Origin of the sequence: Sphingomonas sp. 67-41 (assembly GCF_001899725.1) — a bacterium.
In the GTDB taxonomy this organism is placed as follows: Bacteria; Pseudomonadota; Alphaproteobacteria; order Sphingomonadales; family Sphingomonadaceae; genus Sphingomonas; species Sphingomonas leidyi.
Window position 1 is genome coordinate 1 of record NZ_MKWJ01000016.1, and the last position, 57671, is coordinate 57671.

The 57671-nt window shown below is 68.4% G+C and carries 43 protein-coding genes (1 of these 43 running past the window's edge); 15 read left to right on the plus strand and 28 right to left on the minus strand.

What is annotated here, in order from left to right:
• Nucleotides 1-346 precede the first annotated feature (346 nt).
• From BGP17_RS08335 to cyoA, 14 genes are all read right to left on the minus strand, one after another.
• A complete protein-coding gene (locus tag BGP17_RS08335; RefSeq protein WP_167300938.1) occupies nt 347-2728 on the minus strand; it encodes a TonB-dependent receptor in 2382 nt (793 codons plus the stop codon).
• On the minus strand, nt 2715-3656 hold the full coding sequence (locus BGP17_RS08340; RefSeq protein WP_286711655.1) for a FecR family protein: 942 nt from the start codon (nt 3654-3656) through the stop codon (nt 2715-2717). Before BGP17_RS08340 ends, BGP17_RS08335 begins: the two co-directional genes overlap by 14 nt.
• Before the next feature lie 33 nt (nt 3657-3689).
• Entirely contained in the window at nt 3690-4202 is a 513-nt protein-coding gene (locus tag BGP17_RS08345; RefSeq protein ID WP_167301170.1) for an RNA polymerase sigma factor, read from the minus strand.
• A 79-nt stretch (nt 4203-4281) separates the two neighbouring features.
• Entirely contained in the window at nt 4282-5880 is a 1599-nt protein-coding gene (locus tag BGP17_RS08350) for a glycosyltransferase family protein (protein ID WP_286711656.1), read from the minus strand.
• Nucleotides 5881-5997: 117 nt separating this feature from the next.
• On the minus strand, nt 5998-6399 hold the full coding sequence (locus BGP17_RS08355; RefSeq protein WP_167300941.1) for a hypothetical protein: 402 nt from the start codon (nt 6397-6399) through the stop codon (nt 5998-6000).
• 116 nt (nt 6400-6515) lie between these two features.
• Complete coding sequence (locus BGP17_RS08360) at nt 6516-7130, minus strand: ParB-like protein (protein WP_286711657.1); 615 nt, start codon at nt 7128-7130, stop codon at nt 6516-6518.
• A complete protein-coding gene (locus BGP17_RS08365; RefSeq protein ID WP_243857597.1) occupies nt 7130-8728 on the minus strand; it encodes a SulP family inorganic anion transporter in 1599 nt (532 codons plus the stop codon). The genes BGP17_RS08360 and BGP17_RS08365 overlap by 1 nt, the downstream gene beginning before the upstream one ends.
• Nucleotides 8729-8917: 189 nt before the next feature.
• Nucleotides 8918-9451: a response regulator transcription factor gene (locus BGP17_RS08370; protein ID WP_167300944.1), complete on the minus strand. Its 534-nt coding sequence runs from the start codon at nt 9449-9451 to the stop codon at nt 8918-8920.
• Nucleotides 9448-10740 carry an ATP-binding protein gene (locus tag BGP17_RS08375; RefSeq protein ID WP_167300945.1) on the minus strand — a complete coding sequence of 431 codons (1293 nt, stop codon included), beginning with the start codon at nt 10738-10740 and terminating at the stop codon, nt 9448-9450. Before BGP17_RS08375 ends, BGP17_RS08370 begins: the two co-directional genes overlap by 4 nt.
• The gene (locus BGP17_RS08380) at nt 10737-11447 is read right to left on the minus strand and encodes an SURF1 family protein (protein WP_380925192.1); all 711 of its coding nucleotides are present in this window, start codon (nt 11445-11447) and stop codon (nt 10737-10739) included. Before BGP17_RS08380 ends, BGP17_RS08375 begins: the two co-directional genes overlap by 4 nt.
• Nucleotides 11444-11845: a cytochrome o ubiquinol oxidase subunit IV gene (gene cyoD, locus BGP17_RS08385; RefSeq protein WP_286711658.1), complete on the minus strand. Its 402-nt coding sequence runs from the start codon at nt 11843-11845 to the stop codon at nt 11444-11446. Before cyoD ends, BGP17_RS08380 begins: the two co-directional genes overlap by 4 nt.
• On the minus strand, nt 11842-12471 hold the full coding sequence (gene cyoC / locus BGP17_RS08390) for a cytochrome o ubiquinol oxidase subunit III (RefSeq protein WP_167300947.1): 630 nt from the start codon (nt 12469-12471) through the stop codon (nt 11842-11844). The genes cyoD and cyoC overlap by 4 nt, the downstream gene beginning before the upstream one ends.
• Before the next feature lie 3 nt (nt 12472-12474).
• Complete coding sequence (cyoB, locus tag BGP17_RS08395; RefSeq protein WP_167300948.1) at nt 12475-14478, minus strand: cytochrome o ubiquinol oxidase subunit I; 2004 nt, start codon at nt 14476-14478, stop codon at nt 12475-12477.
• Between the two features lie 14 nt (nt 14479-14492).
• Complete coding sequence (gene cyoA / locus BGP17_RS08400) at nt 14493-15671, minus strand: ubiquinol oxidase subunit II (protein WP_380925195.1); 1179 nt, start codon at nt 15669-15671, stop codon at nt 14493-14495.
• A 165-nt stretch (nt 15672-15836) separates the two neighbouring features.
• On the opposite strand from cyoA, the gene BGP17_RS08405 reads away from it, so the two are divergent.
• The gene (locus tag BGP17_RS08405) at nt 15837-17162 is read left to right on the plus strand and encodes an MFS transporter (protein ID WP_167300950.1); all 1326 of its coding nucleotides are present in this window, start codon (nt 15837-15839) and stop codon (nt 17160-17162) included.
• A 40-nt stretch (nt 17163-17202) separates the two neighbouring features.
• On the opposite strand, the gene BGP17_RS08410 is transcribed toward BGP17_RS08405, so the two are convergent.
• The 3 genes from BGP17_RS08410 to BGP17_RS08420 all read right to left on the minus strand — a co-directional run bounded on the left by BGP17_RS08410 (nt 17203) and on the right by BGP17_RS08420 (nt 18272).
• Entirely contained in the window at nt 17203-17364 is a 162-nt protein-coding gene (locus tag BGP17_RS08410) for a hypothetical protein (protein WP_167300951.1), read from the minus strand.
• A gap of 66 nt (nt 17365-17430) precedes the next feature.
• Nucleotides 17431-17931, minus strand: a complete 501-nt coding sequence (locus tag BGP17_RS08415) for a DUF3617 domain-containing protein (protein ID WP_286711659.1) — start codon at nt 17929-17931, stop codon at nt 17431-17433.
• Complete coding sequence (locus BGP17_RS08420) at nt 17931-18272, minus strand: hypothetical protein (protein WP_286711660.1); 342 nt, start codon at nt 18270-18272, stop codon at nt 17931-17933. Before BGP17_RS08420 ends, BGP17_RS08415 begins: the two co-directional genes overlap by 1 nt.
• Nucleotides 18273-18518: 246 nt before the next feature.
• On the opposite strand from BGP17_RS08420, the gene BGP17_RS08425 reads away from it, so the two are divergent.
• The 3 genes from BGP17_RS08425 (at nt 18519) to BGP17_RS08435 (ending at nt 23373) form a co-directional block, all read left to right on the plus strand.
• Nucleotides 18519-19262: a FadR/GntR family transcriptional regulator gene (locus tag BGP17_RS08425; protein ID WP_380925198.1), complete on the plus strand. Its 744-nt coding sequence runs from the start codon at nt 18519-18521 to the stop codon at nt 19260-19262.
• 183 nt (nt 19263-19445) lie between these two features.
• Nucleotides 19446-21701: a TonB-dependent receptor gene (locus BGP17_RS08430; RefSeq protein ID WP_286711661.1), complete on the plus strand. Its 2256-nt coding sequence runs from the start codon at nt 19446-19448 to the stop codon at nt 21699-21701.
• Between the two features lie 67 nt (nt 21702-21768).
• On the plus strand, nt 21769-23373 hold the full coding sequence (locus BGP17_RS08435; protein WP_286711662.1) for an AMP-binding protein: 1605 nt from the start codon (nt 21769-21771) through the stop codon (nt 23371-23373).
• A 288-nt stretch (nt 23374-23661) separates the two neighbouring features.
• Here BGP17_RS08435 and BGP17_RS08440 read toward each other — a convergent pair whose 3' ends face one another.
• Both BGP17_RS08440 and BGP17_RS08445 read right to left on the minus strand, forming a co-directional pair.
• Nucleotides 23662-25290, minus strand: a complete 1629-nt coding sequence (locus BGP17_RS08440; RefSeq protein ID WP_286711663.1) for a carboxylesterase/lipase family protein — start codon at nt 25288-25290, stop codon at nt 23662-23664.
• The gene (locus BGP17_RS08445) at nt 25287-26564 is read right to left on the minus strand and encodes a spinster family MFS transporter (protein ID WP_286711664.1); all 1278 of its coding nucleotides are present in this window, start codon (nt 26562-26564) and stop codon (nt 25287-25289) included. The genes BGP17_RS08440 and BGP17_RS08445 overlap by 4 nt, the downstream gene beginning before the upstream one ends.
• A 141-nt stretch (nt 26565-26705) precedes the next feature.
• Here BGP17_RS08445 and BGP17_RS08450 point away from each other — a divergent pair, with 141 nt between their 5' ends.
• The 3 genes from BGP17_RS08450 (at nt 26706) to BGP17_RS08460 (ending at nt 29676) form a co-directional block, all read left to right on the plus strand.
• On the plus strand, nt 26706-27386 hold the full coding sequence (locus BGP17_RS08450; RefSeq protein ID WP_286711665.1) for a TetR/AcrR family transcriptional regulator: 681 nt from the start codon (nt 26706-26708) through the stop codon (nt 27384-27386).
• Between the two features lie 83 nt (nt 27387-27469).
• Nucleotides 27470-28363: an SDR family NAD(P)-dependent oxidoreductase gene (locus tag BGP17_RS08455; protein ID WP_167300958.1), complete on the plus strand. Its 894-nt coding sequence runs from the start codon at nt 27470-27472 to the stop codon at nt 28361-28363.
• Nucleotides 28360-29676: a glycoside hydrolase family 1 protein gene (locus tag BGP17_RS08460; protein WP_286711666.1), complete on the plus strand. Its 1317-nt coding sequence runs from the start codon at nt 28360-28362 to the stop codon at nt 29674-29676. The genes BGP17_RS08455 and BGP17_RS08460 overlap by 4 nt, the downstream gene beginning before the upstream one ends.
• A gap of 182 nt (nt 29677-29858) precedes the next feature.
• On the opposite strand, the gene BGP17_RS08465 is transcribed toward BGP17_RS08460, so the two are convergent.
• The gene (locus BGP17_RS08465) at nt 29859-31652 is read right to left on the minus strand and encodes an ABC transporter ATP-binding protein (protein WP_286711667.1); all 1794 of its coding nucleotides are present in this window, start codon (nt 31650-31652) and stop codon (nt 29859-29861) included.
• 282 nt (nt 31653-31934) lie between these two features.
• Between BGP17_RS08465 and BGP17_RS08470 the strand changes: the two genes are divergently transcribed.
• Entirely contained in the window at nt 31935-32234 is a 300-nt protein-coding gene (locus BGP17_RS08470) for a UBP-type zinc finger domain-containing protein (protein ID WP_167300961.1), read from the plus strand.
• A 17-nt stretch (nt 32235-32251) separates the two neighbouring features.
• Nucleotides 32252-33436, plus strand: a complete 1185-nt coding sequence (locus BGP17_RS08475) for an MFS transporter (protein ID WP_286711668.1) — start codon at nt 32252-32254, stop codon at nt 33434-33436.
• Here BGP17_RS08475 and BGP17_RS08480 read toward each other — a convergent pair.
• From BGP17_RS08480 to BGP17_RS08505, 6 genes are all read right to left on the minus strand, one after another.
• Entirely contained in the window at nt 33433-34899 is a 1467-nt protein-coding gene (locus tag BGP17_RS08480) for an MFS transporter (protein ID WP_286711669.1), read from the minus strand. The genes BGP17_RS08475 and BGP17_RS08480 overlap by 4 nt on opposite strands.
• Nucleotides 34896-36980: a glycoside hydrolase family 97 protein gene (locus tag BGP17_RS08485; protein ID WP_286711670.1), complete on the minus strand. Its 2085-nt coding sequence runs from the start codon at nt 36978-36980 to the stop codon at nt 34896-34898. Before BGP17_RS08485 ends, BGP17_RS08480 begins: the two co-directional genes overlap by 4 nt.
• A 9-nt stretch (nt 36981-36989) precedes the next feature.
• Complete coding sequence (locus BGP17_RS08490; protein ID WP_286711671.1) at nt 36990-38609, minus strand: alpha-amylase family glycosyl hydrolase; 1620 nt, start codon at nt 38607-38609, stop codon at nt 36990-36992.
• On the minus strand, nt 38606-40411 hold the full coding sequence (locus tag BGP17_RS08495) for an alpha-amylase family glycosyl hydrolase (protein WP_286711698.1): 1806 nt from the start codon (nt 40409-40411) through the stop codon (nt 38606-38608). Before BGP17_RS08495 ends, BGP17_RS08490 begins: the two co-directional genes overlap by 4 nt.
• 104 nt (nt 40412-40515) lie before the next feature.
• Nucleotides 40516-42021, minus strand: coding sequence for a tryptophan halogenase family protein (locus tag BGP17_RS08500; protein WP_286711672.1), 1506 nt, complete (start codon nt 42019-42021; stop codon nt 40516-40518).
• Nucleotides 42022-42077: 56 nt separating this feature from the next.
• Nucleotides 42078-44888 carry a TonB-dependent receptor gene (locus tag BGP17_RS08505; protein WP_380926312.1) on the minus strand — a complete coding sequence of 937 codons (2811 nt, stop codon included), beginning with the start codon at nt 44886-44888 and terminating at the stop codon, nt 42078-42080.
• 213 nt (nt 44889-45101) lie between these two features.
• Between BGP17_RS08505 and BGP17_RS08510 the strand changes: the two genes are divergently transcribed.
• From BGP17_RS08510 to pgmB, 4 genes are all read left to right on the plus strand, one after another.
• Nucleotides 45102-46124 carry a LacI family DNA-binding transcriptional regulator gene (locus BGP17_RS08510; protein ID WP_167300967.1) on the plus strand — a complete coding sequence of 341 codons (1023 nt, stop codon included), beginning with the start codon at nt 45102-45104 and terminating at the stop codon, nt 46122-46124.
• 110 nt (nt 46125-46234) lie between these two features.
• The gene (locus BGP17_RS08515; RefSeq protein ID WP_286711674.1) at nt 46235-47269 is read left to right on the plus strand and encodes a LacI family DNA-binding transcriptional regulator; all 1035 of its coding nucleotides are present in this window, start codon (nt 46235-46237) and stop codon (nt 47267-47269) included.
• A gap of 69 nt (nt 47270-47338) precedes the next feature.
• The gene (locus tag BGP17_RS08520) at nt 47339-49561 is read left to right on the plus strand and encodes a glycoside hydrolase family 65 protein (RefSeq protein WP_286711675.1); all 2223 of its coding nucleotides are present in this window, start codon (nt 47339-47341) and stop codon (nt 49559-49561) included.
• On the plus strand, nt 49558-50199 hold the full coding sequence (gene pgmB, locus BGP17_RS08525) for a beta-phosphoglucomutase (protein ID WP_286711676.1): 642 nt from the start codon (nt 49558-49560) through the stop codon (nt 50197-50199). Before BGP17_RS08520 ends, pgmB begins: the two co-directional genes overlap by 4 nt.
• Nucleotides 50200-50289: 90 nt before the next feature.
• On the opposite strand, the gene BGP17_RS08530 is transcribed toward pgmB, so the two are convergent.
• Nucleotides 50290-51513, minus strand: coding sequence for an MFS transporter (locus BGP17_RS08530; protein WP_286711677.1), 1224 nt, complete (start codon nt 51511-51513; stop codon nt 50290-50292).
• 69 nt (nt 51514-51582) lie between these two features.
• Nucleotides 51583-53769 (minus strand): glycoside hydrolase family 3 N-terminal domain-containing protein, encoded by a 2187-nt coding sequence (locus BGP17_RS08535; protein ID WP_286711699.1) that lies wholly within the window; start codon nt 53767-53769, stop codon nt 51583-51585.
• A 281-nt stretch (nt 53770-54050) separates the two neighbouring features.
• On the opposite strand from BGP17_RS08535, the gene BGP17_RS08540 reads away from it, so the two are divergent.
• Both BGP17_RS08540 and BGP17_RS08545 read left to right on the plus strand, forming a co-directional pair.
• The gene (locus BGP17_RS08540; protein ID WP_286711678.1) at nt 54051-56579 is read left to right on the plus strand and encodes a TonB-dependent receptor; all 2529 of its coding nucleotides are present in this window, start codon (nt 54051-54053) and stop codon (nt 56577-56579) included.
• A gap of 86 nt (nt 56580-56665) precedes the next feature.
• Nucleotides 56666-57671 carry the beginning of a hypothetical protein gene (locus tag BGP17_RS08545; RefSeq protein ID WP_286711679.1) on the plus strand. Its footprint extends 1079 nt past the window's final position, so the window shows 1006 of its 2085 coding nt (coding positions 1-1006); the start codon lies at nt 56666-56668; its stop codon lies off the right edge, out of view.

Genomic DNA, 57671 nt, shown 5'->3' on the forward strand with positions numbered 1-57671 from the left:
CCCAGTTCCGCCCCTTCAGCGCCACATCCAGCTTCTCGATCAGCAACGGCACGTTCGCGCGCTCGTTGAACGTCGGGATGACGACTGCCAGCTCGAGATCCGCGGCGGGGGCGATGCGGACGAACCGGGCGATCTCGCCGTCGAGAAAGAGCTTCATGCGATCCCTTTTCTGGCCCTGTATTTGGGCCCCGGGAGGGGCGCGCCGGGGCACGGATACGCATGGCGCGCCCCTCCCGGGGGTTCGAGGCAACACCATCGAGCCGGGGGACGACTATCGTGGCTTGCCTCGGGGGCATGGTTGAGACGGAGCCCGCGCGGCGATCCCGCAACGGATCCTCAAAAAAACCTAGAAGCCGATTTCGACTCCGAGCCGCACGGTGCGGGGGCGCAGTGGCGTGATCTGCTTCTCGTCGCGGATCAGCAGCGGCGTGCCGAGCGCGAAGCGGTTGCCGCGGGTATCGAGCAGGTTGGTGGCCGAAAGCGTGATCGCACGCCGGCCGCGCGCGAGCCGGAGCTCGAGGCCGGTATCGACATAGTCACCCTGCGGCCGGCCGAGCACCGGGCCGATGCCGAGCGTCGAGCGACCGACATAGCGCAGATAGCCGGTCGTGGAGAATTCCGCGTCGCCGGCCAGCGTCTCGCGCCAGGCCGCGCCGAGCCGGCCGCTCGCATCGGCGACATTGGGCAGCCGGTTGAAGTCCGACGGCCCTTCGGCCAGCGGGAACACCGCCTGCGAGGGATTGGTAACCTTGCTGTCGTTCAGGTAGAGCGAACCGTCGAGGTCGAGCCCCGGCAGCGGCCGCCAGCGCACCGCGACGCCCAGCGAGAGCACGCGCCCGTCGCCGATGTTCGCGGTGGTGGGAAAGCCATAGCCGTCGATCAGGTCCGCCTGGATGCTCGTCCACCAGGTCACCGATGCATTGGCCGAGACGGACAGGCCGTTCTCGGTATAGCGTCCCCCCGCTTCCACGGTGGAGAGGCGATCTCCCTGGAAACGCTGGATCACGTCGCGGCGCACCGCCAGGCCGCCGGGCCGGAAACCCTGCTCGAAACGCCCGAACACGGTGAGCCCGTCGGCCGGCCGCCAGGCGATCGCGGCGGAGGGCAGCAGCCGCGTCTCGGTGCGCGCCGCCCTGGCCCGCGGGTCCTCGCGAAAGGCGAAATGGAGGTCCGCGTCCTCCGAATTGCCCGTGAGGTGGGAATTGGTGAGGCGGCCCCCGGCGGTAATCGTCACGCCGCGCACCGGCTCGATCGTGCCCTCGCCATAGAGCGTGGCTTCGTCGACGCTGTTGCGCACCCCGGTGAGCGCCGCGCGGGCCACGCCGAAATTGCGGTTCACCCGCCCGCGATTCTGCAGGAAGCTGACGCCGATCAGCCAGCCGGTGCCGCGCGGCCCGTGGCGCGCGAGCCGGGTTTCGCTGGTGAGCATGCTCACGCGGTTGATCTGCTGATAGCCGATCAGCGGCGCATCGGCCGCGGGCAGCGGAAAGCCCTGATTGACGTCGCTGACCGAAGCGCCGGCGAACACCTCCGACACATATTGGCGGGCATAGGCCACGGCCGAGCTCAGCTCGAGATCGCCCCAGCGCTTGCGGGCCACCAGCTCGCCCAGCCAGAAATCGTTCTGGAAGGGCTGGGCGATCGAGCTCCGGCGGGACAGCCCGTCGCCCTTCCCGTCCGAATATTGCGCGTCGCGCCCCACGATGCTCTGGCCGACGCCATTGAGGTCGATGGTCCAGCCGTCCATGTCCCAGCGCAGCGCCAGCCGCCCACCGGTGGTGCGCACGCTGTTGACGTCCTTCAGGCCGCGCTCGCGATCGTCGATATAGCCGCCGTCCAGGGCAGTGAAGGCGAGCGCACGCACCGCCACATCCCCTTCCTTGACCGGCAGGTTGACGATGCCGCCGATATCCCAACCCAGCGCGCCGTGCTCGGTGGCCGAGCCGCCGCCCCAGACCTGGCCGCCCCGTGCCCAGAGATCGGGCGCGCGCGGCACCACCCGCACCACGCCGCCGAGCGAGCCGGCGCCGTAGAGCGTGCCCTGCGGCCCCTCGAGCACCTCGACCCGGCCGATATCGTAGAGCTTCAGGTCCGGATCGGGCGCGCTGTAGGTGATGCGGCTGTTGCCCCAATATTGCCCGACGGTCGCCTGGGTGGGGCCGACGAAGCTGGAATCGGCGATGCCGCGGATGAACAGCTTGTTGCGGCCCGGCCCGAGATGGGTGGAGGCCAGGCTGGCGACGCGATTGGCGATCACGTCGCTGCCCTGCCCGCCCTCCGAGACGGGAATGTCGCTGCCCTCGACGATCTGCACGCCGCCGGGATAGGCCTTGAGCGGCACGTCGCGCTTGCTGCCGGTGACGAGGATCTCGGCAGGCGGCGCATCGGGCATCTCGGGCGGCGGCACGGGGCGCGGTCGGGGCCGTTCGGGCGGCATGCGCTCGATCAGCCAGGTGGCGACGGCGACGCGGCGCGCGCGGGCGCCGGAACCGCGCAGCATCTCCGCCAGCGCACCGTCCACCGTATGCCTGCCCTTTACCGGGCGGACCTTGATCCCCGAAAGGCCGGGCTCGCGCAGACCGATGCTGCTGCCGGTCTGGCGGCCGAGGGTGAACACCGCCGCGTCCAGGCGGCTGGCGGGCACCGAGACGGAGTGGCGCCTGTCCTGCGCCAGCGCCGGCGGAGCCGCCAGCAGCACCAGAGGGAGGATCAGATCAGCGCGGCGCACCGTCGATCGCGTCCAGCATCCATCCATTGCCTGCGCGGGTCGCCCGCGTGCCGGTGAGCGCGGCGATACGCTCGATCACTGCGCCGGGGCCGCCCTGGGTGGAGATCGTGCCGGTGAACGGGATATCGCCGGTTCCCTTCCCCGCCCGAACCTGAATGCCCAGGTTTCGGGAGACATCCGCCGCGACGCGCTCCAGCGTGGCGTTGCGATAGACGAGCTGCCCGCCGCGCCAGCTGCCGACATCGGCAGCCATGGTGCGCGTCACCTCGGGCCGGCCGGCGCCGGCCACGCTCAATGCGTCGCCGGGAGCAAGGCGTACGGCATCGGCCTGGGGCTGATAGATCACCGCGCCCTCGGCCACCGAGACGCGCAGGCCGGTCTCGTCGCGCACCACGTTGAACACGGTGCCGGCGTCCTCGAGCGTCACGCCGCCGGTCTTGACGATGAAGGGACGCGCGGCATCGTGGCGCACCTCGAACAGCGCCTCGCCCTCGATCAGTTCGGCATGGCGCTTGTCGATCAGCGCGACGCGGGTGTTGCCGTTGAGGACTATTCTCGAGCCGTCCGCCAGCGCGAACTCCTGGCGCTCGCCAGGGGCGGTGCGATATTCGACCGGTCCCTTCGCACCGGGAACGAGGCTGGTCCAGCCGATCACCACCGCCAGCGCGGCGGCGACGGCTCCACCCGAGATCAGGAACAGCCGGCGCGACGGACGGACGGCCGTCTGCGCCGCTGCCGCCGGCGCCAGACGGAACAGCCCGGCCATCGCCTCATCGGTTTCGAGCGCGGAATTATAGGCGGGCAGGTGTGCGGGATCGCGCTCGAGCCATTCGGCGAACGCGTCCCAATCGGCGAATGCCGTGTCCTGCAGCCGGATCACCCAGCTACGGGCATCCTCCGCAAGATAGTCCGAAACCTGCCCGTTCATGCCCACCTCTGCGCAGGGACGGAGTCGACGCGCTCATTCCGCATCGAATTTGTCCTTGAGTTGCGCAAGGGCGCGATATGCCTTTTGCAGATCCTTCTCCACCGAGCTCAAGCTTATCCCCAATTCCCGAGCGATCGCTGCCTGGCCGAGCCCATCCAGCCGGTAGCGACGGAAAATCTGATCGACTCGCGGCCCGAGCGCAAGCAGCGTCGCCTCGGCCTCGCGCAGCCGCTCGCGCGCGATCAGCACCCGCTCGCCCTGGGGAGCGTCGTCGCTCCCGGCGAGGTCGTGCCATTCATGCTGGCGCCGATCCCGGCTGAGCGAGGCGCGCTGGCGATCGCGCAGCACATTCTCGGCGGCACGGAAGAGATAGGAGACCGGATCGGCGACCGGTCGCGCCTCGACCCCGGAGATCTTGTGCCACAGGTCCTGCAGCACGTCCTCCGCATCGTCGCCCGCGCCGCGAGCCGCAAGGAAGCGGAGCAGCCGCGGCCGCTCATTTTCCAACACGCGTTGCAACCCGCCGGTCTGCGAGGACGAATCCATGTCCGCGCCCAAAGCACTGTGTGCGGGAATTGCCAAGCCTTGGCTTCGCGATTGTGCGAATGCGCTGCCCCGCACCGGCTCAGGCACCGGGCCGGCGCCGATAGACGATGCGGCTGCGGCTGCCCACCGGCACCTCCAGCGCGGGCGCGTAGTCGCGCTCCAGGAGCCTGGTCATATAGGCGAGCACCTCCGGGCTGAGATCACGATCGGGCCGCGTGCTGGCGACGACGAATTCGGGCCGCTTCGCCATGATCCGCGCGACTTCGGCCATGGGCTCGCCGCCGATCGCGCGCGATTCGCGGGTAAGGGTCAGGTGGCTCGGAAAGGGCCAGCGCGTGGGCAGGCAGCTGCCGGTCAGGCGATAGAGCGCCGGCTCCCCGTCGAACACATAGAGGCAGTCGCGAAGCTGCGGGCGGATGAAATCGGCCATGCGCTCCACCTGCGGCCCCCAGCCGCGCGCGCGCCGATTGTCGTTGACGGTCTGGAGCGAGACGAACGTGATCAGCACCATCATCGCCACACCCGCGGGAACGCGCCAGCGCGTGCGGCCCGAGACGAGCACCAGCCCCGCCGCACCGTCGCCGAACCAGGCCGCGGCAAGCACGCAGAGCGGGGCGATGAGTGGCAGGGCGTAGTGATCGAAATAGGTACCGAAGAGCAATACGCCCGCGATGGCCGCAATCGCCCAGCCATCCAGCAGGCGGCGCACATCGTCGCTCACCGGGCGCGCCATGCCGCGCCCCAGCCAGGCGGCCAGCGCCAGCGGCACGAGGCAGAAGACCATCCCGGCGAGCCGCTTGAGCGCGATGCCGAGCCCGTCGGAGCCGCGATCGAGGATCGACAGGAAATTGGCCTGGACGAAGGCATCGCCATGGCCGATCGCCGCGTACCAGGCCCAGGCGGCGAGCGTGGGGAGCAGGGCCGCGCCGATCCAGGCCAGCGCCATCGCGGCAAGCGTGCCCCGCCCCGTCCCACGCTTGAAACCGAGCCAGAGAAGCGCCAGCCCGAAGAACAGCCCCTCGAACAATGCGGTGTATTTCACCTGCATCGCCACGCCGATCAGCAGCATCGCCACCATGCCGCCGCCGAACGCGAGGGTGCCGAAGCCGGGACGCCGGACAAGCCCGATCATCGTCCAGGCGGCAAGCGCGACGAACAGGTTGTAGAAGACCGGCGACTGGCCGCCCTCCCCCCCGAAGATGCCGAGATAGAGGATGTACACCACCCCCGCCGCGGCGGCGCCGTGCGGGCCCGAGAGATTGCGGGCGATGCGCGCGACGACGAGCGCGGTTGCCACCGCGAAGAGCGTGGCGACGATCTGATATTGCAGCACGCCGGCGCCGCCGAGCAGCCGGATTCCCGCGTAGATCAGGAACAATCCGATCGGCTTGCGATCCCAGATGTCGACATAGGGCAGCGCGCCGTGGAGCATCCGATCGCCGGTGAGCAGGTAGAATTCGTCATCGACCTGGACGACCGGATTGCCGAATTGCGCCGCCCGCGCCGCGACCGCGACGAGAAGCAGCAAGGCGGCGAGCCGCGCCGGACTGTCGACCCAGGCCCGCGCAGCCGCGGCCAGCCGCACCGTCCAGGGCAGGCGCTCCGGCTCTACCAGGCGCAGTCGCCGGAGATGGGAAGGATCGGGCCAGGCCCGAGCTGGTGAACGCGGCATACTCACGACCCGACAAATGGCTGCAGGTCGAGACGGAGCAGCGGCGGCAGTTCCGCAAGGCGGACACGATCAGATGCACCTGGGAAACGACAGGTGCCTCGATCCGCCCAATGGGCCGAACCTCTAGCTGCGCGGCTTGGTATAGGGGACGAAGTCGCCCAGCCCGACCCAGCCGGTCGTCATGCGAACGCCGGTGTCGTACAGCTTCACCGTATCGATGCTGCACAGCTGCGACGAATGCGTGTCGGTCACCAGCACATTGGTCCAGTTGAGCGATTCCGCGCCGCTCTTCGGCCGGTTCACATAGAAGACGCCGTTGTTCATCTCATAGACGATCGCGGTACCGTCGATGATCCGCGACGAGCGGATGTCGCGCAGCAAGATGCAATCGACGGGCTTGCCGGCGGTGCGCCCGGCGATCGCCTTGGCGAGATCCGCCTCGCCGTCGCGCGCGGCGGCTGCGGCGGGCGTCGCGACCGCGGCGAGCAGCGCGGCACCGAGCAGACTGATCGAGATCCTGTTCATGGCACTGTCCTTTCGATCCCCTTTCGGGGAGATGACGGAGCATATAGGCACGATCCGCATCCGGATCATCGGCGCCAAGGCGATTCTTGTGTCGCAACTTGTCGCGGCGGCGCCCTTCAATTCTCGGGGCCGGCCCAGCCGGGCAGATAGGCGGCACGCTTCCGCCGCGCGAGCGCGAGCGCATGTTCGAGCGCCTTGTCGAAATCGGCCTCCAGCAGCTTGGCGGACACGTGCCGCCGCAGGAAATCGGCCCAGAGGAACTCCGAATAGGGCGTGAGATCCTTGGCATAGCCGCCGCTGCGGCGCAGCTCGCCGGCCAGCGAGCGCCAGGGATCGTCGAGCAGGCCGCCGACATGCTTGGGCAGGTGCCGCGCATCCAGCCTGTGGCCCTGCGGATCATAGGGATGGAGCCAGCCCCGGCTGTCCATGAAGGTGCGGAAGGCGCGGCCCGGCAAGGCGGAAAGGTCGGCGATCTCGCGCACCAGCACGAAGTCCACGCCCTCGTCGTGCAGCGCGCGGGCAAGGTGATGGGCATCGACGATCCAGAAACGGTCCCTGGGGCCCCGCACTGCGGGGATCATGTGGCGGCCGAGGAACTCGGAGCCGTCCGTTCCCGCCCGCGCGCGCCAGTCATGCCGCTTGCGAGCCACTTCGCGGAAACCGACGGTGATCTGGGTGGGCCGCAGCGCATCGATCGAGACGGGGCGCAGAAACGGTTCGGGCTCGCGCATCAGGGGTTCTCCAGCCGCGCGACCGCATCGGCCACGCTATAGTCGCAGCGCGCGACCAGGGCGTCCGCGCCGGCGGTGTGCAGCAGGTCGCGCACCCGGTCATGCACCCGGGCATAGCGCAGGGCAAAGCCCTTGGTTGCCATCGCCCGGTCGAAATCGAGCAGCGCGTCCAGCGCCGTGCTGTCGATGTCGCTGCTCTCCTCCAGGCTGATCACCACGGCGCGGGTCCCCGGCCCCGCCAGGGTTCGCCGCGCGATCTCGGCGAACATCCGCTCGGCATTGGCGAAGAACAGCGGCGCTGCGGGCCGCCAGATCGCGATCCCGGCGGGCACCTGGGCATCCGGATGGCGATCGGCATCGACGAAGTCATGGCTGGCGCCCAACCGCCCGAGCCGGGCCAGCCGGGCGTTGCCGAAGCGCTGCACGAGCGCGGCTAGCGAAAGCAGGATCGCGCACAGCATCCCGTCGAGCACCCCCAGCAGGAGCACGCCCAGCGCGGCGGCGAGCGCGATATACTGGTCGCGGTCGAGCGCCCAGAGCCGGCTGATCGGCCGCGGATCAAGCGCATGGGTGAGCGCGGCGATCACCACCGCGGCCAGCACCGGCTGCGGCAGCAGCGCGACCAGCGGCATGGCGAACAGCACGAGCGCGCCGAGCGCCAGCGCCGCGACCGCTCCCGCCAGGCGCGATTGCGCGCCCGAGGCCTCGTTGGCCGCGCTGGCGGACAGGCCCGCGCCGACCGGCATGCCCTGCACCAGCGCCGCCGCGAGATTGGCGAGCCCCAATGCGCGCAACTCGCGGCCGGGATCGAGCAAGTCGCCATGCCGGAGCGCCAGCGCGCGCATCGTTCCCCAGCTCTCCGCCAGCAGGATCAGCGCGAGGGGCACCGCGAGTTGCGCCGTTTCCAGCACCAGCGCGAGCGAGAAGGCGGGCATTGGCGAGGTCCCCGGCATCAGGGCGATGCGGCCGACGGTAGCGACGCCGTGCGCGCCCAGATCGAGCAGGCCCGAAGCGGCGACCCCGGACACGAGCACGATCAATGCCCCCGGCATGCCGGGCCAGCGCCGCAGCGTCAGCAGCGCGGCGAGTGCCACCAGGCCCACGGCAAGGCTGGGCAGGTGCCAGTCCGGCAGGGAACGCATCACTTCGAATCCGGTATGGAACAGACTGCCGCCGGGCGGGGGAATGCCGGTGAGTACGGGAAGCTGCTTCACGCAGATCGTGATCGCCAGCCCGAAGGCGAAACCGCGCAGCACCGGATGCGAGATGAATCCGGTGAGCCCGCCCAGCCGGAAGATCCAGGCGAGCAGGAACAGCAGCCCGGCAAACGCCACCGCGACGATCAGGAACAGGGCGCGCACGCCCGCTCCTCCCGGCAGCGTCGCCAGCGACGCGGCGAGGATCGCGGCCGAGGAGGAGGTGGCGGAAACGATGGCGAAGCGGCTGCGACCGGCCAGGGCATAGGCGAGCGTGCCGACGATGGCGGCGAGGATCGCATGCCCCGGCCCGACGCCGGCGATCGTGGCATAGGCCACCGCTTCGGGCAGCATCAGCCCGGATACCGCGAGGCCCGCAACGATGTCGGCGCGAATCTTCAAGCCATCCCTCCGGCCGATCATGCTGCGCTCTTCGGCGGCGGATGGGAAGTCGTGAGAGGCGCTGCCTTGCCACTTCCGGGAGTCGAGGCGCCTGGTCCCGAGGTCATGGCGCCAAGGGGCAGGACTCCATGGGCAAACCCGCCGCCCCCGCCTGCGCGGGGAGGAGGGAAACGAATAGGAGTCCCCAACCTAGCGCAGTTGCCGCTTCTCCAGCTTCCGCGCGAGCGTACGGCGGTGCATCCCCAGCCGTCGCGCGGTCTCGGAGATGTTGAAGTCGGTCTCCACCAGGGTCTGGTGGATATGCTCCCATTCCACCGTCTTGATCGATGAGGGCCGGCCGGCGAGCGGCGCGTCGGGATCACCCTCCTCGCGCCCGAATGCCGCTTCGATGTCGTCGGTGTTGGAGGGCTTGGCGAGATAATAGGAAGCGCCGAGCTTGATCGCCTCCACGGCGGTGGCGATACTGGCGAAGCCGGTCAGCACGACGATCTTCATCGCCGCATCGGCCGCGCGCAGCGTCTGCACGCAGACCAGCCCCGAGGCGCCCCCGAGCTTGAGGTCGACCACGGCATAGGCGGGGTCGAACCGCTCGAGCAGCGCGGTCAGCGCCTCATGGCTCGCCGCGACCTCCACCATGTATCCGCGCCGCTCGAACGAACGGCGCAGCGTCCGCGCAAAGGCTTCGTCGTCCTCGACGATCAGCAGCTTGCGGATGGCGGTCATGCCTGTTCCTCCCCGGGCCGGGCGATCGCGTCAAGCGGCAGGCGGATGCGCACCAGCGCGCCGCCGCCCGGACGGTTCTCCGCGCTCGCCGCGCCGCCCAGCTTGCGCAGCACGTTGACGAGGAGGAACAGCCCCAGCCCGCCGCCCGGCTTGCCCTTGCTCGAGCGATAGGGCTGGCCGAAGCCCGCGAGCATCTCGGGCGCGAAGCCCGGCCCGCGATCGGAGATCTCGATCACCAGGTCGTCCCGATCGCGCGAAGCGGCGATGCCGATCCAGTCGGGCGAGACTTCGGCGGCATTGTCGATCACGTTGCTCAGCACCTGGCGCAGCGCGGGATCGGCGACGATCGGCATGTCGGGCCCGAAGCCATCGGCATAATCGAGCATGCCGGTGAGCCGACTGGCACGCCATTCGGCGACCACCGCATCGAGGAAGCGGCGGACGGTGGTGAATTCCGAGGCGATGCCGCGCGCCTCGCCTGCGGAGAGCAGGATGCCGCTGACGATCGTCTTGCAGCGCGCCACTTCGGCCTGCATGTCGGCCACGTCCTGCGCCAGGTCCCGGTCGCCGGCGATGCGCGGCATGCGCTGCCAGTCGCCCAGGATCACCGAGAGCGAGGAGAGCGGCGTGCCCAGCTCGTGCGCCGCACCGGTGGCGAGCAGGCCCATGCGGACGATATGGTCCTCCTCCGCCGCGCGCTGGCGGATCGCTGCACGCTCGGCATCGCCTTCGCGCAGGTTGCGGGCGATGCGGGTGATCAGGAGGACGAGCAGCACCGCGATCAGCGCGAAGCAGATCAGGCTGCCCGCGAGATAGAGGCGGAACGGATCATTGACTCCAGTCGGCAGGTCGAGCGGCACCGGGCTGATCGCGACGGCGAAGAGCGCGAGGCTGGCCGCGCCGACGATCATCCAGCTCGACCCAGGCTGGAGCAGCATCGCGCCGGTGACCACCTGGAGCAGGAAGAGCGAGGCGAAGGGATTGGCGAGCCCGCCGGTGAAATGCAGCTGCCATGCCAGCGCGGCAACGTCCGCCAGCATCGCCACGGTCAGCTCCCAATTGGTGATCGCGGCGCGACGATCGAGGAGCGGATAGGTGGCCAGGTTGATGCCCGCGAGCATCAGCGGCGCGATGAACAGCGGCACCAGCGGCAAGTGCACGCCCATCACGAAATGGACGAAGCCGATCGTGCCCAGCTGCCCGCCCACCGCGATCCAGCGCAGCTGCACGAGCAGCCACATGTTGCGGCGGCCGGGATCGGTGTCCTCCAGCCCCCCGGCAGCGATCATGCGACGGCTCCGCGCCGCCGGCCGACGAACCATGCCGCCCACAGCGCCATCGCGGCAAGCCCGAACCAGGTGAGCGCGTAGACGAGGTGATTGTCGGCGAAGCGCACCACGGTCAGCCCGCCCACCGGCCAGCCGCCGGGATTGGGCGCGGCATCCGCATCGATGAAATAGGGAGCGACCTGTCCAAGCCCATGGGCCTGGGCGATAGCTGCGACGTCGCGCGAATACCAGCGATCGTCCCCGGGATCGTTGGCGCGAAGGAACCCGCCGCCCGGCTCGGTAATGCGCAGCAGGCCGGTGACGCTCGCCTGCCCGGGCCCGGAGGGCGGGCGCCGGCGCATGGCCTCGGGGATGAAGCCGCGGTTGACCAGGACGGTGAAGGACGGCCCGGCAAGCGGCGTCATCACCCAATAGCCCGGGCCGCGCTCGGTGACTGCCTTCACCAGGGTAGTGCGGTCATTCTCGAACCGGCCGGAGAAGCCGACGCGGCGATAGGCGTCCTTGCCGGCAGTGATCCCGCCCCACGCCGCCGGCCCCGGGGCAGGCACCGGCGCGGCATGGATGCGGGCATCCACCGCCGCGACGAGCTCGTGCTTCCAGGCCCGCCGCTCGAGCTGCCAGATGCCCAGCCCCGCCAGCGCCGCCGCGCAGAAGAGCGCCGCCAGCGCGGCGCCCCACCGTGCGCGGGGCCGGCGGGCTTCCGTCACGGAAGCTGGCTCGGGTCGTGCAGCGGCATCATGTTGGCGTTCAGATGGTACATCACCCAGAGCGAGCCGGAGAGCATGATCGCTACCACGATGATGGTGAACAGCAGCGCGGTGACCGACCAGCCGCCCTCGGCCTTGGGGCTGAGGTGGAGGAAATAGACCATGTGGACGACGATCTGGACCATGGCGAGGGCCATGATCGCCGCGGCGGTGGCGCCGTCCGAGAGCGGACGCGCCATCACCAGCCAGAACGGAATCGCCGTAAGGATCACCGAAAGCACGAAGCCGATGACATAGTCGCGCATCGAGCCGTGCGGGATCTCGACCCCGTGGCCATGATCGCCATGGCCGTGATCGCCATGCGCATGCGCGCCCTGCGTGTGCGGATCGTGGCTCATCGCAGCATTCCCATCAGATAGACAAAGGTGAAGACGCCGATCCAGATGACGTCGAGGAAGTGCCAGAACAGGCTCAGACAGGCCAGCCGGCGCTGGTTCGCGGCGGTCAGGCCGAAGCGGCTAACCTGCACCATCAGCGTGACCAGCCAGATCGAGCCGAAGGTGACGTGCAGGCCGTGCGTGCCCACCAGGGTGAAGAAGGACGACAGGAACGCGCTGCGCCACGGGCCGGCGCCCTCATGGATCAGCTCGCTGAATTCGTAGAGCTCGATGCCCAGGAAGCAGGCGCCGAACACCAGGGTGACCGCCAGCCAGATCAGCACCTGGTTCTTGTTGCCCCGCGCCATGCCCAGCATCGCGAAGCCATAGGTGATCGACGAGAACAGCAGCATCGCCGTGTTCAGCGCGACCAGCGGCAGGTCGAACAGCTCCTTCGGGCCGGGGCCGGCCGCGAAATTGCCGCCGAGCACGGCGTAGCAGGCGAACAGGATCGCGAAGATGAGGCAGTCGCTCATCAGGTAGATCCAGAAGCCCAGCATGGTGCTGTAGCCTTCCGGGTGCGGATGCTCGTCGAAGTCGTAGAAGCGGACCGGTTCGTCCGCGGGGGAAAGCGTGGTGGTGCTCATCGATCAGGCTCCGGCGGCGAGCTGGCGCGTGCGCGCCGCCTCGGTCTCGGCAACGACTGCGGCGGGAATGTCGAAGTCGCGCTTGTAGTTGAAGGTGTGGACGATCGTCGACGCGATCAGCGCCACGAAGCCCAGGCCGACCAGCCACCAGATGTGCCAGATCAGCGCGAAGCCGATCAGGGTGCTGATGCCGGCCAGGATCACGCCCGCGCCGGTGTTGCTCGGCATGTGGATGTCCTTGAAGCCGGCAAGCGGACGCTCGCAGCCGCGCGACTTCATGTCGTACCAGGCGTCGAGATCGTGGATCACCGGCGTGAAGGCGAAGTTGTATTCCGGCGGCGGCGAGCTGGTCGCCCATTCCAGGGTGCGGCCGTTCCACGGATCGCCGGTCGTGTCCTTCAGCGCCTCGCGCTTCCAGATGCTCACCGCGAACTGGACCAGCATCGCGCCGATGCCGGCGGCGATCATCACCGCGCCGAACGCGGCGATGACGAAGAGGAACTGGATGCCGGGATCGTCGAACACGCGCATGCGCCGCGTCACGCCCATCAGGCCCAGGATGTAGAGCGGCATGAACGCCACCCAGAAGCCGGGAACCCAGCACCAGAAGCTCACCTTGCCCCAGAACTCGTTGAGCTTGAAGCCGAACGCCTTGGGCCACCAATAGTTGATCGCGGCGAACACGCCGAACACCACGCCGCCGATGATCACGTTGTGGAAGTGCGCGATCAGGAACAGCGAGTTGTGCAGCACGAAGTCGGCCGGGGGCACGGCGAGCATCACGCCGGTCATGCCGCCGATCACGAAGGTCAGCATGAAGGCGATCGTCCACATCATCGGCAGCTCGAAGCGGATGCGGCCGCGATACATGGTGAACAGCCAGTTGAAGATCTTGGCGCCCGTCGGGATCGAGATGACCATCGTCGTGATGCCGAAGAAGCTGTTGACGCTGGCGCCCGAGCCCATGGTGAAGAAGTGGTGCAGCCAGACAAGGTACGACAGGATCGTGATGACGATCGTGGCATAGACCATCGACGAATAGCCGAACAGCTTCTTGCCCGAGAAGGTCGAGGTGACTTCCGAGAACACGCCGAACAGCGGCAGGATCAGGATATAGACTTCCGGGTGGCCCCAGATCCAGATCAGGTTCACGTACATCATGGCGCTGCCGCCAAAGTCGTTCGTGAAGAAATTGGTGCCGACGTACCGGTCGAGCCCGAGCAGCGCGAGCACCGCGGTCAGCACCGGGAAGGACGCGACGATCAGCACGTTGGTGCACAGCGACGTCCAGGTGAAGACCGGCATCTTCATCAGGCTCATGCCCGGCGCGCGCAGCTTCAGGATGGTGACGATCAGGTTGATGCCCGACAATGTCGTGCCCACGCCCGCCACCTGCAGCGCCCATAGATAATAGTCGACGCCGACGCCCGGGCTGTACGCCAGCCCCGAGAGCGGCGGATAGGCCAGCCAGCCGGTCTGGGCGAACTCGCCGACGAACAGCGACGCCATCACCAGCACCGCGCCGCCGGTGGTCATCCAGAAGCTGAAATTGTTGAGGAAGGGGAACGACACGTCGCGCGCGCCGATCTGCAGCGGCACGATATAGTTCATCAGGCCCGTGACGAACGGCATCGCCACGAAGAAGATCATGATCACGCCGTGCGCGGTGAACACCTGGTCATAGTGATGGGCGTTCAGATACCCCTCGGACCCGTTGAACGCGAGCGCCTGCTGGAGGCGCATCATCAGCGCATCGGCAAAGCCGCGCAGGAACATCACCAGGCCCAGGATCATGTACATGATCCCGATCTTCTTGTGATCGACGGTGGTGAACCACTCCTTCCAGAGATAGCCCCAGAGCTTGAAATAGGTGAGCGCGGCGACAAGGCCGATGCCGCCCAGCGCGACGACCGCGAAGGTCGCCACGACGATCGGCTCGTGCAGCGGCAGCGCGTCGAGCGAGAGCTTGCCCAGGATCGGGCTCACGGGTGCGGGTTGCGGGATCATATCTCGATTCGCGATCAGGAGAGAGGACGCGGCCGGGTCTCGGACGCAACGCTGGGAGCGGTCGGGCTCGGCTCGGCCGAGGGCTGCTTCATGCCCGCGCCGGTCAGCGGCTTGGGATTGCCGGGCTTCGGCGCGGCGCGGACGGCAATGTCCTGCTTGTCGGCGCAGATCTCGCCGACGAAGCTCTTGCCGCCATGCGCATGGGTGCCGCGGCCGCCGAACTTGTCATAGGCGAGCTGGCGGACATTGTAGAGACCGGCCTTGCCCATGCCGCCCTTGGCGTCGAGCGACATCATCTGGTGCATGCACATCTTGCCCGGCTCGACGCACAGGTTGGTCACCATGTCGAACAGCCCGGCCTCGACTCCGGCGAAGCGGCGGACCGGCTCCTTCTCGCTCGGGCGCTCGAGCTTCAGATATTCGGCCCGGTCGAGCGTGGCGCCGGCCTTCTTCGCCTCGGCGACCCAGGCGTCGAAACCGGCCTGGTCGGTGCTGTGCGCCTTGAAGCGCATCGAGGAAAAGCCATGGCCGCTGTAATTGGCCGAGAAGCCCTGGAACGCGCCCGTCTTGTCGAACACGGCGTTGAGCGGCGTCTCCATGCCCGGCATCGCATAGATCTGGCCGGCGAGCGCGGGGATGTAGAAGGAGTTCATCACCGAAGAGGCCGAGATCCGGAAGCGGATCGGGCGGCCGACCGGTGCGGCCATCTCGTTCACCGTGGCGATGCCCTGTTCGGGATAGATGAACAGCCATTTCCAGTCGAGCGCGACCACCTGCACCTCGAGCGGCTTCACGTCGGCCGCGACCGGCTTGCCCGGTGCGGTGCGCGAAAGCGGGCGATAGGGATCGAGCAGGTGGGTGCTCACCCAGGTGATCGCGCCCAGGCAGATGATGATCAGCAGCGGCGCCGACCAGATCACCAGCTCCAGGCTGGTCGAGTGATCCCAGTCCGGCGCATAGGTCGCGTCCTTGTTCGACTCGCGATAGCGCCAGGCGAACAGCACCACCAGCGCCATCACCGGCACGATGATCAGCAGCATCAGCAGAGTCGAAACGATCACCAGATCGCCTTGCTGACGGGCGATGTCGCCGGCGGGGTTGAGCACGACCATGTCGCATCCGCACAATAGCGCGAATGCCGGCAGGATCAGCAGCGCACGGAGGCGTGCGGAGAGCGGACGGGGGCTAGGCATGGCGGGCGCCTAGGCTGCTCATGTTGCACCGCACATAGGACATTTTGTCCAATCCCTGCGTTGTCTGCTATGGCGCAAGAGCGCCGCGCCGGGGGCACTCTAGCCTCCCCCACGGCGTTATGAAACGCGCTCGCGCGGCGCGTGTTGCAGGAAAGTTCGAACTCGATGAGCGGCGATACCGTCCCCACCCTTCCCGCCGAGCGCGATGCCCGCGCGCTGCACGGCGACGGCCATGCCATCCATCCCGGCGAAATCGCGATCGGCGTGATCATCGGCCGCACCTCCGAGTTCTTCGACTTCTTCGTCTATGCCATCGCCTCGGTGCTGGTGTTCCCGAAGCTGGTCTTCCCGTTCCTCGATCCCCTGCAGGGAACGCTCTGGTCGTTCGCGATCTTCGCGCTCGCCTTCATCACCCGCCCGATCGGCACGCTGATCTTCACCGCAGTCGACCGCGCCTATGGCCGCGGCGCCAAGCTGACGGTCGCGCTGTTCCTGCTCGGCGGCTCCACGGCCTCGATCGCCTTCCTGCCCGGCTATGCCGATGTCGGCATCACCGCGGCGCTGCTGCTCGCGCTGTTCCGCATGGGCCAGGGCGTGGCGCTGGGCGGCACCTGGGACGGCCTCGCCTCGCTGCTCGCCATCAACGCGCCGAACGACAGGCGCGGCTGGTACGCCATGATCCCGCAGCTCGGCGCGCCGCTTGGCCTGTTCGTGGCGAGCCTGCTCTTCGCCTTCTTCATCGCCGCCCTGCCCGCCGAGGATTTCCTCAGCTGGGGCTGGCGCTATCCCTTCTTCGTCGCCTTCGCGATCAACGTCGTGGCGCTGTTCGCCCGGCTGCGCATCGTGGTGACGCCCGAATATGCCCGTCTGTTCGAGGACCGCGAGCTGCAGCCCGCCCCGATCGCCGAGACGGTGCGGACCGACTGGCGGATCATCGTGATGGGCGCCTTCGCCCCGCTCGCCAGCTTCGCCATGTTCCACATGGTGACGGTGTTTCCGCTTTCCTGGGTGTTTCTCTACACCCAGAACAGCCCGGTCGACTTCCTGGTGATCGAAGCGGTCGCCGCCGTGGTCGGCACCATCTCCATCGTCGTCTCGGGCCAGCTTGCCGACCGCGTCGGCCGCCGCACGCTGCTTGGCGCCTCGGCGCTGGCGATCGCGGTGTTCAGCGGCTTCGCACCGCAGCTGCTCGCCGCCGGCGAGGCGGGCGAGATCGTGTTCATGCTGTTCGGCTTCGCGCTGCTCGGCATCTCGTTCGGCCAGTCGTCGGGCGCGCTGTCCTCGATGTTCTCCAAGCCGCACCGCTATACCGGATCTTCGCTCACCTCGGACCTGGCCTGGCTGTTCGGCGCGGCCTTCGCCCCGCTGGTGGCGCTGTGGCTCGGCAGCAGCTTCGGCCTGCTCGCCGCGGGTGCCTATCTGCTTTCGGGCGCGATCGGCACGCTGCTGGCGCTGTGGCTGAACCGCGAGCTCGCCAAGACGATCGACTGATCCGGATGAAGGGGCGGCCGGGCAACCCGGCCGCCCCTGCTCAGAGCATGATCCAGTCGTATTTCGCGCGGCGGAGCATCGGCGCGCCGCAATAGCGGCACTTGCTCGTATGACGGCCATCGCGGGTCGGGCGGACCTCCTTGAAGTTGCGCTCGTGCTTTCCGACGACGCAGCGCGCCCGCCCCCTTATCCAATGTAACATTCCCTCTCCCGTGTCCGGTGCGCCCCGGGCCGCCGCGCCAGCGCGGATGCCCGGGGGCTCGGCACCTTATTCGGCGACTTCGCCGCAATCGGCCGACAGGAAGGTGCCGACCTGATGGTTCTCGAGCGTCATCGGCTGGCCCTTGTGCTCGAAGCCGAGCACGGCATCGAGCGTGAAGCCGGCGGCGGTGTAGCTGCCCTTGAACGACATCCTGCCCTTGGCCGGGCCATGCGCCTCGAAATCGATCACACCGCCCGAGGCCCGGTTGCGGACCACCGTCCAACCCGGCTGCACGTCCTTGGCGGCGACATAGCCGCCCTTTGCCAGCGTTTCGGCAGTGATGCAGCGCTCGGTCTCTTCATCCGCATCGCCCGTCTGGACGATCTTGTAGAGCCCGGGGCGAAGCGACCCGCTAAAGCCCTGGAGCGCCGGCTGCGCCGTCGATCCGGCACCGGCATTGGCGCTGGCCGCGTCCTCCTGCCCGCACCCGCCCAGCAGGCACGGCAGCAACAGCGAGAGAGTCGCGATCCGGCGCGCGGCCCGAACATACCCGACATTGTGCGTCATCAGCAGCCGCTCCCTTCGCCGGAGCTGTCCTGGCTGGGCGATGCCGGCTGGCTCGCCGCAACGTCGATCGCCGTGCTCGCCGCGGAGTGCGCGAGATAGGCGTCGCCGCCGACACGCCCGGCAATGCCGCCGATCAGGCCCGAATTGCGCGCGGCGCGCAGCACGCCGCCAAGCCCGAGACCACCCTTCTTCTTCTTTTTCTTCGGCTTGCACTCGAGCGTCGCCTGGCCGGCATCGGCGGAAGCGGCCGGTGCCGCCTGGGGAACGTCCTGGACACCCGCCTGGGCGGGAATCGCGAACAGGATGGCCGCACAGGATGCGGCCGCGACGATCTTTCTCATCACATGGTTCTCCTTGAACAAGGCGGCCATGCGTCGAACCAACGGAACAAGGGAGACGCGCAGAGCCGCGCCCGCGCCCCGTGGCAGCGGACCGGCCCTGGACGAAGGTTTCTGCGACCAATGCCGCCAGGGTGCGACGAAGCCGGCCGGCGGAACGGTTCTTGTTTGCCTTGTCCGGCATCGGGTTTGGGATAGGCTGGACCGAGAAAGGGCAAGCGATCGCCTCGACAGGAGAAAGAACCGCGCGTGGCAGCGCCTCCATCCCGGCCGTATGACGCGATGCGCGCCCCGCTCGGGCGCAACCTCACCTATGGCCTGCTCGACCGGCTGGGGCGCGCGATCGTCATCGGCCAATATGCGCGCCGGCCCTTCCCCACCGAGGCCGAGCTGACCAGGGAACATGGCGTGAGCCGCTCGGTGACTCGCGAGGCCGTGAAGATGCTCACCGCCAAGGGGCTGCTGCGCGCCCGTCCGCGCCAGGGTACCATGGTGGAGCCGACGTCATCCTGGAATCTGTTCGACACCGACGTGCTGCGCTGGCTGCCCGAGCGGCAATCCTCGGTCGACCTGCTCGTCCAGTTCGACCAGTTGCGCGTCGCGATCGAGCCCGAAGCCGCCGCGCTCGCCGCCTGCTTCGCCACCGACGCGGACATCGAGGCGATCGAGAAGAGCCTCGCCCGCATCGCCGCCGCCGAACAGGGGCCGGGCGACATGCAGGAGGCGGACATCGCCTTCCACGTCGCGATCCTGCGTGCCTCGGGCAATCCCTTTTTCGGCCAGTTTCGCGACCTGGTCGGCACTGCGATCCGTGTCGCCGGCCGCTCGACGGGCCGCGCCGCCGCCATCGAGGATCCCGGCAGGGTGTTCGCGGCGATCAGGGCCCGCGATCCCGAAGCCGCCCGCGCCGCGATGCGCGCGCTGATCGATGCGAACATGTCGCGCGACCGCGGCCCCGGCAGCCCGATCGGGCACCCATCCCGAGAAGACTGAGCGGCGCCGCAGGTCGCACCACCTTGCCGGACGCAAGAGGCCGATCGGTCACCATCGATCGCCCCTTCCTCATCGCAATATTCACTCGGTAGTGAATTAGTGTTGCAAGCCTCCGGGCTTTGCGGCATCCTCGCCCGATCGTGCCGAAGAGCGCGTGTGGAGATGGATGTGGGAGGGACCCTGATGGAATATCGTCCGTTGCTGCTCGGCGCCTCGGCGCTGGCCCTGGTCTGGAGCGGCGCGGCCGCGGCGCAGACCGCCGCCGAACCGGCACAGGATGCGCCCGCCGCTGCATCCGCGACGGACGCCGAAGAGAGCGAGATCGTCGTCACCGCGCAGCGCCGCAACGAGAATCTGATGACCACGGCGGTCTCGGCCTCGGTGCTGTCGGGCACCCAGCTCGACAACAAGGGCGTCGCCAATGTCGATGCGCTGCAGTTCGCGATGCCCAGCATCGTCGTCAACAATTTCGGCCAGGGCAACGACTTCAACATCCGCGGCATCGGCAAGGCCGAGCACAACACCCAGACCACCACCGGCGTGATCACTTATCGCGACGGCGTGCCGACCTTCCCGGGCTATGTGCAGGGCGAACCCTATTACGACGTCGCGAACATCCAGGTATTGCGGGGACCGCAGGGAACGATCGTCGGCCAGAACGCCACCGGCGGCGCCGTGTTCGTCAACACCAACGACCCGGTCATCGGCGGCGGCATCCACGGCTATTTCAACCTGAACTACGGCAACTACAACGAGGCCGGTGCCCAGGGTGCGGTGAACCTGCCGCTGAGCGACACCTTCGCGGCGCGCGTGGCGCTCTACGGCTCGCGCCGCGACAGCTTCTACAACATCACCGGCCCGAACGGCGGCCCCTACCCCTATGACAAGGGCAATGTGGGCATCATGGCCGGGCGGATCAGCTTCCTGTGGAAGCCGAGCGACAGCCTGTCGGTGCTGTGGAAGACCGATCTCGGCCATCTCGACATGGGCGCCTATCCGGCGAGCCCCTATGCCAACCACTTCAAGACGCTGCCCGGCACCGCGACACCGAACCCGAATTATCGCGACCTGTTCGACGTGTCGTTCAACGCGCCCCAGGCGGCGCGCGACGAGTTCGTCCGCTCGACGCTGAAGGCCGAATACGAATTCTCGGGCGGAGTGAAGCTCCGCTCGGTCTCGAGCTACCAATGGGCCAACACCCTGTACCGCGCGGACCTGGACGGCACCGCGACCGGCATCAGCACCTTCTTCGACAGCGTCGACGAGCAGCAGGTCACGACCGAGCTCAACCTGATCTCGCCCGACAACCAGCGCGTCACCTGGCTGCTCGGCGCCTTCGGCCTGTGGAACGACTATTATTTCCGCAAGCCCTATCAGTTCGTCGTCGACCTCGCCGATCCGTTCAACCTGCCGACGGCGCAGTACAAGCTCCAGGGCACCAACCCGACGCGCTCGCTGGCGGCGTTCGGCCAGATCGGCTTCGCGATCACGCCCAACCTGAAGATCGACGCGGGCATCCGCTACACCGCCAGCCGATCGACCAACCATGTCGACGTGCTCCAGTATGGCACCTATATCCGCCAGGACCAGACGGTGAAGTCCGACAATGTGTCGTACAAGGTCTCGCTGGGCTGGAAGGCGAGCGAGAGCCAGTATCTCTACGGCTTCGTCGCCACCGGCTTCCGCCCCGGCGGGCTGAACGTGCCGGTGGGCCTGGGCCTGCCCGCGCCGTTCAAGCCCGAGGAAGTCACGTCGTACGAAGCGGGCTGGAAGGCCAATTGGGCCGGCGGCAAGGTCCGCACGACGATCACCGGCTTCTACAACGACTACAAGAACTTCCAGGTCATCATCGGCTATCCGACCTTCCCGACCTTCGGGATCGAGCTCAACGTGCCCGACAAGACCAAGATCTACGGCTTCGAGGCGGAGACCGAACTCCATTTCGGCGGGCTGCGGATCGATGCCGGCATCAGCGTGCTGCACAGCGAGCTGGGCACCTTCTATGCGGTCGACACGCGCAACCCGCCGGCGGGCACGCCCACCGATCCGGTGCTGCCGTGCAACCCGGCGACAGGCCCGGGGAGCGCCAAGTGCATCAACCTCACCGGCCGCCGCCAGACCTATGCGCCGAACTTCACCTTCAATGTCGGCGCCCAGTACGAGATCGGGCTCGGCAATGGCGACAAGCTCACCCCGCGAGTCAATTTCGGCCATGTCGGCGATCAATGGGCGACGCTGTTCGAGAACCCGGCGCGCGGCGACCTGCTCGAGGCGCGCAACATCCTGAACGCGCAGCTGGCCTATCAGCACAAGAGCTGGACGGTGACGCTCTACGGCACCAACCTGACCGACCAGCATTATCCGGCGGCCCTCAATTCCGGCCTCTACTTCGCGGGGCCGCCCCGCCAGTACGGCATCAAGCTGCTCAAGACCTTCTGATTTCCTGCCGGCCGCCGGGGCTCCCTCTCCGGCGGCCTTTCCTTCCCTCCGTACGCCCCAAGGTTTCATGCAGCCCTACGGACTGACAGTAGACAAGTTCCTCGATCATGCCGCCAAGTGGTTCCAGGACTGCGAGGTGGTCGAGGCGGACGCGGGGACGGTCATCCGGCGGACCAACTATGCGGCGCTGCGCGAGCGCAGCAACCGCCTGTCGGGCGCGCTCGCCGCGCTCGGGCTGGAAGCGGGCGACCGGGTGGGCACGCTCGCCTGGAACACGATCCACCATTTCGAGATCTATTATGCGGCGATGGGCGTGGGGATGGTCTGCCACACGCTCAACCCGCGGCTGACCGCGGCCCATCTGGCCGCGATGATCGACGAGGCCGGCAACCGCGTGCTGGCGGTGGCGGCGGACCTGCTGCCGCTCGCCCGCGACGTGATCGCCCGCTGCCCGACGATCGAGCATGTCGTCATACTGGACCGGCCCGACGCCGATGTCGGCGCCCTCGGGTCGCACCGGGCGCGCATCTGGGAGCATGAGGCGCTGCTCGCCGCGCACGGCACGCCGGTGCCCTGGGGGGAGTTCGACGAGAATGCGCCGGCGGGGCTCTGCTACACCAGCGGCACCACCGGCAGCCCCAAGGGCGTGATCTACACGCACCGCTCCAACTATATTCACACGCTGCGCGCGTTGCAGGCCGATGCGGTGGCGATCACCGCGCGCGACACGTTGCTGCTCGGCGTGCCGATGTTCCATGCCAATGGCTGGGGCATGCCGTTCGCGGCGCCGGCGGCGGGCACCAAGCTGGTGCTGCCGGGGCGAACGCTCGACGGGCCCAGCCTCGCCCGGCTGATCCGCGAGGAAGGCGTGACCGTTGCCGTCGGCGTCCAGACCGTCTGGTTGACGCTGGCCGACCAGGCCGAGGCGACCGGCGAGACCTTCCCCACCCTGGAGCGCGTGCTGATCGGGGGGTCGAGCTGCCCGGACGCGCTGATCCGGCGGCTAGAGGAACAGCTGGGCGCCGCGGTGCAGACGAGCTGGGGCATGACCGAGCTCTCGCCGATCGGCACGGTGGCGCCGCGCGACCTGCCCGCCGATGCGGCGCGCGGATCGGGGCGGCCGATCCTGGGGCTCGACCTGAAGCTCACCGATGCCGGGGGCAATGCGCTGGTGCCCCAGCGCGGCGTGCTGGGGCATCTGAAGGTGAAGGGGCACAGCGTGATCGAGCGCTATTTCCGCGCCGAGGCGAGCGCCCTGGACGCCGAGGGCTATTTCGACACCGGCGACCTGGCGATGATCGACGAGGCCGGCAATCTGACGATCTGCGGCCGCGCCAAGGACCTGATCAAGTCGGGCGGCGAGTGGATCAACCCGAACGAGATCGAGGCGATCGTGGGCACGCATCCCGCCGTCCGCCACGTCGCGGTGATCGGCCGAGCCGACGACAAATGGGGCGAGCGGCCGGTGCTGATCGTCGAGACCCAGGGCAGCGAAGGCGATCCGCGCGCGCTGCTCGCGCTGCTGCGCGGCAAGGTGGCGGACTGGTGGATCCCGGGCGAAGTCGCCGAGGTACCCGCGATGCCGCTGGCCGCGTCGGGGAAGATCGACAAGAAGCGGCTGCGCGAGGACTATGCCGAAGGGCGGATCGCCGGGCGCAAGGTGGGGCGGTAGGGGACTGCCCTGCCCCGCGAATGCGGGGGTGACGATTGAAGATAGTGCGGCTTCCTAGGGTCAAACCTCGATCAAGACATTGATTTCTTTCGTCATCCCCGCGCAGGCGGGGATCCAGGGCCAAGCGCGGAGCCAGTGAGGCAGGCCCCGTCCTTTCCGGACGGCGTTCGCGTGGTGGCGCCGACATCCCGCATTACCCTGGATCCCCGCCTGCGCGGGGATGACAAGCTTTGCTGAACGAGTCTTGACCCTAAGCCCCTCCCCTGAAGGGGAGGGGCTTCCAAGGACTCAATCGCACCCCGGCGCCTTGGGCGGCAGCTTGGGCGCGGCGAGCCCGGCGTTCCAGTTCCACGCCACCCCCGCCGCGCGCCTGCGGCAGACCACGGCTTCATACTGGTCGTACATGCCCGGCATCAGTCCGCGCTCCGCCCTGGGGGCGTCGGTGATGTGGAGATAGTCGCGATCCTTGCCGAAGGCGGGCCAGGCCGCCGCGTCCTTCGCGGCCGGGGTGCCGGTCTTGGCGAAGCTGGTCCAATAGCCGAGCATCGCGTCCGAAAGCGGGCGATCGCTCTCCGGCATGACCGGCCATTTCGGCGGCAGCGGCGCGAGATTGCCGAACACATAGGGCAGCTCGCTGGCGTGGAAGGCATGCAGCCCCGCCGCCGCCATCGCCGGATAGCCATGATCCCAGAGATAGACATAAGCGGGCTGGCCGATCGCCGCCTGCTTGCGGGCGAGCCGCTCGGTCGTCCAGCCATAGAGCGCGTCGCGGCTCGTCGCCAGGATGCTCTCCTTGTAGTCCGCGGCGGGATAGAGCTTCAGGAAGCCATCGGCGAACTCGCCATATTTCTCGCGGATGCTCTTCTCATACTCCTCCGCCGTCGCCGGGGCCTTGGGCGCCAGCACCATCAGCGAGCGGATCTCGCCCTGGTTGAAGCCGGTGAGGATCGGCACCGGGGCCTGCCTGCCCTGGTCGAACGCGTCGACCATCTGTGTCGGCAGCACCAACCCGTCGACCACCCCGAACGGGAAGAAGCCGAGCTTGGCGGCGCTGTCGGTCAGCGTCTGCGCGTCCATGCCGCGCAGCGCGGCGAGATCGGGCGCCTGGACGCCGGCGGCGAGCATCGTGCCCACGGCCTCGGCCGAAGGCGCGCCGTACGCCTGCTTCTTCAGCTCGGGCATGGCGACCATATAGGCGCTCTGCGCGATCGCCTTGCCGAAGGTGCCGCGGGCGAGCGGGGATTCCATCAGGAACATCACGCTGAGCCCGCCGGCGGATTCGCCCGCGATCGTCACCCTGGCGGGATCGCCGCCGAACGCCGCGATATTGTGCTTCACCCAGGCGAGCGCCGCCATCTGATCGAGCAGCCCGTAATTGCCCGAGACCTTTTGCGGCGATTCGGCCGAGAGCGCCGGATGGGCGAGCCAGCCGAGAACCCCCAGCCGATAGTTGATCGAGACGACGATCACGCCCTGTTCGGCCATCTTCCTGCCGTCGTACATCGGCTCGCGGCTGGAGCCGCCCGACAGCGCGCCGCCATGGATCCAGAAGAAGACCGGTGCCTTTTTCGCGTCGGCCGGCGCCCAGATGTTGAGCGTCAGGCAATCCTCGCTCACCGGCAGCGGCGCGGCGGGGGAATAGACCGAGACCGGCGTCTTGCTCTGCGACTGGACGCAGGCCGGGCCGAAGTCCCTGGCGTCGCGCACCCCCTGCCAGGGCTGCATCGGCGCAGGCGGGCGCCAGCGCATGCCGCCGACGGGAGGCACCGCATAGGGAATGCCCTTGAACGCGCGGATATCGCCCTCGCGCGTGCCGCGCACGCTGCCCGAAGGCGCGGCGACGACCGGCTCCTGCGCGGATGCGGTGCCCGCAAGCAGCAGGGCGGCGGCGATGGCGGCGGGACGGAACGGCTTCATGCGAACCCCTTGGCGTTCTGCTCGGCGCGCAGGATGCGGGCGAGCGTGAGGAATAGCGCGATCGCGATCAGGTAGAAGGGCGAGAGCGTGTAGAGCGCGAGCTGGAGGCCATGGTCCCAGCCATGGTTCCGGAACCAGTCGCTGGCGGCGCCGACATAGGTGGGCCCGAGGCCGAGGCCGATGAAGTTCATCACCAGCAGCAGCAGCGCGCCCGAGAGCACGCGCTGGTCCGGGCGGACCTCCTCCTGCACCAGCGCGACCGAGGCGGAGAGGTAGAAATAGTTGAAGCAGTTGACGATGGTCAGCAGCACCAGCGCGAGCGGCCAGCCCGGCGCCCAGACGAAGCCGATGTAGAAGGGCATGGCGATGGCCAGCGAGACCGCCGGGCCGAGCGCATAGACGAGGCGGCCGCGGCGGCGGAGGCGGTCGATCACCCGGCCCGAGACGAGCATCGCGGCGCTCATCCCGATGCCGACGACGATCGCATACCACAGCGCGATCTCGGACAGGGTCATCCCCTTTTCGCGGATCAGGAACAGCACTGCGAAATTGCCCAGGCCATAAGTGACGAACTGGGTGGCGCCGCTGCCAAGCGCGGCGAGCATCAGCACGGGATGGGTGAGGAACATCCAGCAAGTGCCCCAGAACGGCGCCTTGGCGGCCGGGCGGGCGGCGGGGGCCGGGTCGGTCGCACCGCGCTTCGGCTCGCGCACGACGATGCGGACGAGGATCGCGGTGACCACGCCGACCACGCCGATCGCCACGAAGGCGTCGCGCCAGTCGAACATCGCGGCGATGGTCGCGCCGAACGCGATGCCCAGCGCCGCGCCGATCGGGGGCCCCAGGTTGAAGATGCCGAACGCCGTGCCGCGCTGGCCGGGTGGGAAAGTGTCGGTAATGATCGCATAGCTGGGCGGCACGCCGCCCGCCTCGCCGAAGCCCACGGTCATGCGGGCGATGACGAGCTGGGTATAGCTGGTCGCCAGGCCGCAGGCGATCGTCGCGCCGCTCCAGATCGCGCAGGCGAGCGACAGGATCGTCACCCGGTTGGTGCGGTCGGCCAGCCAGCCCACGGGGATCGCGATGAAGCAGTAGAACATCGCGAAATAGAGCCCGCCGATCAGGCCGAGCTGCCCGTCGGTGACGTGGAGTGAATCCTGGATCGGCTTGGCGAGAATCCCGAGGAGCTGCCGGTCGAGGAAATTGAGCACATAGACGAAAGTGAGCGTGACGAGCACGATCCAGCGGCGGGCGCCGCTTGCCTGGGTTTCCACGCTTCCTCTCTCCCTGACGGTTCTTCCGCCTTCGCCGCATCATGCGGGCAAGCGCGCGATACTGTCAACACACACTATCACGCGTGTGAATATCTGCGCGGAGGCTTGACGCTAGGCCCTTAGACGGGAAGGAACATGGGCGTGACCGAGACCGCCAAACCCGTTCGCCGCTCCCGCAAGGCTGAGCAGCGCGCCGAGACGATGGAGCAGATCTACGACGCTGCCGAGGCGTTGTTCTCGCAGCACGGGCTCTACGGCGTCACGCTCAAGGACGTCGCCAAGCAGGTGGGCGTCCACCACACGCTGCTCAACTATTATTTCGCCGACAAGAAGGCGCTGTTCGACGCCGTCTTCGCAAGGCGGGCAGTGGTGACCAGCGAGCGGCGGATGCAGGCGCTCGACGCGTACGAAGCGGCATGCGGCGGCAAGCCGACGGTGGAAGGTGCGCTGCGGGCGTTCCTCGACACCGATCTCGACACCTATATCCAGGGCGGCGAGGGCTGGAAGAACTATGCCAAGCTGGGCGCCCAGGTCGCCAACACCCCGGCCTGGGGGGCGGACCTGATGGACGCGCATTTCGACCCCGTCGTGCTGCGCCTGATCGGCCTGCTCAAGCGCGCCCTGCCCGACTGCGCCGAAGAGGATATCTTCTGGGGCTATCACTTCGTCACCGGCGCGCTGATGCTCACGCTCGCGCGCACCGGCCGCATCGACAAGCTCTCCGACGGCCTGTGCCATTCGGACGACTTCGCCGCGGTGAAGGAGCGGATGGCCTCGTTCATGGCCGCCGGCTTCCTCGAGATCTGCAACCGGGGCAGATAGCGCCACATATTCGCTATCTTGCTAGTGAATCATTGCAGCGCTACCAAGCGATCCGTCGATAGAGTCGAGGAACGGAGAGCGGGATGTCGCTGGCGGGTCGTGTAGCAATCGTGACGGGTTCGGGCGGGGGACTGGGGCGCGCGCACGCGCTGTACCTGGCGAGCAAGGGCGCCCGCATCGTCGTCAACGACCTGTCGCAGCCCGCAGCCGACGCCGTCGCCGCCGAGATCCGCGCGGCCGGCGGCGAGGCGATCGCCTTTGCCGCATCGGTGACCGACGAGGCGCGCGTCGCCGCGATGGTCGCCGAGACGCTCCACCGCTTCGGCCGCATCGACATATTGGTCAACAATGCCGGCATCCTGCGCGACAAGAGCTTCGCCAAGATGAGCATGGACGATTTCCGCCTGGTGGTGGACGTGCACCTGATCGGCGCGGCGATCTGCTGCAAGGCAGTGTGGGAGGCGATGCGCGCGCAGAATTACGGGCGGATCGTGATGACCACTTCCTCCTCGGGCCTGTACGGCAATTTCGGCCAGGCGAATTACGGCGCCGCCAAGATGGCGCTGGTCGGCCTGATGCAGACGCTGGCGATCGAAGGCGAGAAATACGGCATCCGCGTCAACAGCCTGGCGCCCACCGCGGCGACCGGCATGACCGAAGGCGTGCTCTCCGCCGAGAGCCTGGAGATGCTCGCGCCCGAGCTGGTGAGCCCCGGCCTGCTCGCCCTGGTCGGCGAGGATGCCCCCACCCGCGCGATCCTCTGCGCCGGCGCGGGCCATTTCGCCGCCGCGCACGTGACCCTGACCGACGGCATCCAGGTCGGCCGGAGCGACGACGCGGGCGAACGGGTCGTCGCCGAATGGAGCAGCGTCGCGGACCGCGCGGACGAGATCGTCCCCGCCTATGGCTTCACCCAGGCCGAGCGCGAAGTGGCCGCCGCCACGCGGCGCGCGCCGGTCGCCGCGACGGCGCGGTGAGCGAAGGCCTGCGCCTCGACCGCCGCGCGCTGATCGTGGCGGCCGCGCTGGGCGCCGGGGCCTCGCCCGTAGCGGCCAGGCCCCTGGCCCGCCGCAAGCCCGCGCCGCCCGGCTTCCTGTGGGGCACGGCGATCTCCGCCTATCAGAGCGAGGGCAACAACACGAACGCCGACGCGTGGCTGATGGAGAATCTGCAGCCGAGCATGTTCAAGGAGCGATCGGGCGACGCCTGCGACTCCTATCATCGCTATGCCGAGGATTTCGCGCTTGCGGCGAAGCTGGGCTTCAACAGCTACCGGCTCGGCGTGGAATGGGCGCGGATCGAGCCCAGCGAAGGCCATTTCTCCAATGCCGAGCTCGACCATTATGCCCGCATGCTCGAGGCGTGCCGCGCGCACGGCCTGCGCCCGATCGTGACGCTCAACCATTTCACCACGCCGCTCTGGTTCGCGCAACGCGGCGGCTTCGAAGTGGCGGACGCGCCGCAGCTGTTCGCGCGCTATTGCCGCAAGGTCGCCGAGCGGCTGGGCGGGCTGATGCACATGACGACGACCTTCAACGAGGCGAACATCCGCCTGCTGGTCGACATGATGCCGGGGATCGCCGCCTTCGCGCCCGTGGTGAAGGCCGCCATCGCCGCCGCGGCGCGGGCGACCGGTTCGCCGAAATTCTCGCGCCTCGCCTATGCCGATCCGGCGGTGGCGACGCCGATCCTGCAGGCGGCGCACCGCCAGGCCTATGCAGCGATCAAGGAGGTCCGCCCTGCCCTGCCCGTCGGCATCACCCTGACCACGCAGGACGTGCAGGCCGATACGCCCGAGCGCGCCGCCTATTATCGCGACAAGCTCTATGGCGATTGGGTGCAGGTGGCGCGCGAGGCCGCCGATTTCTTCGGCGTCCAGACCTATACCCGCTTCGTGTTCGACGCGAACGGCATGGTCGCGCCGGCGAAGGACGCGGAGATGACGATGGCGGGGTATGAATTCTATCCCCAGGCGCTGGCCAACACGATCCGCTGGGCGCACCGGGAGATCGGCAAGCCGATCTACGTGACCGAGAGCGGCATCGCGGCGAAGGACGATGCCCGCCGCATCGCCTTTATCGACCAGGCGCTGGACGGCGTGCGTGCGTGCCTGGACGAGGGCATTCCGGTGCACAGCTATCTTTACTGGTCGCTGCTCGACAATTTCGAATGGACCTCGGGCTATGGCGTGCCGTTCGGGCTGGTCGCGGTGGACCGCGAGACCCTGAAGCGCACCCCGCGGCCGAGCGCGCTGCACCTGGGCGCGATCGCCCGGGCGAACCGGATCTAGGGTTCGGGCGGTAGAGCCGGAGGCTCGTTGCCGGGGGCTCGGCCGGTGGCTGGGATTGTGGCAACCCAATCGCTCGGGTTCGGCGCGCCAGCCTCGGGGCAGCATAATGCATAGAATGTTCGGATTTGCGACAGCGATGCAGCGTCGATACCGGGCCCCGCCGCCAGGGCCGAGACCGGCGCTCACCCCTCGGCGAGCGCCGGCTCCTCGTCGACGATGTTGCCCGATTGCCGGTCGAACAGCCGGCGATAGCGGCCGTCCGGATCGGCCAGCAGCGCGGCATGGTCGCCATCCTCGACGATGCGGCCCTGGTCGAACACCAGGATCCGGTCGAGCGTGCGCACCGTCGAGAGCCGGTGGGCGATGACGATCGCCGTACGGCCCTTCATCAACCGGTCCATCGCCTGCTGGATCAGCGCCTCGCTCTCGGAATCGAGGCTCGAGGTCGCCTCGTCGAGGATCAGGATCGGCGCGTCGGCCAGGAAGGCGCGGGCCAGCGCCACGCGCTGGCGCTCGCCACCCGACAGCTTGACGCCGCGCTCGCCCACCGGCGTCGCATAGCCGCGCGGCAGCTTGACGATGAAGTCGTGCGCATTGGCCAGCCGCGCCGCCGCCTCGACCTCCGCCTGGCTCGCCCCGGGACGGGCATAGGCGATGTTGTCGGCCAGGCTGCGGTGGAACAGGATCGGCTCCTGCTGCACGATCGCGATCTGCGCGCGCAGCGACTGCTGGGTCGCATGCGACACGTCCTGCCCGTCGATCGTCACCCGGCCCTGGTTCACGTCATAGAGGCGCTGGATCAGCTTGACGAAAGTCGTCTTGCCCGATCCCGAATGGCCGACCAGCCCCACCCGCTCGCCGCCGCGAATGATGAGGTCGAGATGCTCGTAGAGCGGCGTCTCGTGCCCGCCATAGCGGAAGGTGACGTCGTCGAAGCGCACCTCGCCCGCGGTGATGCGGATCGGCGCGGCGTCGACCCGGTCCTCGATCCCCAGCGGCTGCTCGTGCAGATCGACCAGTTCCTCCATCTCGTTCACCGAGCGCTGCAGGTGATGGATGTGGAAGCCGATGTCGAACAGATAGCTGTGCACGACGAAATAGCTGGCCAGCACGAAGGTGACGTCGCCCGGAGTCGCCGCCCCGAGCCACCATAGCCACAGCGCGGTGCCGGTGATCGCGGCACGGATCGCCCACAGCACCGCGATCTGCGCGCTGCCCGACCAGGTGTAGCGCAGCCAGGTGCGCCGGGTGCGCTTTCCCCATTTGGCGAGCAGCGTGCCGACGCGGCCTTCCTCGCGCGCCTCCGCGCCGAACGCCTTGACCACGGCGTTCGAACCGATCGCATCGGAGAGCAGGCCGCCCAGCTTCGTGTCCCAGGCATTGGACAGCGTCGCGGCGGGCGAGGCCCAGCGCGTCGCCAGCACCATCGTCATCGCGACATAGGCGACGGCGCCGATGCCCATCACGACGCCGAGCACGGGCCAGTGCCAGCCCAGCAGCAGCATCGTGCCGAGGAGCACGGCGAGCGACGGCAGCAGCTGGAGCAGCAGCACATCGTTCAGCGTGTCGAACGCCCACATGCCGCGCGTGATCTTGCGGACCGTGGAGCCGGCGAAGCTGTTGGCGTGCCAGTCGGTCGAGAAGCGTTGAACGCGGTGGAAACCGTCCTGAGTCACGTCGCGCATCATACGCAGCGTGAACGGGATGATGCCCGCCCAGGCGATGTGGCGGAGCACCACCATCGCAAGGCCGAGCGCCGCCATCGCCGCGAACAGCGCCAGCGCGTCGTTGCGCAGATCGGCGGCCAGCGCGTCGATCAGCCGGCCGGCGAACATCGGGACGAAGATTTCCGTCGCCGTCGCGGCAGTGATGAAGAAGGCGATACAGGCGGCGCGCGTCCGCTGCCGCGCCCAGTGGCGGAAAGTGAAACGCAGGACGCGGCGGATCGCATCCGGGCGGTCGGTGTCGTGGGTCATGTCGTGAACCGGCGCCGGGGCGCCGTCTCCAATGCGATGTCGATCAGGGGTGATGCGGGTGAAAGGCCCGGATCAGGGAGGCTTCAGGACCTAGTGGTGGAAGCGCCCGATGGTGCGGAACGCACCGGGGAGGCGTGTGGTAACATCTGTCATTTACGCCCTCCCTTTTTTCGCAGTGGAACGATCCTGCCATGTAGCGACATCGGATGTGGCTGGCAAGCCGTTGGCACCCGGCTCCGCACCTGCGACAAGGGAGCGGCCGAATGCGGAAGGGGCACAGCAATGGAATGCCGGCACGTGATGACCGTCAACCAGGTCACTCCCAGCGCCCGCGGCTGCGAGGAGTGCCTGGCGATCGGCAGCCCCTGGGTGCATCTGCGCCTGTGCCGGGCCTGCGGCCATGTCGGCTGCTGCGACCAGAGCCCGCATCGCCATGCCACCGCGCATTTCCATGCGACTCGCCACCCGATCATCGAAGGCTATGATCCGCCCGAAGGCTGGGGCTGGTGCTATGTCGACGAGGTGGTGGTTGAACTGCCCGACCGGACACCCCAGCTGGGGCCCATTCCGCGCTACGTCTGATTTCCCCCGGAGCATCCATGACCACCCCCCTGCCCCTGGCCGCCGGCACGGCACCGGACCGGCTTGGCCGTCCGCTGATCTTCGCGATGGCCGCCGCCACCGGGATCGCGGTCGCCAACATCTATTATTGCCAGCCGATGCTGGGGGTGATGCAACGCGACCTGCCCGGCGAGCTGACCGTGCTGGTGCCCACCGCAACCCAGATCGGCTATGCGCTGGGCCTGTTCCTGCTGGTGCCGCTGGGCGACCTGGTCGAGCGCAAGCGGCTGATCGCGATCCAGTTCGTCGTGCTGGCGGGCGCACTGATGCTCGCCGCGATCGCGCCCAGCGCCGCGCTGGTGATCGCTGCCTCGGTCGCGGTCGGCTTCGCCGCCACCGTGGCGCAGCAGATCGTGCCCCTCGCCGCGCACCTGGCCGCGCCCGAACGGCGCGGCGCGGTGGTGGGCACGGTCATGGCCGGGCTGCTTTGCGGCATCCTGCTCAGCCGCACCCTGGCCGGCTTCGTCGCGGCGCATGCGGGCTGGCGCGAGATGTTCTGGCTGGGCGTCCCGCTGGCGCTCGCCGCGGGCGGGGCGATGGCGCTGACCCTGCCGCACAGCGCCCCGGATTCGGACCTGCGCTACCACCAGCTGCTCCGCTCGCTCGGCGGGCTGTGGCGCGAATTCCCGGCGCTGCGCCGCGCCGCGATCACCCAGGGGCTGCTGTTCGCGGCGTTCAGCGGCTTCTGGACGATCCTGGCGCTGCGCCTGCAGCAGCCGGACCTGGGGCTGGGCGCCGAAGTGGCCGGCCTGTTCGGCGTGGTCGGTGCGGTGGGCGTGCTCGCTGCCCCGATCGCCGGGCGGATCGCGGACCGGAAGGGACCGCGCCCGGTGATCCTGCTCGGCGCGGCCGCGGTGCTGGCCGGCTGGGCGTTCAACGGCCTCTGGCCCTCGATCCCCGGCATGGTGATCGGCGTGCTCCTGCTCGATTTCGGCGTGCAGGGCGCGCTCGTCTCGCACCAGCACATCGTCTATGCGCTGCGGCCCGAGGCGCGGGCGCGGCTCAACACCATCTTCATGGGTGCGATGTTCGTCGGCGGCGCCACCGGATCGGGTGCTGCGACCTGGGCCTGGGCGCTGGGCGGCTGGAGCGCGGTGTCACTGCTCGGCGCCGGGTTCGCGGCGGTGGCTGTGGCGATCCAGCTCGCGGGGCGCCGGGCCTAGGCCTCGCGCACCCGCAGCGTCGCGAGCGCCGCCAGCCCCATCACCGCCGCCGCGATCGCCATCGTCCAGATCGGCTGGCCCGGGAAGAAATGGCGCATCGCCGTGCCGATCACCGCGGCGACGAGCAGCTGGGGGATGACGATGAAGACGTTGAACAGGCCCATGTACACGCCGAGCTTCGCCTGGGGCAGCGCCGAGGCGAGGATCGCATAGGGCATGGCGAGGATCGAGGCCCAGGCGATGCCGATCCCGATCTCGGCGGCGAGCAGCAGGTTGGCGTCGCGGATCACCAGAAAGCTCGCATAGCCGAGCCCGCCGAGCGCCAGCGCGATCGCATGGGTGCGCACCTTGCCGACGCGGGCGGCGAGCGGGCGGAGCAGGAATAGCGCGGCAAGGGTGGCGACCGCGCTCTGGGCGGCCATCAGGATACCGACCCAGTTGCCCGCCGCGTTGAACACGGCCCCGGTGGTATCCGGCGCGTGGAAGACATATTGGGCCACCACCGGGGTGGTATAGATCCACATGATGAACAGCGCCGACCAGCTGAAGAACTGGACGAGCGCGAGCCGCTTCATCACCGGCGGCATGCCCGAGAAATCGCCCATGAGATCGCCGAGGATGCCCGCCCTGGTCACCGCGGTGATCATCCGGGCGAGGCCATAGGCGGCGAGCAGGCCGGCCAGCAGATAGAGCTCCTTCTCCAGCTCCAACGCGAAGACCAGCGCCCCCAGCGCCGCGCCGCCGACCAGCCAGGGCAGGCCCGCGCCGATCGTGGCGGGCGGGGCCGGATGCGCGGCGGGCGCCGCCTCTCCGTCGAACGCCGCGATCTCCTCGGGCGAATATTCGCGGGTGGTGAACACGGTCCACAGCACGGCGAGCAGCAGCGCCGCGCCGCCCAGATAGAAGCTCCAGCGCACCGTATCGGGCAAGGCGCCGCCGATCGCGACATTGGACACACCGCACCGGTCGAGCAGCCAGGGCGTGGCCGATCCGATCACCGCGCCGGCGCCGATGAACGCCGTCTGGATCGCATAGCCGGCGGTGTGCTGGCTCCTGTCGAGCATGTCGCCGACAAATGCGCGGAACGGCTCCATCGAGACGTTGAGCGACGCATCGAGCACCCAGAGCAGCAGCACCGCGGCGAGCAGCACCGGCGCATTGGGCATGGCGAACAGCGCCAGCGCCGCCAGCACCGCGCCGGCCAGGAAATAGGGTCGCCGGCGGCCAAGGCGGCCCCAGGTCCGGTCCGAATAATGGCCGATGACCGGCTGGACGAGCAGCCCGGTCAGCGGGGCGGCGACCCACAGCAGCGCCAGATCGTCAATCTTGACGCCCAGCGACTGGAAGACACGGCTCATGTTCGCATTCTGCAGCGCGAAGCCGATCTGGATGCCGAGGAAGCCGAAGCTGATGTTCCACAGCCCGACGAACCCCTGGCGCGGCCGCCCCCCGGCCGAAGTCACCGGCGGCGCGCCTTGGCGGCCGGCGCGACGAAGCGGATCGCCTCGCCGCCGCCCGGCGCCAGCGCGATCGTCAGCGTGTCGCCCTTCTTCACCGGCCTGCTCTCGATCGTGATCGCATGGCGGGCCTCGGTGCGATAGTCGGCGCCGGGGCCGTCGCGATAGATCTCGGCGACATAGGTCTTGCCCGCATCGAGGAAGTCGAGCGTCACCACCGAGCTGCGCGCCTGCTCGTCGCCCACCGCGCCGAGGAACCAGTCGTCGCCGCCCCTCGCCTTGCGGACGATCGTCGCATAGTCGCCCACTTCGCCGTTCAGCACGCGGGTGTCGCTCCAGTCGGTCGGCACGTCGCGGATGAACTTCATCTCGCGCGGATATTTGGCGTAGTTCTCCGGCGTGTCGGCCGCCATCACCACCGGCGAATAGAGCACGACATACAAGGCGAGCTGCTTGGCGATGGTCGACTGGATCGCCGAGCCGTTGGAGCCGCTCAGGCTGAGCACGCCCGGCGTGAAGTCCATCGGGCCGCCGAGCAGCTGGGTGAAGACCATGTTCGCCTCATGCTCGGGCGGATTCTTGCCGCCTTCCCAGGCGTTGTACTCCATGCCCCGCCCGCCCTCGCGCGCCACCCAGTTGGGCCAGGTGCGGCGCAGGCCGGTGTCCTTCACCGGCTCGTGGCTGTCGATCGAGACATGATATTTCGCGGCAGTCTCCACGACGCGGAGATGATGGTTCACCATCCACTGGCTCTCATGCCATTCGCGGTGCTGCGCGCCGTCGGGATCGACCCGCTCGATCTGGCCGGCATCGGTGACGTAACCGGTCTTCACCACCGGGATGCCATGGTCCTGGGCATATTTGAACGCGCGGTCGAGCTGGCTGTCGTAATGACTGGCCGAGCCGCCGGTCTCGTTATGGCCGATCAGGTACACGCCCTTGGCCTTGGCGTAGCGCGCCAGCTCGGCGGCGTCGACATCCTCGGTCGGCCGATCGAACTGCATCTCGTTGCCATTGCCGAACCAGTTGCCGTCCCAGCCGATGTTCCAGCCCTCGACCAGCACGCCGGGGATATGGTTGGCCGCGGCGAAATCGATATATTGCTTCACATGCGCCGTGGTGGCGCCGTGCTTGGCCCCGCGCGACCAGGTCCATTCGCCCTTGATCATGTTCCACCAGACGCCGACGAACTTGCCCGGCCTGATCCACGACACGTCGCCCAGCTTGTTCGGCGCGTTGAGGTTCAGCGTCATCCGGCTGGCGGCATAGAGCCCCGCCGCGTCATCGGCGATGGCGATGGTGCGCCACGGCGTCGAGAAGCCGGCATCGCGCGACACCTTGGGCGCGCCGGCCCCCGGAGTCAGCGAGGCCTTGAAGGTGTTGCCCTCGGCCCGCTGGAGGTTCATCGCCGAATAGTCGACCAATGCCGCCTCGTGCAGCGCGACATGGGTGCCGCCGGCGAGCTTCACCGTCATCACCGTCTGCGCGGTGCCCACCGCGTCGAGCGGCGTCTTGTTGTAGAGATATTCCTCGCGGTTCCACAGATAGGCCGGCTTCCACCAGGCGGTGCCCGGCTCGGCAAAGGCGAACTCGGTCAGCTCGTCGGCGATGTTCGCATGCTTCAGGTTGGGCTGGCTCGGCAGCGTGTAGCGGAAGCCGACGCCGTCGTCGAAGATCCGGAAGGTCACGTCCATCTCGCGCGCGAGATCGGCCTTCTCGCGCAGCCGCACCGTCATCTCATTGTGGTTGTCGCGGATCGTCGTCCATTCGCCGAAGGGCTGGGTCCAGCTGGTGTCGGCCTTGTCGCGCTTCACTTCGACCAGCGCCATGTTGCGGTCGAGCTTGGGCGCGTCGGTGAACAGGAAGCCCAGCCGGCTGTCGGCGAGCAGCGGCTTGCCGGCGCGCTGCACGGCATAGCTCGCCCGGCCCTCGCCATCGATGCTGACCGTCACGGTGATCCCGCCATCGGGCGAGGCGGCGCGGGCGACGACATTGCCGTCCCGCTTCTGCGACAGGTCGTCCTGCGCCAGCGCGGGCGCCGCGAAGGGAAAGGCGGCGAGCGCCAGCGCGAGGGGGGCGAGCTTCATGATTTCTCCTCAGGCTTCGTAGCGGGCGATCAGCCCGGAATGGGGTGCGAAGGTCCAGTCGCCGGCGCCGCCGGTCGCGAGCAGCGGGCGCCAATGGGATGCGTTCGCCGGCGTCCAATGCTGCGCGACATCGCCCAGGTTGAACAGGCAGAGCAGACGCTCGCCCTCCGCCGCGCGCTCGAACGCGAGCAGCTCGCCTGGCGCGTCGTGGAAGGCGATGTCGCCGGTGCGCAGTGCCGGCGAGGCGCCGCGCAGCGCCAGCACCCGGCGCGTCCAGGCGAGCAGCGAGGCAGGGTCGGCATCCTGCACGTCCACCGCCAGCGCTTCATGGTTGGGGCCGACCGGCAGCCAGGGCCTGCCGCTGGTGAAGCCAAGCTCGGGCGCCGTCGACGACCAGGGCATCGGCGTGCGCGCGCCGTCGCGCGACAGGGTGCGCGGCCAGTTGGCGATGGCTTCGGGGTCCTGCAGCGCCTCGAAGGGGATCTCGACCTGATCGAGCCCCAGCTCCTCGCCATAATAGAGGAAGATGTTGCCGCGCAGCGCCGCGAGCAGCAGCATCTTCATCCGCGCGAACGCGTCCGCCGTCTTGGGCCGGGTCCAGCGCGACACGGCGCGCGGCGCATCGTGATTCTCGAACGCCCAGCTCGGCCAGCTGCCGCCCGCCGGCCAGTTCTGCAGCGCGGCGCGCACGCCCGCGGCAGTGAGGCGGGAGGCATAGAGAAAGTCGAAGCCATAGGCGGTGTTCAGCCGGTTGCCGCCCGCGGTGAACAGCTTCATCTCGCGATCCGCATCCGCACCGCCCACTTCGGCGACGGTGAATCGATCGGGATATTCGTCGAACACCCCGCGCAGCCGCTCGAGAAAGCCGGGAATGTCGGCATGGCTCTGATTGTAGATGTGGAGCTGGAAATCGAACGGGCGCGTGCGCGGCGTGCCGTCGTCCGGGGCCGGCGGATTGTCGCGGAATTCGGGATCGTGCATCGAGAAGTTGATCGCATCGATGCGGAACCCGTCCACACCGCGATCCAGCCAGAAGCGCGTGATCGCCAGCAGCTCCGCCTGCACTTCGGGATGATGGCAGTTGAGCTGCGGCTGTTCCTTCAGGAAATTGTGCATGTAATATTGGCCGCGCCGCGCGTCCCAGGTCCAGGCCGGGCCGCCAAAGACCGACTGCCAGTTGGTGGGCGGCGAGCCTTCCGGCTTCGCGTCGTGCCAGACATACCAGTCGGCCTTGGGATTGGCGCGGCTGGCCCGGCTCTCGATGAACCAGGCATGCTGATCCGACGTGTGCGCCCAGACCTGGTCGATCAGCACGCGCAGCCCCAGCGCATGTGCGCGGGCGATCAGCGCGTCGAAGTCGGCGAGCGTGCCGAAGATCGGATCGACGTCGCGATAATCGGCGACGTCATAGCCGAAATCGGCCATGGGCGACTTGAAGAAGGGCGACAGCCAGACCGCATCGACGCCCAGGCCGGCAATGTGATCGAGCCGCGCGGTGATGCCCGGCAGGTCGCCGATGCCGTCGCCGTTCGAATCGAAGAAGCTGCGGGGATAGATCTGGTAGATGGCCGCGCCGCGCCACCAGGGCTGCGCATTCCGGGTCTCCGCTTTCGCGGCAAGCTGGTTCACTGGTTCGTCTCCGCCGCGCACACCGCATATCCGAGCGGCGGCAGGGTGATGGAAAGGGAGCCGGGAGCGCTGGCCGTGGCGGCGCAGCTTCCGGCTAGCGGATGAAAACGGAGGGATCGCGTCTCGACCTGGACCTGCCGGGTCAGCGGCTCGGTGGAGGTATTGAAGGCGAGCAGCACTTCGGCGCCGGTGACGGGATCGAAGCGCGAGAAGGCGAGCAACCCCGGCTTGTCCTCGCGAGCGCGCAGCAATTGCCGTCCGCGAGTGAGCGCCGGCGTGGCGGTGCGGACGCGCGCCAGGGCGGCGATCTCGCGGAAGATCGGATGCGCCTCGTCGAAGCGCGGCGTGGCGATGCTCGCATCGCTGCCGACCAGCTTGCGCGCGGTATATTGCGCGACCTTGCTGCCGAACTGATCCTCGCGCGCATCGACGTCGTTCGCGCCGCCGGCAAAGCCCTGTTCGTCGCCGGCATAGATGGTCGGCACCCCGCGCAGCGTGAGCAGCAGCGCGTTGGAGAGCAGCACGCGCCGCAGCACTTCCGCCTCGCTCGCCTGGGGAAAGGCCTTGCGGACGAACCAGGCGAAGCGGCCATTGTCGTGGTTGCCGCTGAAGGTGGGCAGCGTGATCGCGGTATCGAAGCCGCGGGCATAGAGCACGTCGTCGTCGAACAGCTTCTCGAACACGTCGGTGCCCTTCGTCCCGGCAACGCCGTCGAGCAGCGCCTGACGGAAGGCGAAGTCGAGCACCGAGGGCAGCTTCGCGGCGATCGTGTGCGCGGCCTGGGCAGCGGGATCCGCAACTTCGCCGAAGATGTGGAAATTGGGGATTCCCCGGGCCTTGGCCCGCGCCAGCATCGCGGGAACGAAGCCCTGCCAGAATTCGGGGTTCACGTGGCGGGCGGTGTCGATGCGGAAGCCGTCGACGCCGAACCGGTCGATCCAGCTGCCATAGATGTCGATCATGCCGGCGAGCACGCGCGGATCCTCGGTCATCAGATCGTCGAGGCCGACGAAATCGCCCATCGTCGAGCTCTCGCCGGCGAAGGTCGAGTCTCCGCGATTGTGATAGTGAATGGGGTCGTTGAGCCAGGCGGGATGCTTGGCCGCCCGCTCCGCTTCGGGAACGAAGGGCGTATAGGCATAGCCCGGATCGGTCAGCTTCGCGAAATTCTCCGCCGTCTGGACTGCGTCGCCCGCGAAGCCCGGATTGATCGGTGCGCCGTGCACGCCGCCGCGGCGCTGATAGGGATAGTCCGCCCGGCCGCGATAGGGGCAGGCGCTCGCGCCCACGCACTCGCGATACTGGATCACATCGGCCGTATGGTTGGCAACGATGTCCATATAGACCTTCATGCCGCGGGCATGCGCGGCGTCGACCAGCGCCTTGAACGCCGCATCGGTGCCGAAATGCGGATCGACATGGGTGAAGTCGGTGATCCAATAACCGTGATAGCCCGCGCTCTGCTGGCCCGGCCCGCCCTGGACGGGCTTGTTCACGAAGATCGGCGCGACCCAGATCGCCGTGATGCCGAGTGCCTGGAGATAGGGCAGCTTCGCCGCCAGCCCCTTCAGGTCGCCGCCATGATAATAGCGCGCGTCGGCGGGATCGAAGCCGGTGGTGCCGCGATCGCCGGACAGGCCGCCGCGATCATTGGCCGGATCTCCGTTGGCGAAGCGATCGGGCAGGACGAAATAGATCACTTCGTCCTGCGGCAGGCGCGCGCGGAAGTCCTGCGCGGCGGCGGGGGCCGCAGCCTGGAGCGCAAGCGCGAGAACAGTTCCCCGGCGAAGGCCGGGGCCCAGTTTCGGCGCAGCTGGAGACGCGGTCTTCTCTATCGAACGACGTGGCAACTGGGGCCCGACCTTCGCCGGGGAACAAATTCGCCGAATATTGCGCCAGCGGATCTTCATGCCGCCGCCGCTCCCGCGCAATGCTGCGCCACATAGGCCGCGTGGTCCGACATCTGGCCGGCTTCGCGGGCGTTCAGCAATTCGATCAATCCGAGATACTCCGCGATGTGCTCGCGCGGCGGCGCATCGGCGAGCGGATGGTGGGCGGCGGCGGCGATCCCCTGCCCGGCCAGCACCTGCAGCCAGGCGACTTCGCTGAACAGGTCCGCCTCGCCGCGCACGATCCGGCCGGAGGCGCGCCACAGCGCGACCTTGTGGCGAAGGCAGGCCGGCAGCGCCGCCGCGCGCCGCTCCGCCCAGAAGGGCTCGTCGCGATCGTTCGCCCAATAGTGCAGCACCAGGAAGTCGCGGATGCGGTCATATTCCAGATGCGTCTGGCGATCATATTCCTCGCGCTGCGCCGGGGAGGTCTGCCGGCCGGGAAGCAGGCTCAGGATCCGCTCGATCGCCGACTGGATCATGTGGATGCTGGTCGATTCGAGCGGCTCGAGGAAGCCGCTCGCCAGGCCGAGCGCGATCACATTGTGCTTCCAGAAGCCGCGCCGCTTGCCCGCGGCGAAGCGCAGCGGCCGGGGATCGGCGAGCGCCGGTTCGTCCAGGCCGGCGAGCAGCCGCGCCGCGGCCTCGTCGTCCGAAAGATGCGCGCTCGCATAGACCAGGCCGTTGCCGGTACGGTGCTGGAGCGGGATGCGCCATTGCCAGCCGGCAGCGTGCGCGGTGGCGCGGGTATAGGGGGTGAAGTCCCGCGCGCGCGCGGAGGGCACGGCAATGGCGCGGTCGCAGGGGAGCAGGTCGCTCCACCCCTCGAACCCCGTGCCCAGCGCCTCGCCGATCAGCAGGGCGCGGAAACCGGTGCAGTCGAGGAACAGGTCGCCCGCCACCTCGCGCTCGCCCTCCAGCTCGAGGGCGCTGACGTCGCCGCTCTCCCCGTCGCGCGCGACCGCGACGATCCGGCCCTCCACCCGCGTGACGCCGCCGCTCTCGGCCAGGCCACGCAGGAAGCGGGCATAGAGGCCCGCATCGAAATGGAAGGCATAGGGCATTTCGGGCAACAGCTTCGCCGTACGCGCCGGCCCGCGCTGCATCCGGTTCGCCAGCGCCGCCACATTGTTGAGCGAATAGGCGGCGAGCGGCCGGGCGACGCCTTCGGCCAGCCCGCGCAGCCAGCTGTGCTGGAAGGCGAGCAGCCCGTTCGCGCGGCCGACATCGCCGAACGCGTGCATGTAGCGCCCGCCCTTCGTCCAGCCGACGAACTCGATGCCGAGCTTGAAGCTGGCCTGGGTGGCGGCCATGAACGCGTCCTCGTCGATGCCCAGGCCGGCATTGAACAGGCGGATCTGCGGGATCGTCGCCTCGCCCACGCCGATCGTGCCGATCTCTTCCGATTCGACCAGGGTGATCCGGAAACCGGGGCCGAGGAACCGGGCGAACGCGGCCGCGGCCATCCAGCCCGCGGTGCCGCCGCCGGCGATCACGATCCGGATCGGCTGCTCACTCTGCACGTCTGCCCCTCGATAAACAGGCGGCCCGGCGCGGTGCCGGGCCGCATTTCCACGCGTCAGAACTTGTACGTGATGCCGATATAATAGTCGCGGCCGTAACGCTGATATTCGCGCACCAGGCGTGGGTCGCTCGCCTCGGTGGTGACGAAGGGCTGGTCGGTCAGGTTCTTCGCCTGGGCGAGGATCGAGAGTCCGCTCAGCGGCCCGCTGCGGAACTCATAGCCGATCTGCGCGTCGAGCACGCCTTCCGGGCGGCCCAGGCGATATTCGGGATTGGCCGAGAGGCCGGCCAGCTCGGCCAGGAAGCTGTCGCGCCAGCGATAGGTGGCACGCGCCTGGAAGCCGTTCTTCTCGAAATAGGCGGTGCCGGTGGCGACCCATTTCGACTGGCCCGGCAGCGTGATCGGCGTGACGTTGTTGGCGTAGCGGATCTTGCTGTCGACATAGGTGCCGGTGGCGAAGATACCGAAGCCGTCCAGCGCCTGGCTGAAGACGGTGAAGGGCAGCGAGGCGGTGGCCTCCACGCCCAATATGTCGCCGCGTCCGGTGTTCTTGGGCGAGCTGACCAGGCCGATATGCGCATTCTGCGCCACCACGATCGCACGCTGTGCCGGCGTGAGCGCCGAGAGCAGCGGCGAGAAGTCGTAGAGCACCGAATTGTTCGGATCGACGAAGTCGGTCAGGTGCTTGAAGAAGCCGGTCAGCGCCAGATAGCCGCCGCCATTGCCCAGATACTTCTCGAACGAGATGTCGATGTTGGTCGACTGATAGGGACGCAGGCGGAAATTGCCGCCGTTCGAGCTGAACGGGCTGTTCTGCGGCTGGCTGCCCAGGCCGATCTTCGAGAGGTCGATCGACACGGCCTGGGTGATGCGCTCCTGGTCGAGGCGCGGGCGCACCATGGTCTGCGCAGCGCCGAGCTTGATGTAGAAGCTGGGCTCCAGCTCGAGGCTGAACGAAGCGGAGGGCAGGACATTGGTGTAGCTCTCCGAACCCGCCACCTGCGAGATCGTCACCACGCCGCCCACCAGCGCCGCGATCTGGCCCGCCGATTGCTGCTTGGTGTGGATCACCTGCACGCCGAGCGAGCCCTTGAGCGGCTTGCCCCCCACCGTGCCGTCCACGGTCAGCTTGGCATAGCCGGTCCACACATCCTCGCTGACGACATTGTCGCGCACCAGCGAATCCGGCCGGTTGTCGTACACCGAGTTGAGCAGGCCATAGACCTTCATCGGATCGACGGTCAGCATCCTGGGCACGCCCAGATAGTCGAGGCTCACCGTCTTGCCGAGCAGCACGTCGTTCGGCACCGCGAGGCTGGTCGGCGTGCCGCTGGCGACGGTGCAGTTGGTGCCGCCGCCCTTGGGGCAGAGGAAGTAGCTGGTGTAGTTGCTTTCCTTCTTGCGGCGGCTGAAATTGCCGCCCACTTCCCAGGCGCTCAGCACGCTGCCGCCGATCTCGCCCTTCAGGCTGGCGCGCAGCGCCTTGAGGTCGTCGACGAAATCGGGCCGGTTGAGGAAGCCGGCCTGCACCACCGCGGTGGTGCCGTTATAGCCCCAGCCGCGCGGATCGGTCAGGCGGATGACGCTGGTATTCGAATAGTCGATCGTCGGCACGATGTCATAGGTGCCATCGCCATTCTGGTGGATCCTGATCGTGTCCTTGGCGCCGCTCGAATTATAGCCGGTGCCCGAATAGGTCTCGAGCAGGAAGTCCGTGCGGGTGGCGCGGCTCCAGCTGGCATCCACGTTGAGATGGATAGTGTCGCTGAGCTTCAGGTCGTTGTTCCACCCCAGCGAGATGTTCTCGGCCTTGCGCTCGTTGAGGTCGTTGCGCTGGACGGCGACGAGGTTGCTGATCGTCGCGTCGGTGACCAGCCCGTCCCGCACCGTATAGCCCGGCGCGATCACGCCGCCCGAACCCCAGGCCGGCGCGACGCCGAACTCGATGCCGCGCAGGTGCTGGGTTTCCTTGAAGTTCGAATAGAGCGCATCGAAGGTCGAGTGGAAATTCTCGCTCGGTGCCCATTCGATGGTGGCGACGCCGCCATAGCGCTTCAGCAGGTTCGACTGGACATAGGGCTTGGCGCCACCGAGGAAGAGGTTGCCGCCGGCGGCCGGCTCGGTCGGGAAGCCCCAGGCCGCGTAGCGCTCGATCTGGGTCGGCGTGTTCTGCGCCGATACGCCCAGCGCGATGCCGAGCGTGTCGCCGGCGAACTTGCCGACATAGGTGGCGGATGCCTTGTAGCCATAGCGGGTGCCGTCGGGATTGAGCTTGTCCTTCTCGTTCATCTGGCCGCGCAGCGAGACGACGAACGTGTCTCTCTTCTGGTCGAGCGGGCGCAGCATCCGCAGGTCGACCGTACCGGAGATGCCCGCCGCGATCAGCGAGGCGTCGGCCGACTTGTAGACGTTGACGTTCTTGAAGAATTCCGACGGATATTGATCATATTCCACGCCACGATTGTCGCCGACGGTGACCTGCTCGCGGCCGTTCAGCAGCGTGGTCGAGAAGTCCGGGCCCAGGCCGCGGATCGACAGGCGCTGGTCGCGCCCTTCCAGGCGCTGGGCGGTGACGCCGGGGATGCGCGCCAGCGAGTCGGCGATCGAGACGTCGGGCAGCTTGCCGATATCCTCGGACGAGACCGAGTCGACGATCGTCACGTTGTTGCGCTTGATGTTTGCCGACGAAGTCAGCGAGGCGCGGATGCCGGTGACGACCAGATTGCCCTCCTCCGGCTGGTCGGCGGGCGCCGGTGCGGGCGTCGTGTCTTGGGCAAAGGCCGGGGTCGCGCCCAGCAGCAGCAGCGCGGCGGCGAGCGCGCGGCTGCTCGTTCCCAGCGAAAGCGCCGAACGGGCGCGCAGCATCTCGGCGTGATTGGACAGAGCCATCGTCTTCCTCCCCAAATATCCTCGCCGCCTTCACTGGCGACGGTTTTTCTAAGCCTCCCCCAATTCGCCGCATGCGGCCGACAAGTGAAGGCAAGCGCATACGTATTCAGCCCTGCTTCCGATTCCGGCCCGGGCAGGGTAGTTGCAACAAGCGCGCAACAATTGCGCGGCTGGGGAGCAGGGAGCGGCATGGCCTCGCCGGACAAGCCGACATCGTTCGACATCGCGGCATTGGCGGGAGTCTCGCAGCCGACGGTGAGCCGTGCCCTGCGCGGCGATCCCACCGTGAACGAAGGCACGCGCAAGCGGATCGAGGCGATCGCGGCGCAGCTCGGCTACAAGGTCGACAAGAACGCATCGTCGCTGCGCCGCGGCCAGAGCAGCACGCTCGCCCTGCTCTTCTTCGAGGATCCGCTGCCCGACGGCACCGCGATCAACCCCTTCTTCCTGGCGATGCTCGGTTCGATCCTGCGCACCTGCGCCAAGCGGGGCTACGACCTGCTCACGTCGTTCCAGCAGCTCTCGTCCAACTGGCACAAGGATTATGAGGACGCGCGCAAGGCCGACGGGCTGATCCTGCTCGGCTATGGCGATTACGAGCTGTACCGCGCCCGCCTGCAGGACCTGGTCCGCCAGGGCACGCATTTCGTGCGCTGGGGTTCGGTGGAGCTGGACGGGCTCGGCACCACGATCGGCTGCGACAACATGCTGGGCGGCCGGCTCGCCGCCGCGCACCTCCTCGCCCAGGGCCGCCGCCGGCTGGCGTTCATCGGCGAGGCGACCAGCCACTATCCCGAATTCCGCGACCGCTATCACGGCTTTTGCGACATCCAGCTCGAAGCCGGGATCGAGCCCGATCCGCGCCTGCAGACCGGCGCGCTGTCGATCGAGGAATCGGGATTCGCGGCTACGCGCCAGCTGCTCGCCAACCAGCTGCCCTTCGACGCGATCTTCGCTGCATCGGACCTGATCGCGATGGGTGCGCTGCGGGCACTGCAGGAAGCGGGCAAGTCGGTGCCCGGCGACATATCGGTGGTGGGCTTCGACGATATCCCCGCCGCCAGCCTCACCCATCCCCCGCTCACCACCATCGCGCAGGATTACAATGCCGCGGGCGAGATGCTGGTCGACACGCTGATCGGCGAGATCGGCAACCATTCTTCCGAGATGCGGCTGCTCCCGCCCCGGCTGGTGGTGCGGCGAACGAGCTAGGCGCGAATTCCGGCAAGCCGGCGGTGCCGCCACCGCATTCGCACATTGCCCCCGCCGCCGCGCAACCTCGCGGTTTACTGTACCGCGATTGTGCGCCCATAAAGCGGGCGATGACGAAGAAGACCGCCAAGGAGCGGCCCGGCAAGGCGGGCGCCCGACTCACGATGCAGGACATCGCGCGCCTGGCCCAGGTTTCCACGCCCACCGTGTCGCGCGTGCTCAACGGCAGCCCGCTGGTGACCGAGGAAACGCGCGAGCGGGTGATGGAAGTGGCGCGCCAGCACGGCTATGCCGTCAACCGCAACGCCGCCAAGCTGCGGCACACGCGCACCAACACCGTGGCGGTGATGCTCGATTTCGGCTCGCACCGACACGGCGCGATCGGCGATCCCTTCATCTTCGAGCTGCTCGCCGGCGTTTCCGAGGCACTGTCCATCCGCAACCAGGACCTGCTCCTTTCCCCGCCGGGGCTCGAGGACGTCCGCGCCTTTCGCGATTTCTACCAGGCCCGCGGCGCCGACGGGTTCATCGTGCTCGGCCAGGGCACGCGCGACACGATGCTGCGCGAGCTCGGCCGCAGCGAAGTGCCGCTGGTGGTCTGGGGCGCGGTCGCGCCGGACGCCGGCTATTGCTCGGTCGGCAGCGACAATTTCCTGGGCGGGGAACTGGCCGGGCGCCATTTCCTGCGTGCCGGACGCAGGCACTGGCTGTTCGTCGGCGACATCCGCCACGAGGAGCTGCGGCTGCGCTATGCGGGGCTGTGCGCGGCCGCCAAGGATCAGGTCGACGTGACCGTCGATTTCCTGCCGATCGCCTCGATGGCGTTCCACGCCACTGCCGACACCGTCACTGCCTATCTCGCCGCCGGCCGCCAGCCCGATGCGGTATTCGCCTTTTCGGACACCGCCGCCATGGCCGTGACCGGCGCGTTCAAGGAGCGTGGCCTGGCCGCACCGCGCGACTATTCGCTGGTCGGCTACAACAACATCCCGCCCGCCGCGCATTTCAGCCCGGCGATCACCACGATCAACCAGAAGACCGACGTGGCCGGCGCGCTGCTCGTCGAGAAGCTGATGCAGCAGGTCGATGGCGGCCGCGCGCGCTCCACCACGCTCCCCACCGAGATCGTCGTGCGCGATACCTGATCCTTTGTTCTTGAAAACGATATCAAAGAGCCTGTAACGCAACTTTTCATAAGAGTTGGGGAGCGGGTGTTGGCTCGGACATTGAACGGCGCGGAAGATGGTGTGCTCTTCGCGGAGGACGGTTGGTCGCTGGACGTGATCGGCGACGACTCGGCCCGCGAGGGCTGGGCCGCGACGATTCTCGCCCTCTCCAACGGCGCGATCGGCGTGCGCGGAGCGATCGAGGAGCGCGCCCAGGCCACCACTTTCCTGGCCCATGCCTATGAACAGGCGCCGATCCACTATCATGAGAAGCTCAAGGGCTTCGCCGCCAACTCCGATTCGCGCGTACCCGTTGCCGAATCCCTGGGCATCGACGTGCGGGTCGACGGCGAAGCAATCGATTTCACGACCCTGCGTTCGGCGACGCGGCGCACGCTCGACCTGCGCGCCGGCATGCTCCGCCGCGAGACGCGCTGGTCCTTGTCGGACGGCCGGCTGCTGCGCATCCGCACCGAGCGGATCGTGCCGCTCGACGGCAGCACGCTGCTGGTCCGCCGGCTCCAGGCCGAGATCGAAGGCGCGGGCAGCGTCACGCTGCATCCCCGCCTCGCCCCCGCCCCCAGCGGCGCCGCCCAGTCCGACGATCCGCGCATCGGCGTGAACCTCGCCTCGCGAGGCTTCGAGACCGAGCAGGCGGAGCAGGACATCGTCGTCGAGCGCCTGCCCGGCAGCGGCATCGCCGTCGCCGCCGTGCAGCGCACTCGCGAAGACGCCGGCTGGCTGCTGGCGGCTACCGGTTTCGCCACTGGCCGCGATGCCTCGGGCGCGCTGGCCGAACGGGCCACCACGCTCGCCGACACTGCGCTCGCCGCCGGCTTCGAAGCCGCCGCGGCCGCGCAGCATGCGCTGCTCGAGCGCTTCTGGGCCGCCGCCGACCTCGCCATTGCCGGCGAGCCGCGCCTGGCTGCGACCCTGCGCGCCAACCTGTTCCACCTCTTCGCCTCGGCCGGGCGCGACGGCCGTTCGAGCGCCGCGGCCAAGGGCCTGACCGGCGAGGGCTATGAGGGCCATTATTTCTGGGACACCGAAGCGTTCATGCTGCCGGTGCTCTCGGTGCTCGCGCCCGACATCGCCCGGGCGATGCTCGTCTACCGCGCCGGCACGCTCGATGCCGCCTTCGCCAACGCCCGCGCGCTCGATCACCGCAAGGGCGCGCTCTATGCCTGGCGCACGATCGAGGGCCGCGAATGCTCCGCCCATTATCCGAGCGGATCGGCGCAATATCACATCAACTCGGCCATCGCCTTCGCGATCGGCGCCTATGTCGACGCGACCGGCGACGAGGGCTTTCTGGTCGAGCATGGTGCGCGCATGCTGGTGGAGACCGCGCGCATCTGGGTGACGCTGGGCGATTGGGCGGACGGCCGCTTCCACTTGCGCGGCGTGACCGGGCCGGACGAGTATACCGCGCTGGTCGACGATAACTGGTACACCAACCGGATGGCACAGAAGCATCTGCGCCTCGCCGTCTCCGCCGCCGCGCGCGTCGCCGCGCTGGCGCCCCGGGCCTGGGCCGGCCTGGCCGCCGAGATGGCGCTGGATGCGGACGAGCTCGCCGAATTCGGCCGCGTCGCCGATGCGATGCACCTGCCCTGGGACGCAGCGCGCGAACTCGACGCGCAGGATGCGAGCTTCCTCGACAAGCCGCGCTGGGACCTGGCCGGAACGCCCGCCTCCGAATTCCCGTTGCTGCTCCACTATCACCCCATGACGCTCTACCGGCATCAGGTCTCGAAACAGGCCGATCTGGTGCTCGCGATGGTGCTGGGCGGCGAGGATGTCTCGCTGGAGCGCAAGCGCCGCGTGTTCGACCATTACGAGCCGATCACCACGCATGATTCGACGCTCTCCGCTTCCACCTTCGCGATCCTGGCGAGCGAAGTCGGGCACGAGGCGCAGGCCATGCGCTTCTTCGCGGAGACCAGCCTGGTCGATATCGACGATCGCCATGGCAATACCGGGCACGGCGTCCACATGGCGGCGCTGGCGGGTTCCTGGCTGGCGCTGGTCTGGGGCTTTGCGGGCTTCCGCCCCCAGGGGCCGGCCCTGCGCTTCCGCCCCACCCGCCCGGCGGCCTGGCAGGGCTATGGCTTCGGCCTCGTCTGGCGCGGCACGCTGGTGCGGGTCGAAGTGGCGGGCGATCGGATCACCTATCGCGCCGTCTCGGGCCCGGGGATCACGATCGGGCATCATGACGGCGAGATTCGCCTCGCCCCCGGCGAGAGCTGGACCGGAGCGCTGGCCGCATGACCCTGAAGGGCGTCGCCTTCGACCTGGACGGTGTGCTGACCGACACGGCGCGCGCGCATTACCGCGCCTGGAAGAAGCTTGCCGACAGCCTCGGCATTCCGTTCGACGAGGAAAGGAACGAGGCGCTGAAGGGCGTCGACCGGATGGGCAGCCTGGCGCTGATCCTCGGCGACCGGCCGGCCTATGACCTGACCGAGCGCCAGCGCCTCGCCGCCCGGAAGAACGACTGGTATCTCGAGGAAATCGCACATTTCGGCCCCGCCGACCTGTTCCCCGGCGCCCGCGCCGCGCTCGAGCAGTGCCGTGCGGCCGGGCTCGGCATCGCCCTCGCCTCGGCCAGCCGCAATGCGCCGCTGCTGATCGCGCGGATGCAGGTGGCGGACCTGTTCGACGCAGTGATCGATCCCGCCAGCCTCGCCGCCGGCAAGCCGGCGCCGGACATCTTCCTCGCCGCCGCCGCCGTGCTGGGCGTCGATCCCGCCGCGATGCTGGGGGTCGAGGATGCCCCTGCCGGGGTCCAGGCGATCCATGCCGCCGGCATGAAGGCGCTCGGCGTCGGCACCCGCGCCGCCCTGCCCGATGTCGACTGGATCATCCCGGCGATCCGCGATTTCGATCTGGCCGCCTATTCGGCCTGACCGCTCCCTCCCGTCATCCTTCCCCCATTTGGGATGACGGACCTAGTTCCCCGGTGCCGGCACCCAATGGCCGCACCGGGGAACCATCTTTCAGGCCTTGCGCGTCAGCCGCTCCAGCCGCACCAGCGCCAGCGCGATCAGCACCAGCGGCACCAGCACCAGGTAGAATGCCGTCTGGCCCGAGAAGCGATCGAAGGTGAAGCCGGTGATGAACGATCCGATCGTGCCGCCCAGCGCCGAGAAGATCACCATCAGGCCCACCATCGCCGCATGCCGCTCGCGGGGCAGCGCGCTCAGCACCACCGACGATACGATCGGATAGATCGGCGCCATGAACACCCCGATCAGCGGGAAGATGTAGGCGGCCACCGGCGCGTCGAACCAGCCCATGTTCGCGCGCGGGTGGAGCCCCTGGGTGGTCGGCAGGGTGAGCATCACCAGGGCTGCGATCAGCGCGAGGCAGCCGAGCAGCAGCCTGAGCCATCCCAGCCGCGCGACCAGCCCGCTGGCGCTCAGCCGCCCCACCGCCAGCGCGGCGATGAAGATGCTCGACGCCTGCACGCTCATCGCACCGGGCAGATGCAGCACCTGGTTGTTGAAGGTCGGCAGCCAGGTGCCGACGCCCTGCTCGATCAGCACATAGAGGAAGATCGCGGCGAGGAAGGCGATGGTGGAGGGCAAGGCAAGCAGCGCCAGCGCGTCGCGATAGCCGGTGGCCGGCTGCCCCTCCACGGCCTTCGCCGCCCCCTCGTCGAGATCGGCGAACCACCAGAGCACCGCCGTCGCCAGCGCGAGCACCGCCACCACCCGGTAGACGCCCAGCCAGCCCTGGCCGGTCGTGTCCTGGCCGATGAACCAGCCGAACAGCCAGATGCCGGCGAGGATGCCGACCATGAACACGCCCTCGATCAGCGAGGTCAGGCTGGCGTGGCGCGCCGGATCGGGGCGGACCAGGCCGATCGAGCTGTAGGTCGCCACCTTGGCGATGCCGAAGCACAGGCCGACGAGCACGAAGAACAGCTGCATCGCCCAGAAACTGTTCGCGAACGAAATGGCGAGCGCCCCGGCGGCGACCGCAAGCATCACGCCGATCTGCGCGCGCCGGAAGCCGAAGCGCGGCAGCGCGGTGGCGAAGAGGAAGGAGGCAACGACCACCGACAGGTCCTTGCACGCCTCGAGCGTCGCCGCCTGCGGCTTGGTGACGCCATAATGCGCGATCGACTGGAGGATCACCGTGCCGACGCTGTTCATCAGCAGCCCGAGCAGGGCGTAGCTGGTGATCAGGGCGGGTACCGCCCAGGCTGCGCGCTTCATCCGTGACCTCTCCCGTTTCTCTGTCGCCTGGCAGCGAAGCAGATCATGCAATGCATTTCAACGCCTGCGTCAAACCGCGTCGAATTGGCTGTGGAGTTCCTCGCCCCCGGCACCGACCCACAGATCGAACGCACCCGGCTCGACCCGCCACTGCCCGTCCGCGGCGACCAGGGCGAGCTCGGCATGGGGAATGGCGAGCGTCACGATGCGCCGCTCGCCGGGATCGAGCGTGACGCGGACGTGCGCCTTCATCTGCCGCACCGGCCGGGTCCGGCTGGCGACCCGATCATGGATGTCGGCGCGGACGAACGCCTCGCCCCGCCGCGCGCCGGCATTGGTGACCGCGACGCGCACCTGCAGCACCTCGTCGCTGGCCAGGCGGGGCGGCACTTGCAGGTCGGCGAGCGTGAAGCGGGTATAGCCCTGCCCGCTGCCGAACGGGAACAGCGCGCGGTCTGGCGCGTCGCGCCAATGGCTGCGGCCGGGCGCCACCGGATCGGCATCGGGCGCCGGCCGGCCAGTGCCGCGCCGATCGTACGACCAGGGCTGCTGCCCGGTCGCCAGCGGGAAACTCACCGGCAGGCGGCCGGTCGGCTCGCGCACGCCGAAGAGTATGTCGGCCACGGCAGCGCCGGTCTGCTCGCCGAGAAACCAGGTGCACAGCAGCGCCGGCGCATCGCGCACCGCGCCCTCCAGCGCCAGCGCGCGGCCGTGACGGAGCAGCACCACCACCGGCCTGCCCGTCATGGCCACCGCCTCGGCCAGCGCCTGCTGCGCCGCCGGCATGGTGATCTCGACGCGGCTATTGCCCTCGCCCGACATGTCGCCCGCCTCGCCGATCGCGAGCAGCACGACATCGGCTGCCTTCGCCGCCGCCACGGCCCGCGCGATGCCGCCGGGAAGCGGTTCGTGGATTCCGCTTCCGGCTTCCACCACGAACGCGGCGGGATCGGCGAGCAATGCGCGGATCCCGCTGGCAAGGTCGATGCCGTCCTTCGCATCGCCGGCAAAGGACCAGGGCCCGTTGAGGTTCGCCCGGTCCGCCCCGAACGGGCCGATCAGCGCGATCCGCCTGCCCTTGCGCGGCAGCGGCAGCAGGCCTTCCCGGTTCCGCAGCAGCACGATCGACCGGGTCGCCACCTCGCGGGCCAGCGTCCTGATCGCCGGGGTCGCCGTCCGCTTCTTCTCGGTCGCGGCATCAAGCGAACGGAAGGGATCGTCGAACAGCCCCAGCGCGTCCTTCAGCGCCAGCACGCGCCGCACCGCTTCGTCCACCCGTGCCATCGGCACCCGGCCGCTGGCGACCAGCCCGGGCAAGTGCCGATTGTAGAGCCCGCTCTGCATCGACACGTCCACGCCCGCCAGGATCGCCAGCCGCGCCGCATCGGCCTCGTCCGCGGCCACGCCGTGCGCGATCAGCTCGCGATCGGCATCATAGTCGGAGACGCAGACGCCGCCAAAGCCCAGCTCGCCGCGCAACATGTCGGTGAGCAGCCAGCGATTTGCGGTGGCGGGAATGCCGCCAAAGTCCGTGAACGAAGCGATCGTCGCCAGCGCGCCCGCGCCGAAGCCGGCCGCGAAGGGCGGCAGATAGGTCTCGCGCAGCTCGGCCACGCTCATGTCGACCGCGGCATACTCCATGCCGCCGCGCACCGCCGAATAACCGGCGAAATGCTTGGGCGTGGCGAGCAGGCCGTCCGGCCGGCGCAGATCGGGGCCCTGGAGCCCGCGCACCCGCGCCGCGGCAAGCTGGCGGTTGAGCAGCACATCCTCGCCCGCCCCCTCCGCCACGCGGCCCCAGCGCTGGTCCCGCGCCACATCGACCACCGGCGCGAACGTCCAATGCAGCCCGCCCGCGCTCGCTTCTTCGGCCACGGCCCGGGCGGCGCGCTCGGAGAGGTCGGGATCGAATGCCGCGGCCTCGGCCAAGGGGATCGGGAAGATCGTGCGGCAACCATGGATCACGTCGGCGGCGAAGACCAGCGGAATGCCGAGCCGGCTCCGCAGCGCCGCCTGCTGCGCCCGGCGCGCACCGGCGACGCCATAGCCGTTGAAGAGCATGCCCACCCGGCCGGCCTGGATATCGGCGAGCATCGCGTCGGCGCCGCGCGGATCCACCACGGGGTTGAACACTGCCCCCACCGGCCGGATCTCGTCGTTGAAGCAGCTGAGCTGGCCGGCCTTCTCCGCGATCGTCATTCGCGCGATCAGGTCGTCGATCCGCGCGGACGCGGCCCGCGCCGCGACGGGGAGCATGCCGAGCAGCGCCGCCTGGGCCGATCCGGCAAGCAGGGCGCGGCGGCCGATTCGCGTTCCGGCGCCGCGCGCCGCCCTTTTCTGCGTCAAGATTCACTCTCCCCACTCGCCGCCAAGGCGACCGAAATCGTTGGAATCAGGACGTGTTGCCCCAGTGCACCACTGGTTGGCAAATTCCGCGTGACAGTTGCAGAAAACGATTTCATTATCTCGTTGCCGGGACTAGTCGGGCGGGATCAACCGCCGGACGGTCCGGCGATAAACTCGGTTGGGGAGGATATATGTTGTTTTCCGTTCGCGCCGGCGTTCGCGCTGCGCTGTTGGCCAGCGCAGCCATGCTGCCGCTCGCCGCCCAGGCCCAGACCGCGGCCACCGACGCGGCCGCGCCCGCCGCGCAGGACGACGCCGCCGACGAGGGCCAGATCATCGTCACCGGCCAGACCACGCCCAATCGTCCGCTGATCACCGCTTCGGCCGATATCACGCTCGCCAATCGCGAGCTGATCGACCAGAAGGCCCCGCGCTCGACCGCGGACCTGCTCGAGATGGTTCCGGGCATCTTCGTCGAGGCGACCGCCGGCCAGATCTCGAACAACTATTCGGTCCGCGGCCTGCAGGGCGGCGGCCAGCGCTTCGTCCAGCTCCAGGAGGACGGCATGCCGATCCTCTATGGCGGCGGCGGCGCCGACTTCTTCTTCGACCAGGACCTGACCATCGATCGCCTCGAAGCGGTCAAGGGCGGTTCGTCGGGCGTGCTCACCGTCAATGGCGCGGGCGCGACGATCAACTTCGTCTCGAAGAACCCGAACCACGAGAAGGCGGAGGGCATGGCCCGCTTCACCGGCTATAATTACGGCCTGAAGCGCGGCGATTTCTATTATTCGCAGCCGATCACCGACAAGCTGGCTTTCAATATCGGCGGCTATTTCCAGTCGAGCCCGGGCGTCCGCAAGAACCCGTTCGACTATCAGGGCTGGCGCCTGAAGGGCGCGCTCGAGTACAAGTTCGATGACGGCGGCTATATCCGCCTGTCGGGCAAGGGCGGCAACGTCGAGAACGCGTACTACGCCGACCAGCCCTATCGCTTCCAGAACGGCAAGCCGGCCGGCATCCCCAGCCTCGACACCCAGTTCGGCAATGTCGGCGGCGACGCCTTCGCGAACATCGCCGTCCCGGTCTCGACCTTCGCGCATTCGAGCGGCTATCGCGACTTCAAGTATCGCGACGGCGTGGTCGCCAAGACCTGGCAGGCGCGCCTCGACTTCGAGAAGCCGGTCAGCGACTCGCTCACGCTGTTCGGCCATGGCCGCTATCTGGACTATTCGTACGACTTCAACGGCCTGTTCCCGGGCTCGGGCACCGGCAATGCGGGGCTGACCAGCGCGGTCAACTATCTGACCCCGGGCAACAGCTCGCCGATCAACGACCTGCTCACGCTCGGCCAGGCCGCCTTCCCGACCACCGTGCGCTACGGCATCAAGAACCTGCGCACCGGCCAGGTGATCGGCTCGAACCAGACGGCGCTGCTCAACGCGCTGAACGGCAACGGCTTCCTGCAGCGCACCACGCTCAACCACGACGCGATCAACGCCTATGACTTCGGCATGAATGTCGGCGGCCGCTGGAGCTTCGAGAGCGGCAGCTTCAAGAACTCGCTGACCGCGGGCGTGATGTACTACAACACCAAGCGCAATCAGGATCAGTCGGCGACCGCCAGCGTGGTCAACGACGTGCGCACCAACAGCGACATCTACGACGTCGTCGCGCTCAACGCGAACAACCAGGTCATCGGCACGCTGTCGGACAACGGCCTGGTCTCCTATGGCGACTGGGGTGCGGGCATCCGCAGCCGCAAGGATTCGAGCCTGTCGCTCTATGTGAACGACGAGTTCTCGATCGGCGACCTGCACGTCGATGCCGGCGTGCGCTGGGAGCATGACAGCGCCACGGCGTGGGACGGCAACCAGGCGGCAGTGAACCAGCCGGTTCCGGCCGGCACCGCGGGCGTGCTGACCACGGTCGGCTCGACCTGGGACGGCACCTATTCGGTGCGCAAGGCGAACAAGAAGGCGGTGGCCTATACCGTCGGCGCGAACTACCTGATCACGCCGAACTTCTCGATCTATGCCCGCTACGCCAACGGCTTCCAGATGAACAATGTCGACCCCATCACCGGGATCGAGTTGTACGAAGCCGGCCTGCGCTACCAGATGGGCCGCCTGATCTCGGCTTCGGCAACGGTGTTCCGCACCAACTTCCGCAACCAGAACTACAACTTCGCCGATCCGGTGAACCCGTCGCAGCAGAGCAACATCAACGCCGACCTGCGCACCAACGGCGTCGAGCTCAACCTGAACGTCCGTCCGATCGATGCGTTCTCGATCGACTTCCAGGGCGTGTTCCAGGATCCGAAGCTCGTGAACCTGGCGATCAACGGCGCCAACCAGGCCGGCTTCGAGGGCAATCGCCCCGAGCGCACCCCGGCCCGGCTGTTCACGATCACGCCGAGCTACAAGCTGCCGAACGGTCTCGGTGAGATCTATGGCCGCTACAAGTATATCGGCAAGATCTATGCCGATGCCGGCAACGGCGTGGCCCTGCCGAGCTACGGCGTGACCAGCGTGGGCGCCTCGTTCAACCTCAGCAAGCAGCTGCAGGTGAGTGTGAACGCCGACAATATCTTCAACGTCATCGGCCTCACCGAGGGCAATCCGCGCCAGGGCCAGACGCAGGCGATCACCAACGGCTATTTCTACGCCCGCGGCATCGTCGGCGCCACCTATGGCGGCACGATCACGTTCAAGTTCTGATAACCCGCGAGGGTCGCAAAAGGGGGGCGCGGCAACTGAGAGGTTCGCCGCGCCTTTCCATATCTGGAAACGAGAGGAGGAAGCGGATGCGAGGTTCGATGCGGTTGATGCTGGTGGGCGGGCTGCTGCTCGCGGGCATCGGCACGGGCATGGGCACGACGGCCATGGCGCAGCAGCGCGGCGGCAAGGCGCCCGAGCTGGCCTACAGCCTGACCGAGGGGCAGAATCTCAATGCCTTTGTCCGCGACGGCAAGGTCGCCGCGCACCTGCTGCTGCGCAACGGCAGCGACCCGCGCATCCTGGTCGCCTTCCCGGCCGGTAACAGCGGCGTCGGCCTGTGGTTCCAGCCGCTCGTTCGCCCCGCCACCTGGCGGCTCGACCAGGCGCCGCGCCCGGTCACCTTCGCCGATGCCAGGGGCCGCCCGCTCCACGGCATCGAGAGCATCGCGACGATCGATGCCGCCCGCCTCGCCCCCAAGCAGGCGGTGCTCTCCAATGTCCGCTTCCTGCGCGACTATCAGTCGGTCAGCCGCTTCCCCGCCGAAGTGGCCGCGCCGATGCGCGTCGAGGGCAATCGCATTCTCTATGCCCGTGACCGCGTCGACGGCGCGCCGGGCTACAGCCTGGAAATCCAGGTGCTGGGCGGCCGGATCGACAAGGGCGAGATCGTCGCCGGTGCCGATGGCCGCATCCGCCTGCGCATCGTCGCGGCGACGGGCGACACGCCGCTCACCGGCCTGAGCAAGGCCGAGCTGCTGAACGCCAGGGCCGCCGCCGATCCCGCCGCGCGCAACGCCCTCGCCTTTCTCAGCTACCGCGAGAAGTTCCTCGCCGGCTCGTGGCGCTTCGATACCTATTTCGGCCGCGACACGCTGATGTCGGTCCGGCTGCTGATGCCGGCGCTCAAGGGCGCGGCGGTCGAGGCCGGGCTCGGCGCCGTGCTCGCCCGCCTCGACGACAAGGGCGACGTCGCGCATGAAGAGGGCCTCTCCGAGTTCGCGCTGGTCGATCACCAGCAGCATGGCCAGGGCGGCGGCGACACGCCGACGCTCGATTATGCGATGATCGACGACGACTATATGCTCGCGCCGG

What these genes read in the sequence shown, in the direction of transcription:
- BGP17_RS08340 (WP_286711655.1), bottom strand. Translation starts at nt 3,656, where the DNA reads ATGAACGGGCAGGTTTCGGACTATCTTGCGGAGGATGCCCGTAGCTGG.
- BGP17_RS08345 (WP_167301170.1), bottom strand. Translation starts at nt 4,202, where the DNA reads ATGGATTCGTCCTCGCAGACCGGCGGGTTGCAACGCGTGTTGGAAAAT.
- BGP17_RS08355 (WP_167300941.1), bottom strand. Translation starts at nt 6,399, where the DNA reads ATGAACAGGATCTCGATCAGTCTGCTCGGTGCCGCGCTGCTCGCCGCG.
- BGP17_RS08360 (WP_286711657.1), bottom strand. Translation starts at nt 7,130, where the DNA reads ATGCGCGAGCCCGAACCGTTTCTGCGCCCCGTCTCGATCGATGCGCTG.
- BGP17_RS08370 (WP_167300944.1), bottom strand. Translation starts at nt 9,451, where the DNA reads ATGACCGCCATCCGCAAGCTGCTGATCGTCGAGGACGACGAAGCCTTT.
- BGP17_RS08375 (WP_167300945.1), bottom strand. Translation starts at nt 10,740, where the DNA reads ATGATCGCTGCCGGGGGGCTGGAGGACACCGATCCCGGCCGCCGCAAC.
- cyoD (WP_286711658.1), bottom strand. Translation starts at nt 11,845, where the DNA reads ATGAGCCACGATCCGCACACGCAGGGCGCGCATGCGCATGGCGATCAC.
- cyoC (WP_167300947.1), bottom strand. Translation starts at nt 12,471, where the DNA reads ATGAGCACCACCACGCTTTCCCCCGCGGACGAACCGGTCCGCTTCTAC.
- cyoB (WP_167300948.1), bottom strand. Translation starts at nt 14,478, where the DNA reads ATGATCCCGCAACCCGCACCCGTGAGCCCGATCCTGGGCAAGCTCTCG.
- cyoA (WP_380925195.1), bottom strand. Translation starts at nt 15,671, where the DNA reads ATGCCTAGCCCCCGTCCGCTCTCCGCACGCCTCCGTGCGCTGCTGATC.
- BGP17_RS08405 (WP_167300950.1), top strand. Translation starts at nt 15,837, where the DNA reads ATGAGCGGCGATACCGTCCCCACCCTTCCCGCCGAGCGCGATGCCCGC.
- BGP17_RS08410 (WP_167300951.1), bottom strand. Translation starts at nt 17,364, where the DNA reads ATGTTACATTGGATAAGGGGGCGGGCGCGCTGCGTCGTCGGAAAGCAC.
- BGP17_RS08415 (WP_286711659.1), bottom strand. Translation starts at nt 17,931, where the DNA reads ATGACGCACAATGTCGGGTATGTTCGGGCCGCGCGCCGGATCGCGACT.
- BGP17_RS08420 (WP_286711660.1), bottom strand. Translation starts at nt 18,272, where the DNA reads ATGAGAAAGATCGTCGCGGCCGCATCCTGTGCGGCCATCCTGTTCGCG.
- BGP17_RS08430 (WP_286711661.1), top strand. Translation starts at nt 19,446, where the DNA reads ATGGAATATCGTCCGTTGCTGCTCGGCGCCTCGGCGCTGGCCCTGGTC.
- BGP17_RS08435 (WP_286711662.1), top strand. Translation starts at nt 21,769, where the DNA reads ATGCAGCCCTACGGACTGACAGTAGACAAGTTCCTCGATCATGCCGCC.
- BGP17_RS08440 (WP_286711663.1), bottom strand. Translation starts at nt 25,290, where the DNA reads ATGAAGCCGTTCCGTCCCGCCGCCATCGCCGCCGCCCTGCTGCTTGCG.
- BGP17_RS08455 (WP_167300958.1), top strand. Translation starts at nt 27,470, where the DNA reads ATGTCGCTGGCGGGTCGTGTAGCAATCGTGACGGGTTCGGGCGGGGGA.
- BGP17_RS08465 (WP_286711667.1), bottom strand. Translation starts at nt 31,652, where the DNA reads ATGACCCACGACACCGACCGCCCGGATGCGATCCGCCGCGTCCTGCGT.
- BGP17_RS08470 (WP_167300961.1), top strand. Translation starts at nt 31,935, where the DNA reads ATGGAATGCCGGCACGTGATGACCGTCAACCAGGTCACTCCCAGCGCC.
- BGP17_RS08475 (WP_286711668.1), top strand. Translation starts at nt 32,252, where the DNA reads ATGACCACCCCCCTGCCCCTGGCCGCCGGCACGGCACCGGACCGGCTT.
- BGP17_RS08485 (WP_286711670.1), bottom strand. Translation starts at nt 36,980, where the DNA reads ATGAAGCTCGCCCCCCTCGCGCTGGCGCTCGCCGCCTTTCCCTTCGCG.
- BGP17_RS08505 (WP_380926312.1), bottom strand. Translation starts at nt 44,888, where the DNA reads ATGCTGCGCGCCCGTTCGGCGCTTTCGCTGGGAACGAGCAGCCGCGCG.
- BGP17_RS08510 (WP_167300967.1), top strand. Translation starts at nt 45,102, where the DNA reads ATGGCCTCGCCGGACAAGCCGACATCGTTCGACATCGCGGCATTGGCG.
- BGP17_RS08515 (WP_286711674.1), top strand. Translation starts at nt 46,235, where the DNA reads ATGACGAAGAAGACCGCCAAGGAGCGGCCCGGCAAGGCGGGCGCCCGA.
- pgmB (WP_286711676.1), top strand. Translation starts at nt 49,558, where the DNA reads ATGACCCTGAAGGGCGTCGCCTTCGACCTGGACGGTGTGCTGACCGAC.
- BGP17_RS08530 (WP_286711677.1), bottom strand. Translation starts at nt 51,513, where the DNA reads ATGAAGCGCGCAGCCTGGGCGGTACCCGCCCTGATCACCAGCTACGCC.
- BGP17_RS08535 (WP_286711699.1), bottom strand. Translation starts at nt 53,769, where the DNA reads ATGCTCCCCGTCGCGGCGCGGGCCGCGTCCGCGCGGATCGACGACCTG.
- BGP17_RS08540 (WP_286711678.1), top strand. Translation starts at nt 54,051, where the DNA reads ATGTTGTTTTCCGTTCGCGCCGGCGTTCGCGCTGCGCTGTTGGCCAGC.